Here is a 56,871-nt window from a genome sequence, read left to right on the forward strand (position 1 = left end):
CACTCCAGCGGCACTTCGTCGATGGTGATCGCCCGTTCGCCGTTGTTCATCGTCGAATGGTGATGATAGGGCGCGTCCAGATGGGTGCCGTTATGGGTCGCCACGCTCAGCCGCTCCACCGCCCAGCCCTCGCCGCCCGGCAGATCCTCGCGCTTCAGCCCAGGGAAAAAGGACATCACCTGCTCGGCGGTCTGCTCGTGGCTGAGATACTCGATCTCGGGCAGCATGATCGGCGGATCGGAGACGATCCCGGTTTCCAGCGGGACGGACAGATCGACAAAACGACGGGCCATGGACATTCCTTTGCGCAACTTGCGCTCAGGTTAAAAGCGCCCGCCCAGCCCGACAAGCCGCAAAGGGGGCGCTGCCCCCTCGGCCCTGCGGGCCTCACCCCCGGAGGCATTTTTGACCAGAAAGAAGCATATGCGCGGTGCTGCTTCTTTCTGGTTCAAAATACTCCGGAGCGCGAGGCAGAGCCTCGCAAAAGATCTACTCCGCCGCCAGCGCTTCGGCTTTCTCGACGCGCACGGCCGAATATTTGAACTCGGGGATCTTGCCGAACGGGTCGAGCGCCGCATTGGTCAGGATGTTGGCCGCCGCCTCGACATAGGCGAAGGGCAGGAACACGTTATCTTCGGCCACCGCCCGGTCGGCGCGCACCATCACCTGCACCGAGCCGCGCCGGGTGGTCAGCCGGATCGTGTCGCCGGGCTCGATCCCCATGGCCCGCAAAGTGCGCGGGTGCATCGAGCAGTTGGCCTCGGGCTCGACCGCGTCGAGCACCGTGGCCCGCCGAGTCATCGAGCCGGTATGCCAATGCTCCAGCTGCCGCCCGGTGATCAGCACAAAGGGATAGTCCGCATCTGGCCGCTCGTCGGGCTCGACGATCTTTGCCGGGGTGAACCGCGCCCGCTTGTTCGCACGCGGGAAGCCGTCGCCAAAGACGATGGCCTGCCCCGGGTCCTCGGGGCTGAGCGACGGATAGGTCACCGCCTCGCCCTCGAGCCGCGCCCAGGTGATATTGTCGAGCGATTTCATGTTGCGCTTCATCTCGGCAAACACTTCGCTGGGATGGCTGTAATTCCAGTCAAGCCCCAGGCGTTTCGCCAGCTCCACCTCGATCCACCAGTCTTCGCGCGCCTCGCCCGGGGGCGCCACGGCGGGGCGGCCCATCTGGACCTGGCGGTTGGTATTAGTCACGGTGCCGGTCTTTTCCGCCCAGGCGCTGGCGGGCAGGATCACGTCGGCATAGTTCGCGGTCTCGGTCAGGAAGATATCCTGCACCACCAGATGGTCGAGCATCGCCAGCGCGGCGCGGGCGTGGTCGACATCGGGGTCCGACATCGCCGGGTTCTCGCCCAGGATATACATGCCCCTGATGTCGCCATGGTGGATCGCATGCATGATCTCGACCACGGTCAGCCCCTTCTGGTTCGAGAAGTCGCCCGAGTTCCAGACAGAGGTAAAGGCCGAGCGCACGCCATCATCCGTGACCGACTGGTAATCGGGCAGGAACATCGGGATCAGACCCGCATCGGAGGCACCCTGCACGTTGTTCTGCCCCCGCAAGGGGTGCAGGCCCGCGCCGGGCTTGCCCACATTGCCGGTCATCAGCGCCAGCGAGATCAGGCAGCGCGAGTTGTCGGTGCCGTGGATATGCTGGCTGACGCCCATGCCCCAGAAGATCATGCCCGCCTTGCCAGCGGCGAATGTGCGCGCCGCTTCGCGCAGCTCCGCGGCCGGGATGCCGCAAATGGACTCCATCTTCTCCGGCGTGTAGTCGGCCAGATGTGCCTTCATCTCCTCCCAGTTCTCGGTGAACTGGTCGATATAGGCCTGGTCATACAGCCCCTCTTCGACGATCACGCTCATCATCGCGTTCAGCATCGACACATCCGCGCCCGGCTTGAACTGCAACCGGTGGGTGGCGAACTTGCCCATGCCGACGCCGCGCGGGTCACAAACGATCAGCTTGCCGCCACGCTTGGTGAACTGCTTGAAATAGGTGGCCGCGACGGGATGGTTCTCGATCGGGTTGCAGCCGATCACGATGGCCACATCCGCGTTCTCGATCTGGTTGAAGGTCGCGGTCACCGCGCCCGAGCCCACATTCTCCAGCAGCGCCGAGACCGAGGAGGCATGGCACAGCCGGGTGCAATGGTCGACGTTGTTATGGCCGAACCCCTGACGGATCAGCTTCTGGAACAGATAGGCCTCTTCGTTCGAGCATTTGGCGCTGCCGAACCCGGCAACATAACTGCCCTTCTCGGCACGCAGATCGGCCAGGCCCTTGGCGGCAAAATCCAGCGCCTCGTCCCAGCTCGCTTCGCGGAAATGCGTGAGCGGGTTGGCCGGATCGACGTTCAGCCCCTTGGGCGCGCCTTCCCGCCGGATCAGCGGCTTGGTCAGACGGTGCGGGTGGTCGATATAATCGAACCCGAACCGCCCCTTGACGCACAGCCTGTTCTCGTTGGCCGGGCCATCGACACCGGTGACATATTTGATCTTGTCGTCCTTGATCTTGAAGCTCAGCTGGCAGCCCACGCCGCAGAACGGGCAGACGGATGTGACCTCGCGGTCGTAATCCTTGCTGTCGCCATGCTGATAGCTGTCCAGCACGGTCGCAGGCATCAGCGCGCCGGTGGGGCAGGCCTGCACGCATTCGCCGCAGGCCACGCAGGTCGAGGCACCCATCGGGTCATTCTGGTCGAACACCACCTGCGCCGTATGTCCGCGCCCGGCCATGCCGATCACGTCGTTGACCTGTACCTCGCGGCAGGCGCGCACGCAGAGATTGCAGTTGATGCAGGCATCGAGGTTGACGCGCATCGCCACATGGCTGTCATCGAGCAGCGGCACATGCGCCGCGTCGCGCGCCGGGAACCGGCTGTCGCTGACGCCATTGGCCGCCGCCATGTCCCAGAAATGGCTGGAGACGTCATGCGCGACCTCGGGCTGGTCGGCGACCAGCAGCTCGACCACCATCTTGCGCGCCTTCTCGGCGCGGGCGCTTTCGGTCTTCACCACCATGCCCTCGGCCACGGGCCGGATGCAGGATGCGACAAGCGTCCGCTCGCCCTCGACCTCGACCATGCAGGCACGGCAGTTGCCGTCCGGGCGATAGCCGGGACTGGGCTTGTGGCACAGATGCGGAATGACCAGGCCCCGGCCATGCGCGGCCTCCCAGATGGTCAGACCCTCGGGGACGCTCACGTCCTTGCCGTTCAGATTGAATGTCACCTGCTGGATTGCGTTGCCGTCTGGCATGGGTGAACTCCTGTCAATGGCCGGTATGACCTGCATGACCATGGCTGTCGCCATAGCCGCGCAGGCTGTTATATGTCATTTTCTGGTGCCGGGTCAGAACCGGCCCCAGCGCGAGATGGGCGGACAGATGGGTCTGGCGCAGCTCGGCCCGCGCCCGTTCCGCCGCGCCCAGCAGCTCGACAAGACTGTCCTCGTCGATCTCACCGCTGGCAAAGGCCGCGTCCAGCGCCACCTCGGCGGCAATCAGCGCCTGCCCCTGTTCGACCGCCTGCGCGCGCATGGCGTCATAGACCGCCTGCACCTCTTCCTGCTGCGCTTCGCTCAAGCCCAGCTCATCGGCCAGGTCCAGCACATGGCGCGGACCCGGCCAGCCGTTCAGTTCGGCAGGTTTGGCCAGACCCCAGCCCGCGCCCGCGCGCAGCTGCTCCAGATCCTCGGCGGAAAAGGAGCTTACGTCCCGCTCCTGCTGACCGGAATAAGGCGCGGTCTGCGCCAGCGCCGGGCCAGCGGCCAGAACCAGCGACAGGAGAACTCCGCCGCGCATCAGATCTCGTCCGCGAAATGTTTCATCACCAGACGGATCGGGTTCGGCGCCGCCTGCCCCAGACCACAGATGCTGGCATCGGCCATCACCTGACACAGATCCTCCAGCAGCTCGGTATCCCAGCGCTCGGCCTGCATCAGCTGCACCGCCTTTTCACAACCCGACCGGCAGGGCGTGCACTGGCCACAGCTCTCATCCTCGAAGAACCGCAGCATGTTCAGCGCCGCGTCGCGCGCGGTATCCTGGTCCGACAGGACCACCACCGCCGCCGAGCCGATAAAGCTGCCCAGCGGCTGCAAGGTGTCAAAATCGAGCGGGACGTCGTCGATGCGAGAGGGGAGAAGGCCCGACGACGGCCCGCCCGGCTGATACGCCTTGAAGCTGTGGCCCTCGGCCATGCCTCCCGCCGCATCAATCACGTCCAGAATGGTCGATCCCGCCGGCAGCAGGTAGACGCCGGGTTTCGCTACGCGGCCCGACACCGAATAGCTACGCAGCCCCTTGCGACCGTTCTTTTCAACCGAGTTCAGGATCTGCGCCCCCTCGCGGCAGATCCGCGCGACCCAATATAGGGTCTCGACATTGTGGACCAGCGTCGGCCGGTCAAAAATGCCCACCTGCGCCACAAAGGGCGGCCGGTGGCGCGGTAGGCCACGCTTGCCCTCGATCGACTCGATCATCGCGCTTTCTTCGCCGCAGATATAGGCGCCCGCGCCCCGGCGCAGGTCGATATAGCCCGGCGCCACCAGCCCCGCGCCCTCCAGCGCCGCGATCTCGCGCCGCAGGATCTCCAGCACCGCCGGATATTCGTCGCGCATGTAGATGAAACAGGTCTCGGCCTCGACCGCCCAGGCGGCGATCAGCATGCCTTCAAGGAAGAGATGCGGCGTGCGCTCCAGATAGAAGCGGTCCTTGAACGTGCCCGGCTCGCCCTCGTCGCCGTTCACCGCCAGGTAACGCGGCCCTGCATTGGCCCGAACAAAGCCCCATTTGCGGCCCGAGGGGAAGCCCGCGCCGCCCAGGCCGCGCAATCCGGCGGACAGAACCTTCTCCTGTACCGCCTGCCAGTCGCCGTTTTCGCGCAACGCCTTCAGGCTCTCGTACCCGCCCTCGGCCACATAGGCATCAAACGCCTGATAGTCGGGCAGATGCGCATGGGTATCCCCCGCCGCAATCGCCGCCATCACCTTTTCCGGCGTGGCATGGTCGATATGGTTATGGCCGATCTCCAGCACCGGCGCGGTGTCGCAGCGGCCCATGCAGGGTGCCCGCAGCACCCGCACCTGCGCCGGGTCCAGCCCGTCCGCCAGCGCCTTTTGCAACTGCTGCGCGCCCGCCATCTCGCAGCTCAGCGAATCGCAGACCCGGATGGTCAGCGCGGGCGGCGGCGCCTCGTCTTCCTTGACCACGTCGAAATGCGCGTAGAATGTCGCGGTCTCGTAAACCTCGGCCTGCCCCACCTTCATCTCATAGGCCAGTGCCGCCAGATGGTCGGCAGACAGGTGGCCATGGGCATCCTGGATCAGGTGCAGAAACTCGATCAGCAGATCGCGCCGGCGCGGGCGGTCGCCCAGCAGGCGCTGCACCTCGGCCAGCGCCTCGTCCGAATAGATGCGGCCCTTAGGCGTGTGCCGCCCCTTGCCCTTGCCCGATTTCCAGACGCCCTGTCCGTCGCCCGCAGGCTTGCTGTCCAATGGTGCCATGATGCCCTCCGATTCAGAGCCCGTGTCTCATCAGCCATACATATCGTCAAATCGTCATTATCAATCGCACGATAACGACACCTTATCACCGCAAAGAGGTCACCACGTCCCGCAACGCCGCCAACACCGGCAGTTCCGGGTCGCGCTGCAAGGTCGCCATACAGATCGGTTTCGACACCACCGGATCGACTAGCTGTAGCACCCGACACCCCTCCAGCGCGCCCAGCGCCCGCACCAGAACCCGCGGCACCACCGCCGCCGCCAGCCCCTCGCGCGCCATGACCATGGCGGCGGTAAATCCGCTGGTCTCGGCCACCACCCGCGGATGCAGCCCCTGCTCGGCAAAGATCCGGTCCAGGATACGCCGGTTCTGCATCTGCGGCTCCAAGAGGCAGAGCGGAAACTCGGCCACCCGCGACCACGGAATCGGCCCGGTCGCATCGGTCATGTGATCCGGCACCAGCAGCACATAGGTTTCCTCATACAGCGGCTGCACATGCCGCAGATCGGTGCCGATACTGTCGCCATAGGTGATGCCCGCGTCGATCGTTCCGTCATCCAGCCCCTGCTGGATCGCGGTCGAGGACATCGAATCGATCCGCGCCACGATGCGCGGATGCGCCTGATGCAGACGTCGCACCAGCCGCCCGGTAAAGGCCAGCGCGGTCGGGATCACCCCCAGCACCAGCGCGCCCGAGATCTCGCCCCGGATCGCCGCCACCTCCTGTTCCAGCGCCCGTGCATCGCCAAGGATGCGGCGGGCGCGGCGCACGATCATCTCGCCCTCTTCGGTCAGCCCCTGAAACCGGTTGGCCCGGCGCACGATGGTGACGCCCAACCGTTCCTCCAAGTTGCGGATGCGCATGGAAAAGGCCGGTTGCGAGATGCCGCAATCCTCGGCCGCCTTGGCAAAATGCCGGTGTCGCGCCAGGGCGCTGAGCAGTTGCAGGTCGCGCAGTTCGATCAAATGCCCGGGCTCCGGTAACAGGTTTGCCCAACAATAACGCAGCCCCGCGCAGGTGAAACCCTCCTTCCGCAAGCGGCCAACACAGGGAATGGAACTGGGGATTGACACGAATCGAACCCCGGACATACCGTTAGCACACTAACAAGATTGGCAACCACAGGACGGGACCGATCCAAGGATGCACTATCACGCGCCCGAGACACTGGACGATGCCCTGACCCACCTGACCACCGGCAACGTGACCATCGTGGCGGGGGGCACAGATGTTTATCCCGCGCGCGGCGCAGCGCCGCTGAAACGCGACCTGCTCGACATCACCCGGATCGCAGGCCTGACCGGCATCACCCACGGCCCCGGTGGCTGGCGCATCGGCGCCGCCACCAGCTGGACCCGGATCGCCCGCGCCGACCTGCCCGCCGCGTTTGCCGGGTTACAGGCGGCCGCGCGCGAGGTGGGCAGCATCCAGATCCAGAATGCGGGCACCATTGCGGGCAATCTCTGCAACGCCTCGCCCGCCGCCGATGGTGTGCCACCTCTGCTCACGCTCGATGCGCAGGTGGAACTGGCCTCTGCCTCGGGAACGCGGCAATTGCCGCTGTCCGAGTTCCTGACCGGTGTCCGCCGCACCGCGCTTGCCCCCGCCGAAATGGTCACCGCCATCCTGCTGCCCGATCCGCCCGCCCATTCAGCGGGCGCCTTCGACAAGCTCGGCAGCCGCCGCTATCTGGTGATTTCCATCGCCATGGTCGCGGTCGTGATCGGGCGCGACGCCAGCGGCCGGATCGACCATGCGCGCGTCGCTGTCGGCTCCTGTTCGCCCGTCGCACAACGCCTGACCGCGCTGGAGGCCGACCTGATCGGCCAGTGCCCCGAAGATATCCGCGTCACCCCCGCGCATCTCACCCCGCTCTCGCCCATCGACGACGTGCGCGGCAGCGCCGGGTACCGGCTGGATGCAGTGGCCGAACAGATCGCCCGCGCCATCCGCGCCGCAGGAGGACAGTGATGGACCGTCCCTTGTCCACAACAACGGATTTCACCCTGAACGGCACCCCCGCCCGCGCCACCCCGCAACCGGGCGAACGCCTGTCGCGGATGCTGCGCGAGCGTTGCGGCGCGCGCGAGGTCAAGGTGGGCTGCGACGCGGGCGATTGCGGCGCCTGCACCGTGCTGGTCGACGGCGCCCCGGTCTGCGCCTGCCTGACCCCTGCCCATCAGGTGGCGGGCCGCCGGGTGGACACGCTCAAGGGGCTGGCCACCGATCCGGTGGCGCAGAAGCTCAGCGACAGTTTCCTCGCCCATGGTGCGGCGCAATGCGGCATCTGCACGCCCGGCATGATGGTGGCGGCGACCGCTCTGCTGCGCGAGACACCGGCACCCACCGAGGCGCAGGTGCTGGACGCGCTTGGCGGCGTGCTCTGCCGCTGCACCGGCTATCGCAAGATCATCCAGGCGGTGATGCGGGCGGGCGCGCCTCTGCCCGCCGCCCCTGCGGGCGACGGACATTCCGGCGCGGCCATCCCCCGGCTCGACGGCGCCGGCAAGGTGGCGGGAACCGAGGCCTATGGCGACGATGTCGCCCCCATGGGCACGCTGGAGATCCTGCTGGTCGGCGCGCCCTACCCCCGCGCAAGCTTTACGCTCGGCGATATCGAGAGTTGGCACAGCGCCCACGCGGGCGTGGTGGCGGTGCTGACCGCCGCCGACGTACCGGGCCGCAATCGGTTCGGCGTGATGCCGGGGTTCGAGGATCAGCCCGTGTTTGCCGAGACCGAAACCCGGTTTCGCGGCGAACCCGTCGCCGCCATCGTCGCCCCGCCCGATGTGGCCGCAACGCTCGACCTCACTCTCTTTCCAGTGACATGGACGCGCCTCGACGCGGTGGAAGACGTCGCGGACGCCACCGCCCCCGGCGCACCTCTGCTGCACAAGGACCGCGCGGGCAATGTCATGGTCACCGGGTTTGTCGCTTGCGGCGATGCCGAGGCGGCGCTTGCTGCCTCGGACGTGGTGGTCGAGGGGCGCTATGCCACCCCCTTTGTCGAACATGCCTATATCGAGCCCGAGGCGGGCTATGCCTATCTCGACGGTGACAAGGTGGTGGTCCACGCCTGCACCCAGGCCCCCGTACTGGACCGTGACGGGCTCCAGATGGTGCTGGGCTTTGGCCCTGATCGCATCCGCATCATCCCCACCGGCGTCGGCGGCGGTTTCGGGTCGAAGCTTGACATGTCGGTGCAGCCCTATCTGGCGATAGCGGCGCTGAAGACGGGGCAGCCGGTGCGGCTGGCCTATAGCCGGGTGCAGTCGATGCAGATGAGCACCAAGCGCCACCCCTCCGAGCTGCACCTGCGCATCGGCGCCACGGCAGACGGGCGGCTCAAGGGGTTCGCGCTGCAGGGCCGCTTCAACACCGGCGCCTATGCCAGCTGGGGCCCGACCGTGGCCAACCGGGTGCCGGTGCATGGCTCGGGCCCCTATTTCATCCGCGACTACCGGGCCCAGGCGCAGGGTATCCACACCCATAGCCCGCCGTCCGGCGCGTTTCGCGGCTTTGGCGTGCCTCAGGCCGCCATCGCGCAGGAAACCCTGTTCGACGAGCTTGCCGAAAAACTGGGGATGGATCCGCTCGAGTTTCGCCTGAAGAACGCGCTGAGCACCGGCCAGCCCACCGTCTGCGGCCAGGTGTTCACCCAGGGCGTCGGCATCCGCGCCTGCCTGGAAGCGCTGAAACCCGACTGGAGCCGCGAGCGCGCGGCGGCCGAGGCCTTCAACGCCGAAAACTCGGTCCTGAAACGCGGCGTCGGCATCGCGGCGGGCTGGTATGGCTGCGGCAATACCTCGCTGCCCAACCCCTCGACCATCAAATGCGGCATCCGCGCCGATGGCACACTCGTGCTGCATCAGGGGGCGATGGATATCGGCCAGGGCGCCAATACCGTCATCACCCAGCTTTTCGCCACCGCCCTTGGCATCCCGACCCACCGGATCGAACTGGTCGGCGCCGATACCGACCTGACGCCGGACGCGGGCAAGACCTCGGCCTCGCGCCAGACCTTTGTTACCGGCAATGCCGCAAGGCTGTCAGGCGCCGCGCTGCGCGCCGCGATCCTGACCCGCGTCAATGCCGGGCCCGAGGCCACATTGACGCTCGACCAGGGCCGGATCCATGTCACCGACAATGGCCGTACCCATGTGATCGACCTTTCCGACCTGCCCACGGACGCCGACGGCTATGTCCTCGGCGCCTCCGAAACCTACGACCCACCCACCAAACCGCTCGACAAGAACGGCCAGGGCGTGCCTTACGCCCAGTTCGGCTATGCCGCCCATCTGGCGGTGGTCGAGATCGACACGCGACTGGGCACAATCCGCCCGCTCTGCTTCACCGCCGCCCATGACGTCGGCCACGCGGTCAACCCCGCCCTGGTCGAGGGCCAGGTCGAGGGCGGCATCGCCCAGGGTCTCGGCATGGCGCTGATGGAGGAATACATCCCCGGCCGCACCGACAACCTTCACGACTACCTGATCCCCACCATTGGCGACGTCCCCCCGATCGAAACCCTGATCATCGAGGATCCGGACGAACACGGGCCATATGGCGCCAAGGGGCTGGGCGAACACGCTCTGATCCCCACCGCCCCCGCACTGCTGAACGCGATCCGCCACGCCACCGGCGTGGCGCTCCGCCAGACCCCTGTCACCCCCGCCCGCCTGCGCGCCGCGCTGAAGGAAGCCGGACATGACTGACCGTATCCGCCCCGAGAAGATCCGCTGCGACGCCTGCCCGGTGCTCTGCTACATCGCCGATGGCAAATCCGGCGCCTGCGACCGCTATGCCAACCATGGCGGCGAGCTGGTCCGCCTCGATGCGCTCACCGTGATCGAAAGCGGCAGCACCCGCGTCGTGCCCTTCCTCAAGGATGCGCAGACAGGCGACGACTGGGATGGCAACATCGTCCAGCAGAACCGCGCCTTTGTCACCGCCGTCGGCGCCGGCACCACCTATCCCGATTACAAGCCCGCCCCCTTTATTGTGAGCCAGGAGGTAGAGGGCGTCGATATGGTCACGGTGGTGACCGAGGGCATCTTCTCTTACTGCGGCGTCAAGGTGAAGATCGACACCGACCGCCATATCGGCCACGAACGCGACGTGGTGCGGGTCGATGGCGAGCCCATCGGCCATGTGATGACCAGCGAATACGGCTCCAAGATGCTGTCGCTGGGCGGCGTCGAGCACCTGACCGGCGGTTCCAAGAAAGAGGGCCGCGTCACCTGTGACGCGCTCCTGCGCCTGTGCAATTGCGAAGCGGTCGAGATGGTGATCGGCGAGCCGGGCCATGAAACCACGCTGATCGTGCAGGCGGGCCGCGCCCCCATCATCAACGGGGTCGAGGAAAAGCTGATGCGCGTCGGCTGCGGTTCCGCCGCCATCGGCATGTTCGCGAAACAATGGCTGGGCCATGCCGATGACGTGGTGGTGGTCGACGACCATATCACCGGCGTACTCAGCGAGCATCAGGCGGGCAAGATGCTCGACGTGCCGCCCACCGGCATCCGCATCAAGGGCCGCCGCTCCACGCCGGGCCGCTATTTCCAGGTGGCCGATCCCGGCACCGGCTGGGGCGGCACCGATGTCGAGGACCCGCTGGTGATTCTCGACAAGTTCAAACCCGATGTGGCCTGGCCCGGCCTGCGCTTGATGATGGTCTCCACCACGGGCGAGCAGTTCGCCTATTACGAGCTGGACACCGATCTGGTGCCGCAGCCGGTACCGATCCCCGAAAAACTGCGCGCCTCGGCAGAGCTGATCGCGGAAAACTGCGAACCCTCGGTCTGTTCGGTCCTGTTCATGGGCGGCGCGGGCGGCTCCTTGCGCGCGGGCGTGACAGAGAACCCGGTGCGGCTGACCAAATCGGTGAAATCCTCGCTCACCCATGTCTCCTGCGGCGGGGCGGCGGCCTATGTCTGGCCCGGCGGCGGCATCACCGTGATGGTGGACGTGACCGAGATGCCCTCGAACTCCTTCGGTTATGTGCCTACGCCTGCGCTGGTGGCCCCCATCGAGTTTACCATGCGGGTCAGCGACTATGCCACGCTCGGCGGTCATGTGGCCGAGATCAAGCCGGTGGCACAGGTGGTCTCGGAACGCGACCGCAAGCTGGCCAAGCGCGAAAAACAGCCCGACCCCAACGCGCGCGAGAACTACCGCTGGTCGCGGGGGGATGCCGGATGACCGGAGCCGCCGCCGCCCTTCTGCCCGACGGCAAACGGCTGCATTTGCAGCACGGGCCCATCGACCTGATCATCGGGGCCGAGGGTGGACCGGGCGCGCGCGAGGCCGCGTTTGCCGCCGCGACCGCGCGGTTCCAGACGGTGCTGGAGGAACTGGTCGGTGAACTGCCGCTCCTGAAAACCGAACTTGTGCCTGACGCCCTCCTGCCCCTTGGCCCGGTGGCCCGGCGCATGGATGCTGCCTGCCGCCCGCTGATGGCATTGCGCCTCACCCGAATGGCCGCCGTCGCCGGGGCTGTCGCCGACGAGGTGCTGGCCGCGATGCTGGCCGCCACGCCACTGACCCGTGCCTATGTGAACAACGGCGGCGACATCGCCTTGCACCTGTCAGGCAACGCCCGATTCACCCTCGCCATGGCCACGCCCGACGGGCGCGACCTTGGCCGGATCTCGGTCGGCGCGGGTGACGGGATCGGCGGCATCGCCACCTCGGGTCTCGGTGGCCGCAGCCTCAGCCTCGGCATCGCCGAGAGCGTCACGGTTCTGGCCCGCAGCGCCGCCGCCGCCGACGCGGCGGCCACGCTCATCGCCAATGCGACCGACCTGCCCGGCCACCCCGCAATCCGCCGCGCGCCGGCCGACACGGTGAAGGACGACAGCGATCTGGGCGACAGACCGGTGGTCACGAACTGCGGTCCGCTCACCGAAAGTGAGACGGAAACCGCTGTACAAAACGGTCAATCGCTGGCCGAATCCCTGTACAAAACGGACAGAATCCAGGCCGCCCACCTGTACTTGCGCGGTCACGCCGCCACGGCGGGCGCGCCCAAGACGATAACCCCAACCCGCCGGGAGACCCTTGAACATGCCTGACGTCATTGTGCGCAAGACCGTGTCTGCGCTGGAGGAAATCTATCACGAAGGCGGGCCGGTGGCGGAAATCCCGCTGCGCCGGGCCTCGGTCATGACGATTATCAAGAACCCGTTCGCCGGACGCTATGTGGTTGATATCCAACCCTTTATGGAAGACCTCAAGCCCCTCGGCCTGAGCATGGCGCAGCAACTCCTGGACATGCTGGGTGGGCCGGAGAACATCCAGGGCTACGGCAAGGGGGCCCTGATCGGCGAGGCGGGCGAGCTGGAACATGGCGCGCTCTGGCACGCGCCGGGCGGATACGCAATGCGGCAACTGCTGGGCAAGGCCAACGCCATCGTCCCTTCTGCCAAGAAAGTCAGTGGCTTAGGTTCCCGCCTCGACGTCCCGATCACCCATATCAACGCCGCTTATGTGCGCAGTCATTTCGACAGTATGGAGGTCGGCTGCAACGACGCACCGCGCGCCGACGAGATCGCGTTGGCGCTCGTCATGACCACCGGTCCACGGGTGCATTCGCGCTCGGGCGGGCTGGAGGCCTGGCAGATCAAGGGAGAGGACGGACTGAGATGACCAAGATCCGCAAGATCGCTGTAATCGTTGAAGAAACCCGGATCGAAGCGGGCCGCGAGATCGACCCGCCCACCCGCAAGGCGGTGGCCGTGGCGGTGATCGAGAACCCCTTTGCCGGGCGCTATGTCGATGACCTGACCGAGCTGATGGACACTGGTGCCGAGCTTGGCGCGCTGTTGGGCGAACGCTGTGTGCAGGCGCTGGGGATCACGCCGCAACAGGCTGAAAGCTACGGCAAATCCGCCATGGTCGGCGAGAATGGCGAGCTGGAACACGCCGCCGCCATCCTGCATCCGAAACTGGGCGCCCCCCTGCGCAAGGCGGTGGAAAAGGGGGCGGCACTGGTGCCCTCGTCCAAGAAGATGGGCAGCCCCGGACAGGTGCTGGACGTGCCGCTGGGCCACAAGGATGCGGCCTATGTCCGCAGCCATTTCGACGGAATCGAAGTGCGGCTGAACGATGCGCCGCGCGCCAATGAAATCATGGTCGCGGTGGCCGTGACCGACAGTGGCCGCCCGTTGCCGCGCGTCGGCGGGTTGACCCACGCCGAGGCCGAAGGCAAGGATGGGTTGCGCTAACACACTGAAACAAATTTACTTTCACCGATCAAACCTGCAGAAGTCGGAACAACCGGCCGCACTTATCAGATCAACAGGAGGACTGAAATGACACTGATCAGACGTACCGTACTGGGCGCTCTGGCCGCATTGCCGCTGGCGGCACTGTCGCCACAACTGGCCCGCGCCGCCGACACCATCGTGCTGGGCGAGGTGAACAGCTATACCCGCCTGCCCGCCTTTACCGAACCCTACCGCAAGGGATGGGAACTGGCGGTTGAGCAGATCAACGCCAATGGCGGGGTGCTGGGCAAGCAGCTGGAGGTGATCGCGCGCGACGATACCGGCGACCCTGCCACGGCGATCCGCATCGCCGAGGAACTGATCGCCAAGGAAGGCGCGGTGATGATCTTTGGCACCTTCCTGTCGAACATCGGCCTGGCAGTTGCCGACTTCGCAAACCAGAAGCAGGTGTTCTTCCTCGCATCCGAGCCGCTCTCGGATGCGCTGGTCTGGTCCAAGGGCAACAAGTACACCTATCGCCTGCGTCCCTCGACCCATATGCAGGCCGCGATGCTGGCCGAACAGGCGGCCAAGCTTGACGCGGTGAAATGGGCCACCGTGGCGCCCAACTATGCCTATGGGCAGGATGCGGTCGCGGCCTTCAAGGCGGAACTGACGCGCCTGCGCCCCGATGTGGAATTTGTCGAGGAACAGTGGCCGCCGGTCTTCAAGATCGACGCCGGTCCGACCGTGCGCGCGCTTGAGGCGGCCAAGCCCGACGCGATCTACAACGTCACCTTTGGTGGCGACCTCGCCAAGTTCGTGCGCGAAGGATCGCTGCGCTACCTGTTCGACGACCGTCCGGTGGTGTCGCTGCTGACGGGCGAGCCTGAGTATCTGGAGCCGCTTCAGGGCGAGACGCCGAATGGCTGGATCGTCACCGGCTACCCCTCGACCGACATCGACACGCCCGAGCACAAGGCCTTTGCCGAGGCCTATATCGCCAAGTTCGGCGAGGCGCCCAAGACCGGCTCGATCGTGGGCTATAACTCGGTCCTGTCGATTGCCGCAGCGATCACCAAGGCAGGCTCGACCGAGACCGACGCCATGCTGGCCGCGATGGAAGGTCTGGAAGTGAGCAGCAGCCCGACCGGCCCGTTCATGTTCCGGGCCGCCGACCACCAGTCGACCATGGGCGCCTATGTGGGCAAGACCGCGCTGGTCGATGGCCAGCCCAAGATGGTGGATTGGACCTATGCTGATGGCGCGGCCTATCTGCCGTCCGAGGAAGAGGCCGCCAAGCTGCGCCCGGCGGAGTAAGCCCCTGAAACCCGAGGGGCCGCGCGCCCCTCGGGACACTGACCTGACCAGAGGAAGACCGGCCTGATGGGCTTTTATCTCGCACAACTGCTGACGGGACTGGCGAACGCGTCCTCGCTGTTCCTGATCGCGTCGGGCCTGTCGATTATCTTCGGCGTGACCCGGATCGTGAATTTCGCCCATGGCTCGTTCTACATGCTAGGGGCCTATCTGGCCTATACGCTGGTGACCACGTTACAGGGCGGCATACCGGGCTACTGGTTCAGCGTGCTGGCGGCGGCGGTGCTGGTGGGCGGCATCGGGCTGGTGGTGGAACTGACCATCCTGCGCCGCATCTACCGGGCGCCGGAACTGTTCCAACTGGTCGCCACGTTTGGCGTCGTGCTGATTGTACAAGACGCAACGCTGGCGATCTGGGGCGCCGAAGACCTGCTCGGCCCGCGCGCGCCCGGCCTTGACCGCGCGGTGCGCCTGATGGGCGAGCCGATCCCTGAATACGACCTTGCCCTGATCGCCATCGGACCCGCCGTGCTGGCGGCGATCTGGCTGGTATTCCACCGCACCCGCTGGGGCGTGCTGGTGCGCGCGGCCACGCAAGACCGCGAGATGGTGGGCGCCCTGGGCGTCAATCAGGCCTGGCTGTTCTCGGCGGCCTTCGTATTGGGCTCGGCGCTGGCCGGGCTGGGTGGCGCATTGCAAATCCCGCGCGAGGCGGTGTCGCTGCAAATGGATCTGTCGATCATCGGCGAGGCCTTTGTGGTGGTGGTGATCGGTGGCATGGGCAGCGTCACGGGGGCCTTTGTCGCTGCGGTGCTGATCTCGGTCCTCAATGCATTCGCGATCCTGATCTTTCCGCAGGTCTCTATCGTGCTGCCCTTTGTCGTGATGGCGGCGGTGCTGATCGTGCGGCCCTATGGGCTGTTCGGCCGCCCCGGCAGCGAGCATGGCGGCGCGGAGGAGCCGGAGCAGCCGCTGCGCTTGCTCGATCAGAGATCGACCATGGTGCTGCTGGCACTGGTCGCGATGCTGGCGTTCAGCCCGGCGGTGGTGTCGGACTTCACCACCATCCTGCTGGTCGATGTGATGGTGGCGACACTCTTTGCGGTGTCGCTGCATTTCATGATGGGCATCGGCGGCATGGTCAGTTTCGGGCACGCCGCCTATTTCGGGGTCGGCGCCTATGCTGCGGCAATGGCGGTCAAGATGCTGGGCTGGGGCATGCTGCCCGCCATGGCGCTTGGGCCGGTGGCGGCGGCGCTGGCGGCGCTCTTCTTTGGCTGGTTCTGCGTGCGCCTGTCGGGCGTCTATCTGGCGATGCTGACCATGGCGGCGGCGCAGATCCTGTGGGGCGTTACGTTCCAGTGGCAGGAGGTCACCGGCGGTGATGACGGCATTCTGGGGGTCTGGCCCGCCGAATGGGCAAAATCCGACCGGGTCTATTTCTATCTCGCGCTGGTCCTGTGCCTCGGCGGGATCTGGCTGCTGAGGCGCGTGGCGCATTCGCCCTTTGGCTACACGCTGCGCGGGGTGCGTGACAGCCGTATCCGGGCCGAGGCGATCGGCATCGACACAAGGTTCCATCAATGGATGGGCTTTACCCTGGCCGGAACGCTGGCGGGGCTGGCAGGCGTCGTGTTCGTGTTCTCCAAGGGCTCGGTCTTTCCCGACGCGCTCAGCATCGGGCACAGTATCGACGGGCTGATCATGGTCCTTTTGGGCGGCATCCATGCGCTGGCGGGGCCGGTCTATGGCGCCATGGCGATGGTGCTGATCGAGGATTGGGTCAGCCGGCTCGACTATTGGCGCTTCATCTTTGGCGGCATCATCCTGACCGTAGTCCTGCTGGCACCTGACGGGATCGCGGGCGGGGTCCGGCGGCTGATCCAGCTGGTACGGAGGGATGCGGCATGACCCCGGTTCTTGAGGTACGCGGCCTCTCCAAGGCCTTTGGCGGGGTACAGGCGGTCGACGATGTCAGCTTTGAGTTGCGACAGGGAGAGTTCCTTGCCCTGATCGGCCCCAATGGTGCGGGCAAGACCACCTGTTTCAACATGCTCAACGGCTATCTGCCGCCCAGTTCCGGTTCGGTCAAGCTGAACGGGCGCGAGCTGATCGGCATGCCGCCGCGCCGGATCTGGCGGCTGGGGGTCGGGCGCACCTTTCAAATCACCGCGACCTTCCTGTCGATGACGGTGCTCGAGAATGTGCAGATGGCGCTGATCTCGCATCACCGCCGGGTCTATGACCTGTTTTCGCGGGCGACGCGGATGTATCTGGACGAGGCGATGGCGCTGCTCGATCTGGTGTCGATGCGTGAACAAGCGGACCGGCCCTGTTCGGAACTGGCCTATGGCGACCTGAAACGGCTGGAACTGGCGATTGCGCTGGCGCATGAGCCGGCGCTCTTGCTGATGGACGAACCCACTGCCGGCATGGCCCCGTCCGAGCGCGTGGCGCTGATGGCGCTGACGGCGGATATCGTGGCGCGCGGGCATGTCTCGGTCGTGTTCACCGAACATGACATGGACGTGGTGTTCGCCCATGCTCACCGGATCCTTGTGCTCAACCGCGGCCGGTTGATCGCCGAGGGCACCGGCGCCGAGATCCGTGCCAACCCGCTGGTGCAAGAGGTCTATCTGGGCGGCGGCCGCCTGTTCGAGAAGGAGCGCGGCAATGCTTGAGATCGACGGCCTCACCGCCCGCTACGGGCGCGCGCAGATCCTGAACGGCGTGTCGCTGACACTGGGCGATAACGAAGTGGTGGCACTGTTGGGCCGCAACGGCGCGGGCAAGTCCACCACGATGAAATCGGTGATGGGTCTGGTGCGCCAGACCGGTGGCAGCATCCGCCACGGCGGACAGGAGATCAGAGGACGGGCGTCCCACACCATCTGCCGTGCGGGCATCGGATACGTGCCCGAAGACAGGCGCATCTTTGGCGAACTGACGGTAGAGGAAAACCTCGAAGTTGGCCGCCGCCCCGCCCGCGAGGGCGCCCCGCAATGGACCACCGAACACCTGTTCCAGCTGTTCCCGAATCTCGCGGAACGGCGGCGCAACCTGGGCAAGCAGCTGTCGGGCGGGGAACAGCAGATGCTGACCATCGCGCGGACGCTGATGGGCAACCCCTCGCTGGTGCTGCTGGATGAACCCAGCGAAGGCATCGCCCCTGTGATCGTCGAGCAGATGGCCAATGTGATTTCAGAGTTGAAACGCGAGGGGCTGTCGGTGCTGATCTCGGAGCAGAACCTGCATTTCGCGCGCGAGGTGTCGGACCGGGCCTATATCATCGAAAAGGGAACCATGCGGTACGAGGGAAAGTTCTCGGACCTGGATGCAAACCCCGAGATTTCAACCAAGTACCTTGCCGTGTGACCGCCCATTGGGCGAGGGCACCGGAGAAAGGGACAGATGAACGACAAGGCAGAGCACGAGACCGGCCCCTACCTGCTCGACGATCAGGTCGGCTACATCCTGCGTCTGGCCAGCCAGCGCCATGCAGCGATCTTTCAGGCCCATGCCGTCGAAGGGTTGACCGCCACCCAGTTCGCCGCGCTGGTGCGCCTGTCCGAGCATGGGAAGTGCTCACAAAACCGGCTTGGACGACTGGCGGCGATGGACGTCGCCACCATCAAGGGGGTGGTCGACCGGCTACGGCAGAAGGGGCTGACGCTGACCGAACCCGATCCCGACGACAAGCGCCGGACGCTGATTTCGCTGTCAGCCGAGGGCGAAGCGCTGGTCGCGCGCATGAAAGAGGCGGGCGCGCGGATCACCGAAGAGACGCTGGCGCCGCTCAGCCCGGCTGAACAGCGCAATCTGATCCGGCTCTTGCAAAAGATCTCATGACCGGGCGGGCTTCTTTGGCGAAGCCCTGTCCAGCACGAGGTCCGAACGCGAAAACCGGATCGGCGTGCGCAGGCCCGGCACGCCCTCGGGCTCGATCCGCATGCCGCGATGGGCGATCTGCGGGTCGGCCAGCGCCTCGGCCACCGAATTGATCGGCCCGCCCGGCACGCCGCCCTTTTCCAGCGCGGCCAGCAGATCCGCCTTGGTCCATTTCAGGCAGGCTGCCGTCAGCAGCTCGGTCATCTCGGCCCGGTGCGCGACCCGGTCGGGATTGGTGGTAAAGCGCGGATCGGCAATCAGCTCGGCCACACCAAGAATGGTGCAGAGCGTGCCATATTGCCGGTCATTGCCGCAGGCGATGATGATATGGCCATCGGCCACCGGGAACACCTGATACGGCACGATATTGGGATGGGCATTACCCAGCCGTGTCGGGCAGTTGCCCGAGGCGAGAAAGTTCATCGCCTGATTTGCCAGCACCCCGGTCATGCAGTCGAGCAGGCTGAGATCCACATGCTGGCCCAGCCCCGAGCGTTCGCGTTCCGCCAGCGCGGCCTGAATGCCGATGACGCCATAGAGTCCGGTAAAGATATCGGCAAAGGCAACGCCGATCTTTTGCGGCTCGCCCGCCGGATCGCCGGTCAGGTCCATGATGCCGCTCATGCCCTGGATCAGGAAATCGTATCCGGCCCGATGGGCATAGGGGCCGTCCTGTCCAAACCCGGTGACCGAGCAATAGACAAGGCGCGGATTGACCTCTTTGACGCTGTCATAGTCGAGGCCGAATTTCTTCAGCCCGCCGACCTTGAAGTTCTCGATCAGCACATCGGCCTCGCGGATCAGGTCGAGCAGTTTGTCGCGGTCGCCCGCGTCGCCGAAATCGAGCGCGATCGAGGTCTTGCCCCGGTTTGCACCGTGGAAATAGGCGGCCGAGCGGTCGCCCTCGCGCTCGATAAAGGGCGGGCCCCATTTGCGGGTGTCGTCGCCCTCGGGGCTTTCGACCTTGAGCACTTCGGCGCCCAGATCGGCCAGGGTCTGTCCAATCCACGGCCCCGCCAGAATACGGGCCAGTTCGACCACTTTCAGCCCTTGCAACGGTGCGCTCATCATTCCTGCCCTTACTGCCGCGTTCCCCTGGGGCAGGTTCTGCCCTAGCTGACGATCCGGGGCAAGCGGGTTGCGGGTGGGGTGTTGCGGCTGCGCTCGCTGCGCACCACCCCGTCGATCACGGTCATGCCGACGCCGGGCAGGTTGCCAAGTTGCACTGACTCCAAAATGGTCCGGCCCGGCGCATGCTGCGCCTGATCCATCAGCACAAAATCGGCGGCATAGCCGCGCTCCAGCAGGCCAGTATCCAGCTCGCGCTGGCGGGCGGTGTTGCCATTGGCAAAGCAGAACGCGATTTCGGCCGGGACATTGCCCAGCGCCGACAGCATCGCAACCATGCGCAGGATGCCCAGCGGCTGCACGCCCGAACCCGCCGGCCCATCGGTGCCAAGAATGATCCGGTCCATCTGCTTGAGTTCACGGGCGGTATTGAGCGTCAACAGCGCCGCGCGTTCGTTGCCGTTATGCACGATCTCCAGCCCGGCGGTGCAGCTTTCGCACAGGCACATGATCTGGTCGTCGGGCAGCGCCGAATGGCCTCCGTTGATATGGCCGATCACATCGGTTCCGGTTTCCAGCACCATGTCAGCGTCAATCAGCCCCGATCCGGGGATCGAGGGGCCACCGGTATGAATGGTGGACTGGATACCGTATTTGCGCGCCCAGTCGACCATCTGGCGGGCGGTCTTGCCGTCCTTGACGGTGCCCAATCCGACCTCGCCCAGCAGTTTCACTCCGGCATCGGCCAGTTCCTTGAAATCCTGCTCGACCATCCCGTGCTCGATCACCGGCGCGCCGGCCATCACCTTGACGCCCGAGGGGCGGAAATTCTCGTACCAGCGCTGTGCCGCGATGGCCATCGCCTTGAGGCCGACGATATCCTTGGGTCGGCCCGGCATATGCACCTCGCCCGCCGAAATCAGCGTGGTCACGCCGCCATGCAGGGTGCTGTCGATCCAGTGGAGCTGTTGCTGGCGCGGGGTATAGTCGCCCACTACCGGGTGGACATGGCTGTCGATCAGACCGGGCGCCAGGGTGACACCATTGGCGTCGATCAGCGTGTCGGCGCCTTCGGTGTCCAGATCGGCCTCGTATCCCCAATCCGAGATCCGCCCGTCGATGGCGATGACGCAATCGCCGTCATAGATCGGCTCTTCCATCTTGCCCGACAGCAACAGGCCGATATTGGTGATCACAAGCTTGCCCGACATGGCGCCCTCCGCGAAACGAGAAACTCGTTAGCACGCTAACATAGTCGCGGATTCGGTCAAGCGCCGGTTGGGCGGCCTCAAGGATCAGGTGTTGAACAGGAAGTGCAGCACGTCGCCATCCTTGACGATGTAGCTCTTGCCTTCGGACCGCATCTTACCCGCCTCTTTGGCGCCCTGCTCGCCGTTGCAGGCGACATAGTCGTCATAGGCGATGGTTTCGGCGCGGATGAAGCCCTTTTCGAAATCGCCATGGATCACGCCCGCCGCCTGCGGCGCGGCGGTCCCCCGACGGATGGTCCAGGCGCGCGCCTCCTTGGGGCCGACGGTGAAATAGGTTTCCAGATGCAAAAGCGCGTAGCCTGCCTTGATCAGCCGGTCGAGCCCGGCCTCCTCCAGCCCCATCTCTTCCAGGAACATGGCGGCCTCGTCATCTTCGAGCTGGCTGATTTCTTCCTCGATCTGGGCCGAGATGATCACATGGCTGTTGCCCTGCGCGGCGGCCATTTCAGCGACGCGGGTGGAATGGGCATTGCCCTCGGCCGCCTCTGCCTCGCCCACGTTGCAGACATAGAGCACCGGTTTGGTGGTCAACAGTTGCAGCATCTTCCAGGCCTTGGCGTCTTCGTCGCTGACCTCGACCACACGGGCGGGTTTGCCATCCTCGAGCGCCGCCTGGGCCATAGCCAGCAGCCGGTCCTGCTGCTGCGCATCCTTATCATTGCCCTTGAGCTTGCGCACCAGATTGGCGCGGCGCTTCTCGATGCTTTCAAGATCGGCGAGCATCAATTCGGTTTCGATGGTTTCGGCGTCAGCCACCGGGTCGACGCGGCCCTCGACATGGGTCACGTCGCCATCCTCGAAACAGCGCAGCACATGGGCGATGGCATCGACCTCGCGGATATTGGCCAGGAACTGGTTGCCCAGCCCCTCGCCCTTGGAGGCGCCTTTGACCAGACCGGCGATGTCCACAAAGGTCATGCGGGTCGGGATGATCTGTTTCGACTTGGCAATCGCGGCCAGCTTGTCCAGCCGGGCATCGGGCACGCCCACCTCGCCCACGTTGGGCTCGATCGTGCAGAAGGGGAAGTTTGCCGCCTGCGCCGCCGCGGTGCGGGTCAATGCGTTGAACAGGGTCGATTTGCCCACGTTCGGCAGACCCACGATACCCATTTTGAAACCCATGACCGTCTCCTGATGCCATCCGACGGGGCCTTCTAGGCGGGAGCGGGCAAATGCGCAAGCCATGTGGCCCAACCACACGGCCGTGCGCTCACGAAACGTCGAGCAATCGTGAAATCTCACCGTCTTGAAGGTTTACAGGTCGGTACACCATTTGGGATCGAAACCAACTTATCCGACCAAAGGCCATCATGAAACTTTTCGCCTACATTGCCGTGCTGGCAACCTGCTGCGCCGCTCCGCTCCATGCGCAATCCCTGATCCTTGGGACGGGATATGCCGATTTCCAACATGAAGGGTCAGAGGATCAGGCCGTCTTGTCGCTGGAGTACCAACATACGCCGTTCTGGGAACACGGCAGGTTGAGCGCCCGGCTGGCGGCGGCGGCCACGCTGCACAGCAACGGCGATTTTCACCTGGGCGCCGGAGTTGCAAGCGAATATGCGTTTGATCGTAACTGGTTCATCGAGGTCAGCGTCCTGCCCGGCGTTTACTTCGAGGGCGAGGACAGCAACACGCTGGGCAGCCGGTTCGAGGTCCGCAGCCTGCTGGGCGTCGGTTATCGGTTCGACAATGGTGATGCCGTGTCGCTGGCGATCACGCACAAGTCGAACGCTTCAGTGTCCGAGTTCAACCCGGGCGTCAACTCGGTCCTGCTGCGGTTTCACCGCTCTTTCTGATCCGTCTGGCGGGTGTGGGATTGATTTTCCGCGCGGTTTTCTGCACATCGGGCCGATAGCAGAACGCAAGGACGCCCGATGACCCGTATCGACGCCAAATTCGCCGAGTTGAAAGCCCAAGGCAAGAAAGCCTTTGTCTCTTATGTGATGGCGGGGGATCCGGATTTCGACACCTCTCTGGAGCTGGTCAAGGGCCTGCCCGGCGCGGGTGTGGACATCATCGAACTGGGCCTGCCCTTTACCGACCCGATGGCGGATGGCCCGACCATCCAGCTGGCTGGTCAGCGGGCGCTGGATGGCGGCATGACCTTGCAGCGGACGCTGGATCTGGCGACCGAGTTCCGCAAGACCGACGACACCACCCCCATCGTGATGATGGGCTATTACAACCCGATCTACAGCCGCGGCGTCGACCGGTTCCTGGCCGATGCCAAGGCCGCCGGGATCGACGGGCTGATCGTGGTGGACCTGCCGCCCGAGGAAGATGCCGAACTGTGCCTGCCCGCGCAGGCCGCCGGGCTGAACTTCATCCGTCTGGCGACGCCGACGACCGACGACAAGCGCCTGCCGCGCGTGCTGCAAAACACCTCGGGCTTTGTCTATTACGTGTCGATCACCGGGATCACCGGGTCGGCCGAGGCGCAGGCGACCGATGTCGGCCCAGAAGTGGCCCGGATCAAGGCTGCGACCGATCTGCCGGTGATCGTGGGGTTCGGCATCAACACGCCCGAGAAATCGCGTGCCATCGCCAGCGTTGCCGATGGCGCCGTTGTCGGCTCTGCCATCGTGGCCCAGATCGGCGCGGGCAAGCCGGTGGCCGAGGTTCTGGCCTTTGTCAAAACATTGTCGGACGGCGCGCACAGCGCCTGACCGTCAGGGCCGGCGCCGAAGGATGTTGACGCCCGAGTATTCGGCGACCTTCTGGCCATCCTGATTGTAGATCTCGCTCAGCACCGTGATCCGGCCCCGGTCGGGTCGCGAGCGCGATGCCGTGCTGTCGGTGACCGTCGCCACCACGCGCAGCCTGTCGCCGGGGCGCACAGGCACCAACCATTTCACATCGGTCATCCCCGGCGAACCCATCGAGGCCTCTGCCCAAAGGCCCGATGCATACCAACGCTCGAACGCGGTGACGAGCGTGTGCCAGCCGCTGGCAATGATGCCCCCGAACGGGCCATCCTTGGCCGCCTCAGGGTCGATGTGGAACGGCTGTGGGTCCCATTTGCGCGCGAAATCCATGATTTCTTCGCCAGTCATCTCCCAAGGCTCCGATTCATATCGGAAGCCAACGGGAAAATCCTCCCAATACTTTGTCATGCCACTTGCCCAAGCTTGATCGTCGGGGGCACAGTGTCGCGGTCGGGGCGGATTGCCAAGCGATGAAATGATTGGTAAACAAAACTAACCAATTTCGAGGGACTGCACATGGCCGTCATTACCAATATCGAAGACCTCAAGCGGATATACGAACGCCGCGTGCCGCGCATGTTCTACGACTATGCCGAGAGCGGCAGCTGGACCGAGCAGACCTTTCGCGAGAACTCTTCTGACTTCGACCTGATCCGCCTGCGTCAGCGGGTGGCGGTGGACATGTCGGGCCGCTCGACCGCCAGCCAGATGGTGGGGCAGGACGTGGCGATGCCGGTGGCGCTGGCGCCCGTGGGGCTGACCGGCATGCAGCATGCGGATGGTGAGATCAAGGCCGCCCGCGCCGCCAATGAGTTTGGTGTGCCCTTTACCCTTTCGACCATGTCGATCAACTCGATCGAGGAGGTCGCCGAGGCCACCGGCCGCCCGTTCTGGTTCCAGCTCTACACCATGCGAGACACCGACTATACCAGCCGTCTGATCCAGCGGGCCAAGGCCGCCAAGTGTTCCGCGCTGGTGATCACGCTTGACCTGCAAATCCTGGGCCAGCGCCACAAGGACCTGAAGAACGGCCTGTCCGCCCCGCCGAAACTGACCCCCAAGACCATCGCCAACCTGATGACGAAATGGGCCTGGGGGATCGAGATGCTGGGCGCCAAGCGGCGCAACTTCGGCAATATCGTGGGCCATGTGCAGGGCGTGTCCGACACCGCCAACCTGGGCGCCTGGACCGCCGAGCAGTTCGACCCGAGCCTCGACTGGGGCAAGGTCGCCAAGCTGATGGAGCAATGGGACGGCAAGGTGATCCTGAAAGGCATCCTGGATGCCGAGGACGCAAAGATGGCCGTCAAGTTGGGCGCCGATGCCATCGTGGTGTCAAACCACGGCGGTCGACAGCTTGATGGCGCGCTGAGTTCGATCCGGGTCCTGCCCGAAATCATGGACGCGGTGGGCGGCGATATCGAAGTGCATCTGGATAGCGGCATCCGCTCTGGCCAGGACGTGCTAAAGGCGCTGGCGCTGGGGGCCAAAGGCACCATGATCGGCCGCGCCTTTGTCTATGGTCTGGGCGCCATGGGACAGGCCGGGGTGAGCAAGGCGCTGGAGGTGATCCACCGCGAACTGGACGTCACCATGGCGCTGTGCGGCGAAAGGAACGTGGCCGACCTGGGTCGCCACAACCTGCTGGTGCCCGAAGATTTTGGCGGTCGCTGGGCCTGATATCCTGCGGGATGGGCCTGATTGCCCATCCCCCCTTTTCTTTGCAGCCGATTCCCTGTAAGAGCGCGGCTTCACGCGGGGCTACAGCCTTGGAGGAGCCCCGCCCTAACTTTGGAGATACTATCATGGCTGGAGAGATTCCTGATCTCGTAGCTCTGGAACGGACGGGGACAGGCAAGGGCGCCGCTCGTCAGGCACGTCGCGACGGCATGGTTCCGGGGATCGTTTACGGTGGCGACAACGATCCGCTGCCGATCAACATCCCATTCAACAGACTGCTGAAGATGCTGAAAGCAGGCCGCTTCAAGTCGCAGCTGTTCAACCTCAAGGTCGAAGGCCACGAAGACGTGCGCGTGATCTGCCGCAACGTTCAGCGCGACGTCGTCAAGGACCTGCCGACTCATCTGGACCTGATGCGCCTGCGCCGCACCACCCGCATCAACCTGTTCATTCACGTCGACTTCATCAACCACTCGGCAGCCCCCGGCATCAAGCGCGGCGGCGTGCTGACCGTGGTTCGCCCCGAAGTCGAGCTGGAAGTCACCGCCGGTGACATTCCGGAAAAGATCACCGTGGACCTGACCGGCCTTAACATCGGCGACATCGTCCACATTCAGGACGTCGTCCTGCCCGAGGGCGTGCGCCCGACAATCGACCGCAACTTTGTGATCGCCAACATCTCGGCCCCGTCGGGTCTGGCCGCCTCTGCGGATGACGCCGAAGACGAGGAGGGCGAAGCCGAAGAGTAATCTTCGCAATCGTCGAGAGATCAAGGGCGGGGCACATGTTGCCCCGCCTTTTTCATTGTCCGAGCCCCGGCAACATCTGGCCTTTTTGGTCCATAGGCGGCAAGAAGAACCGACCACAGGCAAAGCAAGAGGCCCGACATGCGACTGTTCGTCGGACTGGGAAATCCAGGCGCGAAATACGCCCGCAACAGGCACAATATCGGCTTCATGGCCGTGGATCGGATTGCCGAGGATCACGAGTTTGGCCCGTGGAAAGCGAAGTTTCAGGGGCAGATTTCCGAAGGACGCCTGGGATCTGAAAAGGTTCTTCTCCTGAAACCCGAAACCTTCATGAACCGTTCGGGCCAGTCTGTGGGCGAGGCGATGCGGTTCTACAAGCTCGACAGCACGGATGTGACCGTTCTGCATGACGAGCTGGATCTTGCGCCGGGAAAGGTTCGGGTAAAGGCGGGCGGCGGTCATGCCGGACATAACGGGCTGCGCTCGATCCATGACCATATCGGGGCCGCATATGACCGCGTCAGGCTGGGCATCGGCCATCCCGGCCGCAAGGAAGCGGTCGCGGGCTACGTCCTGCACGACTTCGCCCGCGCCGACGAGGAGTGGCTCGACAACGTATTGCGCGGTGTCTCGGATGGCGCGGCCGCCCTGGCCGCCGGTGACGGCGCGCGGTTCATGAACGCCGTCGCCCTGCGCACCGCGCCACCCAGATCCTCGACCGGGACAGCTCCGAGGTCAGAGGAGAACCCGGCCAAGGTGGAAGAGCCACAGCCTGCCCCCGAGGACAACCGCAGCCCGCTTCAGAAACTGGTCGACCGGTTCAAATGACGGCTGCCGCGACGTAGCTGTTGCCCGATTGCGCAGGCATCGCCACTCTGGATGGCAAAGCATGCGGGAGGAAACGATGAGAACATTCGGCAAATGGCTGGGGCGTATCCTGCTGGCGCTGGTCGTGGCGGTCGCGGTTGTCGGTCTCTGGAAACGCGAAGAGATCACCCGGCTTCTGGCAGTGAATTCGCTGTTCTCGGCCGAAAGGATTGTCGAAAACTTCTCGCACATGGACGCCGCGTTTCTGACCGCGCCCATTCCGCGCGGCTCGCTGCCCACATCCGAGTTGCCTTTCGGTGCGCCATTTGAGTTACCGCAAGGTGGAGCGGACTGGATTGAGGATCGTGCAGTGACCTCGCTGCTGATCCTCAAGGACGGACAGATCCGCTATGAGGAGTATTTTCTGGGAACCGGGCCGGATGATCGCCGCATCTCATGGTCGGTTGCCAAGAGCTACCTGTCGGCGTTGTTCGGCGTGCTGCTGGAGGAAGGCGCCATCGCCTCGATCGACGATCCAGTGGTCAAATACGCGCCCCAGCTCAAGGGCAGCGCCTATGAACCCACCAGCATCCGCAATGTGCTGAACATGGCCAGCGGCGTCACCTTTGACGAGGACTATTTCGACAAAAATTCCGACATCAACCGGATGGGCCGGGTCGTGGCGCTTGGCGGCACGCTGGACGATTTCTCGGCCAGCTTCACCGAGAGTTTCGCCGCGCCAGGCGAAACCTGGCAATATGTCTCGATCGACACCCATGTGATCGGCATGGTGATCCGGGGCGCGACCGGGCGCAGCGTGACAGACCTGCTGGCCGAAAAGATCATCGCACCGCTAGGGCTGGAACGCGACGGTTACTACATCACCGACGGCGCGGGCGTGGCCTTTGTGCTGGGTGGGCTCAACTTCACCACTCGCGATTATGCCCGGTTCGGCCAGATGATCCTTCGGAACGGCAACTATGGCGGCAAACAGGTGGTGCCGGCGGGCTGGATCGCCACCTCGACGGCCGCCAGCGCCCCCACCGCGCCCGGCAAGATCGGCTATGGCTATCAATGGTGGATCCCGGTTGGTGCCGGTCCGGGCGAGTTCCTGGCACGCGGTGTCTATGGCCAATACATCTATTTCGACCAGCCGCGCGGGGTGGTGATCGTCACCACAGGCGCCGATCGCGGCTTTCGTGGCGCGGGCGTGAATGAGGCAAACATAGAAATGTTCCGCAAGATCGCGCAAAGCCTATAGGATCGGATCATGACACCCGACCCGAGTCTCAATGTTCTGGGCGGGGCGCTGGCGCCCTGCTCGACCGATCCCGTCACTGGATTTTTCCGGGACGGGCATTGCAACACCTGTGCACAGGATCAAGGCAGCCATACCGTCTGCGCGGTGATGACGGCCGAGTTCCTCGCCTATTCCAAATATGTCGGCAACGACCTGAGCACACCCCGGCGCGAGTTCGGCTTTGCCGGGCTGAAGCCCGGCGACCGCTGGTGCCTGTGCGCCGCGCGCTTCATGCAGGCCGCCGACGAGGGCTGCGGCCCGCAGGTATATCTGGAGGCGACCCACAGGCGCGCGCTCGAGGTGGTGCCGTTGGAGGTCTTGCAACGCCACGCCATCGGGCACGACTGATCCGCGCCTGAATCAATCCTCGGCGTCGCGCCCCTCGGTATCGGACATGTCAAAGCCCAGGAACTTGGCCACGGTGAAAATGTCCTTGTCGCCCCGGCCGCACATGTTCATGCAGATGATGTGATCCTTGGGCAGGTCCGGCGCGATCTTCATCACGTGGGCCAGCGCGTGGCTGGGTTCGAGCGCGGGAATGATCCCCTCGGTCGCACAACAGAGCTGGAACGCCTCCAGCGCCTCCATATCGGTGATCGACACGTACTTTGCACGCCCGACCTCATGCAGCCAGGAATGCTCGGGCCCGATACCGGGGTAATCGAGTCCTGCTGAGATCGAATAGCCTTCCAGGATTTGGCCATCCTCATCCTGAAGCAGATAGGTCCGGTTGCCGTGCAAGACGCCCGGGCGCCCACCGGTCAGCGAGGCGCAATGCTCCATCTTTTCGTTCACACCCTTGCCGCCAGCCTCGACCCCGATGATGTTGACAGACTTGTCGTCAAGGAAGGGGTAGAACAGGCCCATGGCATTTGATCCACCGCCGATTGCGGCGATGATGGTGTCGGGCAACCGGCCCTCGGCCTTCAACATCTGTTCCTTGGCTTCCTTGCCAATGATCGACTGGAAATCGCGCACCATCGCCGGATAGGGATGCGGGCCCGCAACGGTACCGATGCAGTAGAACGTGTCGCGCACATTGGTCACCCAGTCGCGCAGCGCATCGTTCATCGCGTCCTTGAGCGTGCCGCGGCCTGAGGTGACCGGGATCACTTCGGCCCCCAACAGACGCATGCGGAACACGTTGGGCGCCTGGCGGCGCACGTCATGGGCCCCCATGTAGACCACGCATTTCAGGCCGAACTTGGCGCAGACCGTCGCGGTTGCCACACCATGCTGTCCAGCACCGGTTTCGGCAATGATCCGGGTTTTGCCCATGCGGCGCGCCAGGATGATCTGGCCCAGCACGTTGTTGATCTTGTGCGCGCCGGTATGGTTCAGCTCGTCGCGCTTCATATAGACCTTGGCGCCGCCCAGATGCTCGGTCAGCCGCTCGGCGAAATAGAGCGGCGAGGGTCGGCCCACATAGTTGGTCCAAAGATCGTCCATCTCCGCCCAGAAACTCGGGTCGGTCTTGGCCTTCTCATATTCCTCTTCCAGCGACAGGATCAGCGGCATCAGAGTTTCGCTGACAAAGCGCCCCCCGAAAATGCCAAACCGGCCCTGTTCGTCAGGCCCGGACATGAAGGAATTGAAAAGGTCGTTGGCCATGGCGTGCTCCCTTGTATCGCGGTTCAGCACTAGCGGCACAACACTGAAAGGTAAAGCGGTCAGACTTTCGCGAAAGTCTGATAACAAATCCTGAATAGGATTTGTTCACAAACTTTCTTTGAAAGTTTGTTTCGGCGCGGTCATCAGACGAACCGGTTCGGCATTGCAGAATACGATCACCTGGCCGGCATTCTCGACAGCGGTAAAGCCGCGACGCCGGATCTCGGCCAGAAACGCATCGCGTCCGACCCATCGTTCCATATCGCGCACCTTGCGGCGCACCACGCTACCGGCGCGGGCCGATTTGGCAGTGAACAGATGGTCGAACCATTGTGCCGGGGTCTGGGGCGGCATGGCGCAATTCATACCGCCACCCTACCCGAATCTCGGTAAAGAAACGGTTACTCTGCTGTCGCAGCCGCAAGAAACGCCTGGATCATCCCGGTACTCTTGATCCCCGGCGCTGTTTCGACGCCGGACGAGACGTCGACCTGTCGCGCCCCGGTCAGACGGATCGCCTCGGCAACATTTTCCGACGTCAGGCCTCCGGCCAGCATCCACGGTTTGCGCCAGTATTTCCGCCCGGCCAGCAAACGCCAGTCGAAGGTCAGCCCGTTCCCGCCGGGCAACTCCGCCCCTCGGGGCGGCTTGGCGTCGATCAGCAACTGATCGGCAACATCGGAATAGAGGTCGATCTGCGCCAGATCCGGCGCTTCGGCAATCCCGATGGCTTTCATCACAGGCAGACCGTAGCGCGTCTTGATTTCCGTCACCCTACCGGGCGTCTCCTTGCCGTGCAGCTGCAACATGTCCAGCGGCACCGCATCGACGATGGCATCCAGTTCCGCATCCGAGGCGTTCACCGTCAGCGCCACCTTGGCCACACCAACAGGAACGCCGACCGCCAGATCGGCCGCTCGGCCCAGATCCAGATGCCTTGGCGACTTGGGAAAAAACACAAACCCCACATAGCGCGCCCCGGCCTGCGCCGCTGCGTCGACATGGGCGGGTTCCGACAACCCGCAGATCTTGACCGAGATGTCAGACGGCATCCGTCGTCAGGCTACGTCATCGAGAAGCGCCAGAACGTCGTCCTTGTCGCCGCTCTGCTTCTGTTTCAGCGACTTCACCTCGCGCTCAAGCTTGCGCACTTCGCGGTGTTTGACATCCGCCGTGCGCCGATGCTTGTGCTCTCTCAGCCATTCCCACACGAATCCGATGACAACACCTGCCGCGATGCCGCCGAGCACAACCAGAAACAGCGGCAATGTCAGTGTGAAGTTGAAGCCAAGCAAGTGGGCCAGATCCTCGGGCAGCAGTTGCAACGTGACGACCTGACGGTTGGCCAGCGACACAGAGACCAGGATGATCCCAAGCGTTCCGAGAAAGGCGTAGCGAATGTAGCGCATCATGAGTTCAGGCTTTTCCGTTCAGACGATCCCTGAGCAGCTTGCCGGTCTTGAAGAACGGCACGTGCTTTTCCTCTACATGAACGGTATCGCCCGTCCTGGGATTGCGACCAATGCGCGCGTCCCGCTTCTTGACCGAAAATGCGCCGAACCCGCGCAGTTCCACCCGGTCGCCGCGCGCCATCGCGTCGGTGACCTCCTCAAAAACCGTATTCACGATCCGCTCGACATCCCGCTGATAGAGATGCGGGTTCTCGTCGGCAATCTTCTGGATCAGTTCAGAACGGATCATGCGCCTGGCCCTCCCAACGCCAAAGGTCGTCTCTTTTCTTTTTGGAACTATAGGCAGAAAACCGTTCTGCGGAAACAGGTTACCGATCTCCACAAAGCCATATTTCGACATTGGAGGCAAATAACCGGCAACAAACCGACCAACCACCAGAACGTTTAGGCCTGAATACCCATCGACAGCCCGGGTCAGATTGCTTCGGGGGCCAATTGCCGCAAGTGCGAGAGCGCTTGATTCGGATCACCCAGATCAGGCACCGGGGTGCACCACCCAACCAGAGCACTGCCGGAACTTCCATTTTGCCACGGCAAGAGGATAGGGCTATGACCTGTTATTGAAACCGGCCCGGAGAAGACCCCTACCATGGAATTCACCACCCTTCTGGAGGGTATCGTGGCGAGGATGCGGACCGCTCCCGACAAGGGCCGGGTCGCCGATTACATCCCCGAACTCGCCTCGGTCGACCCCGATCAGTTTGGCATCGCGTTAGCCCTTGCCGACGGTCGCTTTTTTGCCGCAGGGGACGCAGATACGGCGTTCTCCATCCAGTCGGTTTCCAAGGTCTTTACACTTGCGCTGGCGCTTGGCCGGTTGGGTGACGGGCTTTGGCATCGCGTTGGGCGTGAACCATCGGGCCTGCCGTTCAATTCCATCCTTCAGCTGGAGCATGAGAAAGGGATCCCGCGCAATCCCTTCATCAATGCCGGTGCGCTGGTGGTCACCGACGCCATTCTCGCCGGCCACCAGCCGCGCGAAGTCCTGGGGGAGATATTGCGCTTCGTGCGTGCCGCCGCCGATGACGAGCATATCCATATCGACGAGGCCGTGGCACGGTCCGAGACCGATCATGGCCACCGCAACATGGCGCTGGCCTATTTCCTTGCTGCACATGGCAATTTCGTCAACAGCCCAGAGCTGACCTGCGGCACCTATTTCCATCAATGCGCGATCGAAATGACGGTGCGGCAACTGGCCATGGCGGGACGTTTTCTTGTCGGTGGCCCGGGCAAACCCAATCTGATCTCACGCGACAGCGTGCGCCGCATCAATGCCTTGATGCTGACCTGCGGGCACTATGACGGGTCGGGCGATTTCGCCTATCGCGTGGGTCTTCCCGGCAAGAGCGGTGTCGGTGGCGGCATTCTGGTCATCGCACCTGGCCGGGCGTCCATTGCGGTTTGGTCCCCGGGGCTGAACCAGCACGGAAACTCTGCCCTTGGAACCCTTGCCGTGGAGCATCTGGCGCGCGAGACGGGCTGGTCGATCTTTGGATAGGACGGCGCCGAGCGACCACAGCGAAACGAAAAGCCCCGCAGGATCGCACCTGCGGGGCTCTTTGTCGTTTGGCAGTCCCGGTAGACTTACTTGTCGCCTTTCAGCGCCGCGCCAAGGATATCGCCCAGCGATGCGCCCGAGTCGGACGAACCATACTGTTCCACGGCTTCCTTCTCTTCGGCGATCTCGCGCGCCTTGATCGACAGGCCCAGACGACGGGTCTTGCTGTCCACGTTGGTCACGCGGACATCGACCTTGTCACCAACCGAGAAACGCTCGGGGCGCTGATCGGCGCGGTCGCGCGACAGGTCCGAACGGCGGATGAAGGATTTCATGCCTTCGTATTCCACCTCGATGCCGCCATCTTCGATCGCGGTCACGTTCACGGTGATGACCGAGCCGCGCTTCACGCCGCCAACGGCCTCGGCGAACTTGTCGCCGCCCAGTGCCTTGATCGAGAGCGAGATACGCTCCTTGTCGATGTCGACTTCGGAGACCACGGCCTTGACCACATCGCCCTTGCGATAGTTCTGGATCGCGTCTTCGCCCCGCTCGTCCCAGCTGAGATCCGACAGGTGGACCATTCCGTCGATGTCGCCGGGCAGGCCGATGAACAGACCGAATTCGGTGATGTTCTTGACTTCGCCTTCGACCTCGGTGCCCTCGGGATGGGTCTCGGCAAAGACTTCCCACGGGTTGCGCATGGTCTGCTTGAGGCCCAGCGAAACGCGACGCTTGGCACCGTCGATTTCCAGAACCATGACTTCCACTTCCTGGCTGGTCGAAACGATTTTGCCGGGGTGGACGTTCTTCTTGGTCCAGGACATTTCCGAGACGTGCACCAGACCTTCGACACCCGGCTCCAGCTCGACGAATGCGCCGTAGTCGGTGATGTTGGTCACGCGGCCCGTATGCACCGATTCCAGCGGATACTTGGCACCAACCAGATCCCACGGATCTTCCTGGAGCTGCTTCATACCCAGGCTGATACGATGGGTGTCCTTGTTGATCTTGATCACCTGGACCTTGACGGTCTCGCCGATGTTCAGGATCTCGTTGGGGTGGTTCACCCGGCGCCATGCCATGTCGGTGACGTGCAGCAGGCCGTCCACGCCGCCCAGGTCAACAAACGCACCGTATTCGGTGATGTTCTTGACCACGCCGTCGACGGTCTGACCTTCGGTCAGGTTGCCGATAACCTCGGCGCGCTGTTCGGCGCGGCTCTCTTCCAGGATGGCGCGGCGCGACACGACGATATTGCCACGGCGACGGTCCATTTTCAGGATCTGGAAGGGCTGCTTGAGACCCATCAGCGGGCCGGCGTCGCGCACGGGGCGCACATCGACCTGCGAACCGGGCAAGAAGGCCACGGCACCGCCCAGATCGACGGTAAAGCCACCTTTGACACGGCCAAAGATCGCGCCTTCGACGCGCTGATCGTCGGCATAGGCTTTTTCCAGACGGTCCCAGGCTTCTTCGCGGCGGGCCATCTCGCGCGAGATGACGGCTTCGCCACGGGCGTTCTCGGCGGCGCGCAGGTAAACTTCGACCTCGTCACCGACGGCAATCTCGGGAGCTTCGCCAGGGTTTGCGAATTCTTTCAGATCGACGCGGCCTTCCATCTTGTAGCCGACATCGATGATGGCCTGGCCCGCTTCGATCGCGATGACCTTGCCTTTGACAACCGAACCCTCTTCGGGGGTGTCCATCTCGAAGCTTTCGTTAAGGAGCGCTTCAAACTCTTCCATTGTGTTTGCCATGTGGCGTCGTTTTCCTAACTATCTACGTTTTCTGGCCGAGCGGTTGTCTCCGCCGGTCTTGATTCATGCCCGCCTTGGGCGGAACGGATTGGTCAGGCGTCGCGCTTTTCTTGCCATAAAACAAAGAGGGCCGGTGTTCCCGACCCTGCTCGTCTCTTTTTTCTATGGCTCACTTCGCCTTGTCGACGTCGCGCGGTATATGCCGATGCAGCTCGAAAGGCAAGCCTGACTTGACCCGCTCAGCAATATCGCTCGGGTCCAACCCATTGTTCGTCGCTGTAACGGTCGCCATGGGCCCAACCGACTGGCAGGACGGCCTCGATCCGGGCCATGTCTTCATCGCTGAGCACCCGTTCGGTGCCAGTCAACAGCTCCTTGAAATGCCCAACCGACCGCGTGCCGGGAATAGGAATTACGTGATCGCCCCGGCGCAGCAGCCAGGCGATGGCCAGCCCTGCCGCCGGCATGCCCATCTCGGCGGCAAGCGCCCGGAACCTGTCGGTCAGGGCGATGTTGGCCGAGTAGTTGGGTTCGTTGAACCGGGGGTTCGGGCGCAGGAAGTCCAGCGATTGTACGGCGTCGAGCGACAGCGGCGTATCGGTGAGAAACGACCGGCCCACCGGCGAGAAGGCAACCAGCGCCACCCCCAATTCGGCGGTGGTCTGCACAAGGCCAAGATCGGGAAACCGGGTCGAGAGCGAATATTCCGATTGCACCGCCGCCACCGGATGCACCGCAACCGCCCGGCGCAACGAGGAGGGCGCGATCTCGGAAAAGCCGATAGCACGGGTCTTGCCCGCCTCAACCAGCCACGACAGGTTTCCGGTGGCCTCTTCGATGCTCATCGACGGGTCGCGGCGATGTGCATAAAACAGGTCGACACAGTCCACGCCCAGACGTTGCAGCGATTTGTCCAGTTCGGCTTCGAGATGGGCCTGCGAGTTGTCAAACTTGCGCTTGCCCTCTGCATCCCGGGTAATCGTCGCCTTGGTGGCGATCACGAAATGATCGCGCGCGCCCGGGTTTTTCTTGAAATAATTGCCGATCACCTGTTCCGAGCGGCCCATGCCATAGACATTCGCCGTATCCAGATGGGTGACACCGGCCTCTATCGCCAGATCCAGAACGGCGTGACCGTCCTTCTCGGTCGTCGGCCCATAGAAATCGGTAAACGACATAGCCCCGAACCCTAGTGCCGAGACCTCGGGCCCGTACCGCCCCAGTTTCCGTTTCTGCATCCGGCCTCTCCCCCTCCCGTCGCGTTTGAGGATTTATGCCGGGTTTTGAATGCGGCAACAACCGTCGCAACCGTCCGATGCGTCGCAAACGGACCAGCGCAAGCCGGACAACCGGTCAAGGATAGGGGGCGAGCCGATGGAGCCATGACATGTCCCCTGCCCCGAATTTCCTGGTTCTGATTTCAGACGAACACCGCAAGGATGCCATGGGCTGCGCCGGTCATCCGATCGTCAAGACACCAAACCTCGATGCCCTGGCGGCGCGGGGCACGATGTTCACGGCGGCCTATACGCCCTCGCCCATGTGCGTGCCCACCCGCGCCGCATTGGCGACCGGCGACTGGGTACACAAGACCGGCCATTGGGACAGCGCCACGCCTTATGCAGGCCAGCCCTGCAGTTGGATGCGCCAGCTGCGCGATACCGGGCGCGAGGTCGTGTCCATCGGCAAGCTGCATTTCCGCTCGGCCGAGGACGACAACGGGTTTTCCGAGGAAATCCTGCCGATGCATGTCGTCGGCGGTGTCGGCTGGGCCATAGGCCTGCTGCGGGACAATCCGCCCCCCTATGACTCGGCGGCGGAGCTGGCCGCCGATGTCGGTATCGGGTCCAGTACATATACCGACTACGATCTGGACATAACGGCGGCGACTGAGGCCTGGCTTGCCGATCCGGCCCGCCGCGACCAGCCTTGGGCGGCGTTCGTTTCGCTGGTCAGTCCGCATTATCCGCTGACCTGCCCGGCGGAATGGTACAATCTGTACGATCCCGCCGCCATGGACCTGCCGGTGGGGTATCGTGAGGGCCTGCCCGACCACGCCGAGTTGCGCAACATCGGCGCGTTCTATAATTATGACGACTATTTCGATGAACAGAAAATGCGCGAGGCCAAGGCCGCCTATTACGGCCTGACCTCCTTCATGGACCACTGTGTTGGCCGGGTGATCGCGGCGCTTGAGGCCAGCGGGCAGCTAGAGGACACGGTCGTGGTCTATGTCTCTGATCACGGGGACATGATGGGCGACCAGGGCTTCTGGACCAAGCAGGTGATGTACGAGGCCAGTGCCGGTGTGCCGATGATCGCAGCCGGGCCGGGCATACCCGCAGGGCAAAAGGTGGCCACCTGCACCAACCTGACCGATATCGCCGCCACCGCGCGGGATGTGTGTGGTCTTGCCGATGACGCCGGAAATGCGGGCCAACCCGGCATATCGCTGCGCGATCTGGCCAATTCGCCCTACGACCCCGACCGGACCGGTTTCAGCGAATACCACGATGGCGGGTCAAAAACCGGATCCTTCATGGTGCGGTGGCAGGACTGGAAGTATGTCCATTACGTCGGCCACCCGCCGCAGCTCTTCGAGCTGGCCTCGGATCCGCATGAACTGGTCAATCGCGCAATGGAGGGGGTAAACGATCCGACCATCGCGGCCGCCCTGACCGAAGGCGAACGGCGCCTGCGCGCGATCTGCGATCCGGAGGCGGTCAACGCCCGCGCCTTTGCCGATCAGCGGCGCCGGATCGAGGAGCTGGGGGGCGAGGAGGCCTGCCGCACCGCCTTTGTCTTCAACCACACGCCAACCCCTTCGGAACAGGCGAAAATGCGCGAAGGCAGTCCTTTGTAATCCGACGCGGTTACCCGTCCGAGGTCAGGATCGCATAAACGCCCGCCGTGCAGAATGCGATCAGCCGGTCCAGTCCGACCGCATCGCTGCCGGGGCTGAGCGCGCCGATCCGCCAGGCCGAATGCACATGCGCCAGCATGGCCGATACCGCATAGACCTGGCCTGCGGCGACCGTGCCCGGTCCGGCACCGGGGAACAGGGCCGCGATCTCGGCAATGAAGCGCTGTGCGGTTCGGTCAAAACATTCGGCCGCCAGATCGCGCCAACGCGGGTCGGCCGAGACATGCGCCACCAACCGGCCATAAGCGACCCAATGCGAGTCGCCGCCCTGCGCCAGCTCCACGTAAGGCCGGATGAAACAGTCGAGGATGGTTGCGAGGTCAAGCGGAGCACTGGCCCGGGCGGCCTCCAGCGCGTTTATGCGCAGGCGCGACAACTCCCCCGCTCGGCGCGCGACGATGAGGTGAAACAGCTCTTCCTTGCTGCCGCCGTGGTGGGCCACCAGCCCCACCTGCACCCCGGCCAAATGAGCGATGTCGCGAATCGATGCGCCTTCGAATCCGCGTTCGGCAAAGACCAATTCCGCAGCGTCAAGTATGCGCGCCCGGGTCTGCAAGGATCGGGCGGATGGCGCCCGTTGCCGTTGTTTTTCCAAAACAAACATCCCTTTTGCAAATTATCTTGCCTTAATTTGAACAGTCGTTCAATCTAAAAGCAACGGGAGGACAGCGATGACGGAAACGCGCGACAGATTTGCCCTGATCGGGGCAGGTCCGATGGGGCTGGCCATGGCCAAGGTGATGCTGGAACAGGGCATCGCCTTTGACGGGTTCGAGCTGCATTCGGATGTGGGGGGGCTTTGGGACATCGACGGCCCGCGCTCGACCATGTACGAAAGCGCGCATCTGATCTCGTCCAAGCGGATGACCGAGTTCACCGATTTCCCGATGGAGGACCGGGTCGCCGAATACCCCTCGCATCGTGAGCTGAAGCGGTACTTCAACGCCTTTGCCGACCGCTTCGGGCTGCGCGACCATTACCGCTTCGGGGCCGAGGTGCTGCGCTGTGAGCCACTGGGCGGGCCGGGCGAAGGATGGCGCGTTACGTGGCGGGATGCCGAGGGGGAACACGACGCGACCTATGCCGGGGTGATGATCGCCAATGGCACTTTGTCCGAGCCCAGCATGCCGGAATTCAAGGGTAATTTCGATGGCGAGCTGATCCACTCCTCGGCCTACCGGCACCCCTCGCAGTTTGACGGCAAGCGGGTGCTGATCGTGGGGGCGGGCAATTCCGGCTGTGACATCGCGGTGGATGCGATCCATCACGGGGTGATGTGCGACCTGTCGATGCGGCGCGGATATTATTTTGTACCGAAATATGTCTTTGGCAAACCGGCCGATACGCTGGGCGGCATGATCAAGCTGCCGATGTGGCTGAAACGGCGGGTCGACGGGATGATCCTGAAATGGTTCGTGGGCGATCCGCAGAAATACGGATTTCCCAAGCCCGACTACCAGCTTTACGAAAGCCACCCGGTGGTCAACTCGCTGGTCTTGTACCACGCCGGACACGGAGATGTGCGGATTCGTACCGAAATCGAGCGGCTGAATGACCGTTTTGTACACTTCACCGACGGCAGCAAGGAAGAGTACGACATGATCCTCGCCGCCACCGGATACAAGCTGTTTTACCCGTTCATCGACCGCGACCTGCTGAACTGGCAGGGCGACGCGCCGCATCTTTACCTCAACGCGATGCACCCTAAGCGCGACGACCTCTTTGTTCTGGGCATGGTCGAGGCCAGCGGGCTGGGCTGGCAGGGCCGACATGAACAGGCCGAGATGGTGGCGCGCTATATCACCGGATTGCGCGCGGGTAGTGCGGCGGCGGCGGAACTGAAGGCCGCCAAGGCGGCAGGGTTCGAACGGGCGACCGGCGGCATGAACTACCTCAAGCTGGCGCGCATGGCCTATTACGTGGACAAGGCCACCTATCGCGGCGCGGTGACCGGCTGGATCAAGCGGCTGAAGGAGGCACGGGCATGACCGGCATCGACGATATCCTGCTGAACTTTTCGCCCGCCTCGCTGATGCTGCTGAACGCGATCCTGGCGGTGGTGATGTTTTCCATCGCCATCGACCTGACGGTCGAGGATTTCCGCCGCCTGTCGCGAGGGCCGAAACCGGTGCTGGTGGGGCTCTTCTCGCAATTCGTGGTGCTGCCGGTGCTGACATTTGCGCTGGTCTGGGTGACCGCACCGCGCCCCTCCATCGCGCTGGGCCTCATTCTGGTAGCGGCCTGTCCGGGCGGCAATATCTCGAACTTCATCACTCATCGGGCGGGCGGCAACGCGGCGCTGTCGGTGTCGATGACTGCCTTTGCCACCGTGGGGGCCATTATCATGACCCCCGCCAATATCGCGCTGTGGGGGAGCCTGTATCCCCCCACCCGCGCCATCCTGCAAGAGACCCGTATCGACCCGGTGCAGATCGCCATCACCGTGGGGCTGATGCTGATCCTGCCGCTGATCTTGGGAGTGGTGCTGAACATGCGCCGCCCCTCGCTGGCCGCGCGGATGCGGCGGCCACTGCAACTGGTCTCGATGGGGATTTTCATCGCGTTCATCATACTCGCTCTGGCTGCGAACTGGGGGTTTTTCCTGAGTTTCGCCGGAGCTGTCGCCGGGCTTGTGATCGTTCACAATGCACTGGCTCTGGGGGGCGGCTGGGTTGTGGCCACTCTGACCCGGCTGTCCCCTTATGACCGGCGCGCGGTGACGATCGAAACCGGCATCCAGAACTCGGGCCTTGGACTGGTGCTGATCTTTGCCTTCTTCAACGGGTTGGGCGGCATGGCGGTGGCGGCAGCGTTCTGGGGGATCTGGCATGCGATCTCGGGCCTTGGGCTGGCCATGCTCATGTCGCGAACCGAGGCGGCGCGATGAGCCGCATCCTGATCACCGGCGCAGCGGGCATGGTAGGACAGGCGCTGTTGGCCGAACTGTCGGGCCAGCAGGTCTTTGCCACCGATCTGTCGCGGCCCGATCCGCTGCCCGAGGGCATGGTCTATCTGAAAATGGATGTGACCGGTGGTGACCCTGACCGGGTCATTGCCAAGGTGCGACCGGATGTGGTGATCCACCTCGCCTCGATCGTGACGCCGGGCGTGGCGCGCGAGGTCGCCCATCGCGTCGATGTGGGGGGCACGCGTGCCGTGCTGGAAGCCTGTCTGGCGCATGGAGTGCGGCGGTTGGTGGTGACCTCCTCGGGCGCGGCTTACGGATACCACGCCGACAACCCGGTGCCGCTGCGCGAAAGCGACCCGCTGCGCGGCAATCCCGAGTTCGCCTATGCCGATCACAAACGCCAGGTCGAAGAGATGCTGGCCGAGGCACGCCAGACCGCGCCGCAGTTGGAACAGGTGGTGCTGCGGGTGGGAACGGTTCTGGGCGCGGGCACCGAGAACCAGATCACCGCCCTGTTCCGCAAACCCCGCCTGCTGGCGGTGCTTGGGTCGGAAAGCCCCTTTGTCTTTATCTGGACCCGCGATCTGGCGCGCATCCTGGCGCGGGCGGCGGGCGAAGGGCCTGCGGGGATCTATAACGTGGCGGGTGACGGGGCGATGGGGGTCAGCGACCTTGCCCGCGCTCTGGGCAAGCCTGTTTTGCGCCTGCCTGCGCTGGCGCTGAAAGCGGCGCTCGCGGTGGCGCGCCCGTTGGGCCTGTCGCGGTACGGCCCGGAGCAGGTGCGCTTCCTGCAATACCGCCCGGTGCTGGCCAATGACGCGCTGAAACAGGTGTTCGGCTATGTGCCCGAGCTGACCAGCGCCGAGGTCTTTGACCTCTGGCGGCGCGAGGCGGGCTTGTGAAGCGGGCGGTGATCTCGGGCGGGGCTGGTGGGCTGGGCCGGGCGCTGTCGAGCGCGTTGCAGGCCCGTGGCTGGCATGTGGTGCTGCTCGACCGCGATATCTCAGGCGTCGAGACCAGCGAAACGCAGCAGGCGATCCAGTGCGATCTGACCGACCCAGAGCAGCTGGCAGCGGCCTGTGCGGCGGCGATTGGACCAAATGGCGTGGACCTTGCCATCTATAATGCGGGCATCACCCAGATCGGCCTGTTCGCCGACAGCGACGAGGCCAGTCACCGCCGGGTGTTCGAGATCAACTATTTCGCCGCCGTGAACATGGCCCGCGTTATGATCGACCCGGTGCGGCAGGCACGCGGCACCCATCTGGCAATCTCTTCTGTGGCGGGGTTCGCGCCGCTCTACAGCCGCACCTCTTATGCCGCGTCCAAACACGCGCTGGAGGGTTTTTTCAAATCGTTGCGATCCGAGGAGCGCGCGCATGGGGTGGCGGTGCAGATCGCGGCACCGTCGTTTGTGGCGACCAATCTGGGCAACCCGCAGGCGCAGCCCGATGGCATCGCGCGTCCCGGATCGGCCACCGACGGGATGGATTACATGACGCCCGAGGCGGCTGCGGCCTCGATCCTGCGCGGGCTGGACCGGGGCGGCGACATGATCCCGGTTGGACGGGTGGCGTGGCTGGCCTGGTGGATCAACCGGCTGTCGCCGGGCCTTTATCAACGCCTGATGGAACGCAATATCGGGCGCGGGTGAGTTTTTTTGACATGCCTCTTGACCTTCCCGTGACTGGAACCCCCATCTGGGGGGTGATCAGAGGAAAAGGACGAGTCGCATGTCTGCACAGACCACATCGCTAAAGATCACCGGAATGAGCTGCGCCGGCTGCGTGGGCCGGGTCGAACGCGCCTTGCAGGCGGTACCGGGCGTGGCCGAGGCCAGCGTCAATTTCGCCAACCGGACGGCGCAGGTCACGCATGAGGGGCCGGTGGCCGAACTGACCCAGGCCGCCGCCAAGGCGGGCTATCCTGCGGAGCTGAGCGAGGCGGTGCTGGATGTCGAGGGGCTCAACTGCGCCTCGTGCGTGGGACGGGTCGAACGCGCGCTGAACGCGGCCCCCGGCGTGGTCGAGGCGCAGGTGAACCTTGCCAATCGCAGCGCGCGAGTGACCTATGCCGCGGGCGCGACCGATCCGGTCGCGCTGGCCGCCGTGTCGACGGCAGCGGGATACGCCGCCCGTCCGCATGCGGAGGCGGGGGAGGATGCGCCTGCGCATGATCACGCGCAGGCGGAAATCGCCGAGTTGCAGCGCAGTACGCTGTTTGCCGCCGCGCTGGCGCTGCCGGTGTTCCTGCTGGAGATGGGCGGGCACATGATCCCGGCCTTTCACCATTGGATCGCGGCAACGATCGGAATGTACACCAGCCATCTGATCCAGTTCGCGCTGACCACCGTTCTGCTGTTCGGGCCGGGGCGCGTGTTCTATGCGCGGGGCATCCCCGCCCTGCTGCGCGGCGCACCGGACATGAACGCCCTGGTGGCTTTGGGCACGGGCGCCGCCTATGGCTTCTCGGTGGTGGCGACCTTTGCCCCCGGCCTGCTGCCTGCGGGCACCGCCAATGTCTATTTCGAGGCCGCCGCCGTCATCGTGGTGCTGATCCTCTTAGGCCGCTGGCTGGAGGCGCGGGCGCGCGGGCGCACCGGCGCCGCCATCGAGGCGCTGGTGGGGCTGCAGCCACGCCATGCGCGGGTCGAGCGCAAGGGGCAGGCAGTTGAAGTGGCCATCGCCGATATTCAACCGGGCGACACGCTGATCATCCGGCCGGGCGAGCGCATCCCGGCGGATGCGGTGGTGCTGGACGGACAGAGCCATGTGGACGAGAGCATGATCACTGGCGAGCCGGTGCCGGTCGCCAAGGCGGCAGGCGACATGCTGGTGGGCGGCACGGTGAACACGGCGGGCGCCCTGCGGGCGCGGGCCGAAAAGGTGGGCGCGGATACTGTCTTGGCCCAGATCATCCGTATGGTGGAACAGGCGCAGGGCGCCAAGCTGCCGATCCAGTCGGTGGTGGACCGCATCACGCTCTGGTTCGTGCCCATCGTGATGGGAATTGCCGCGCTGACCGTGCTGGTCTGGCTGGCCTTTGGCCCCTCGCCCGCGCTCGGTCATGCCCTCGTCGCTGGTGTTGCGGTGCTGATCATCGCCTGTCCCTGTGCCATGGGACTGGCCACCCCGACCTCGATCATGGTCGGCACGGGCCGGGCCGCCGAACTGGGCGTGCTGTTCCGCAAGGGCGACGCGCTGCAACGACTGCAAGAGACGAAGGTCATCGCCTTTGACAAGACCGGCACGCTGACGCTGGGCCGGCCTGAACTGACCGACCTGACCCCTGCCCAAGGGTTTGACCGTGATGGCGTGCTGCGTCTGGCGGCAGCGGTCGAGGCGCAGTCGGAACACCCGATTGCCTCGGCCATTGCCCGCGCAGCCAAGGGCGACGTGCCTGCGGTGGACGGGTTCCAGAGCCTCACCGGGCTGGGTGCCCGGGCCGTGGTCGAGGGCCAGGACGTGCTGGTTGGCGCCGACCGGCTGTTCGCCCGCGAAGGTATCGACCTGGGCCCGCTGGCAGAGATCGGGGCGGGCTGGGCCGCCGAGGGCAAGACGCCGCTTTATGCTTCGGTGGGTGGCCGTGCGGCGGCGGTGCTGGCAGTCTCGGACCCGGTGAAGCCCGGTACGGCCGAGGCCATCGAGCGGTTCCACCAGATGGGGCTGACAGTTGCCATGATCACCGGCGACAACACCCGCACCGCGCAGGCCCTGGCGGCGAAACTGGGGATCGACGCGGTCACCGCCGAGGTGATGCCCGAAGGCAAGGTTGCGGCGCTGGATGCGTTGCGGGCGGATCATGGCCCGCTGGCCTTTGTCGGCGACGGCATCAACGACGCCCCCGCCTTGGCCCATGCCGATACCGGCATCGCGGTCGGCACCGGCACCGATGTGGCCATCGAGGCCGCCGATGTGGTGCTGATGTCGGGCGATCTGCGCGGCGTGGCCAACGCGCTGGAGGTGAGCCGCGCCACCATGCGCAACATCCGCCAGAACCTGGGTTGGGCCTTTGGCTATAACGTGCTGCTGATCCCGGTGGCGGCGGGTGTGCTCTATCCGTTTGGCGGGCCGATGCTGTCGCCGGTACTGGCGGCGGGCGCGATGGCCTTGTCGAGCGTCTTTGTCGTCACCAACGCGCTGCGCCTGCGGCGGGTGCGGGCCGCCCTGCCTGCCACGCGGCAGGCTGCGGCCCAGACCCCGGCAGCGTCCCCTGCCCCGGCGGAATGAGGAGGCTGGCATGAATATCGGAGATGTGGCCAACCGCAGCGGCCTGCCGGCCAAGACCATACGCTATTACGAGGATATTGGCCTGATCGCCCCGCAACGTGACCTGAACGGCTATCGCCGGTTCCGCGAACGGGATCTGCACAAGCTCAACTTCCTCGGCCGTGCCCGGGCACTGGGGTTCACCATCGAGGATTGCCGGACGCTTATGGCGCTCTACGAGGACCAGAGCCGCGCCAGCGCCGATGTGAAACAGGTGGCCCGTGATCATCTGGTCCGGATCGAGACCAAGATCGCCGATCTTATCGCCATGCGCGAGACGCTGACGGAACTGGTTGATGCCTGCGCGGGCGATCATCGGCCCGATTGTCCGATCCTGCGCGATCTGGGCGGGGAAAGCTGACGCGCGGGGTTGCCCTTTGACCTGCGTTTTGCTTTGTCTCTCGGGGATATCCCGGACGGGGGGAGCCGCCGGGCAACAGAGAGGATCCGGACATGGCAAAAGTTGCATTCCTTGGCCTGGGGGTTATGGGCTATCCGATGGCGGGGCACCTGAAGGCCGCCGGTCATGAGGTGACCGTATACAACCGAACAGCGGCGAAATCGGAGAAATGGGTGGCCCAGCATGGCGGTGCGATGGCCGCAACGCCGCGCGAGGCGGCGCAAGGCGCCGAATTCGTGATGGCCTGTGTCGGCAATGATGACGACCTGCGCGGCGTCTGCAACGGGCCGGATGGCGTGCTGGCGGGCATGGCCGCGGGCAGCGTGTTTGTCGACCACACGACGGTGTCGGCCAAGGTCACGCGCGAACTTTATGCCGCAGCGAAGGCAGGCGGTGCGGGCTTTGTGGACGCGCCGGTCTCGGGCGGTCAGGCGGGGGCCGAGAACGGAGTTCTGTCGGTGATGTGCGGCGGCGACGAGGCCGAGTATGATCGCGCCGAACCGGTGATCGCCGCTTATGCCCGCATCTGCCGCCGCATCGGCGAGAGCGGCGCCGGGCAGGTCACCAAGATGTGCAACCAGATCGCTATTGCGGGCCTGGTTCAGGGCCTCGCCGAGTCGCTGCATTTCGCCGAGAAGGCCGGTTTGGACGGGCGCGCGGTGGTCGAGGTGATCAGCCAGGGCGCCGCTGGCAGCTGGCAGATGGCCAACCGTTACGAGACCATGCTGGACGACCACTGGACCCATGGCTTTGCGGTCGACTGGATGCGCAAGGATCTGGGCATCTGCCTGGACACCGCCGACGAGACCGGCGCCAGCCTGCCGGTCACCGCGCTGGTCGACCAGTTCTACAAGGATGTGCAGAAGATGGGCGGCGGGCGCTGGGACACTTCGAGCCTGCTGGCGCGTTTGCGCAAGCTGGGCTGAGGCAAAGGGGGCGCTGCCCCCGTCCCCTGCGGGGACTCCCCCGGAGTATTTTTGACGAAATGAAGAACCGGGGGGCAATGGCCGCCCCGGCACGAAGGTGATGGGAGAGCGGCGGTGCTGACGGAGTTCTGGGCAGGGGCCCTACGGGGGCATTGGGGGATCGAGGCAGTCTTGGAACGCCTTGATGGCGAGTATGACCTGAACTTTCTGGCCCGGGGCCGGAACGGTCGGGACTACGTGCTGAAGGTGATGCGGCGCGGTTGCGAGGCCGGGCTGGTCGAGATGCAGGTGGCGGCGCTGGAGCATATCGCCGCGACGGCGCCCGGCCTACCCTTTCCCAAGGTGTTTGCCGCGCTGGACGGTGGCATGCTGCCCGAGATCGCGGATGAGACGGGCGCGCCGCGCCGTGTCTGGCTGCTCGAGCGGCTGCCGGGGCGCTGTTACGCGCGGGCCTTGCCGCATTCCGAGGATCTGATCCTGAAGCTGGGCCGGGTGCTGGGTGCCACCGACCGGGCGCTTGAGGGATTCGACCATGACGGGCTGGCGCGGGATTTCAAATGGAACCTGATGCAGGCGGGCTGGATCGGCGCCGAGTTGCAGGCGATTGCTGATCCGACGCGGCGGGCGCTGCTGGAGGGGGTCGCGGCGGAGTTTTCCGGGCTGAGCGACCAACTCGCAGCCCTGCCGATCCAGGCGATCCACAATGACGTCAACGATTACAACATCCTGGTCGAGGGCAGGCTGAACGAGACCCGCAAGGTCTCGGGCCTGATCGACCTGGGCGACATGTGCGCCGCGCCGCGTGTCTGCGACCTGGCGATTGCCGGGGCCTATGTGGTGCTGGACCACCCCCGACCCGAGCGCGCCTTGGCAGCGCTGGTGCGCGGCTATCACGCCGCCAACCGGCTGAGCGCGGAGGAGGTCGATCTGATCTGGCCGCTGCTCAGGATGCGGTTGGCGGTGTCGGTGGTGAACTCGACCCTGATGGCGGTCGAAAACCCGGATGACCCCTATGTGACGATCAGCCAGGCCCCGGCCTGGCGATTCCTGGAAAACGCCTCGGTCAATGGCGGGCTGATGGCGGCGCGGCTGCGGGTGGCTTGCGGCTTGCCGGTGACCGATGGAGCCGAGCGGGTGCAGGCCTATCTGGACGAGCGCCGGGGCAGTTTCGCGCAGATGTTCGGCACCGATCTGGCGAATGCGCCGATGGGCTCTCTCTCGGTCGAGAATTCGACCTGGCCGCAGAATCCGTTCCACATGCCGCTGGAAGAGGCCGCGCGCGTGGGCGAGGAGTTTGGCACCAGCCTGTGGCTGGGCTATTACAACGAGCCGCGCCTGATCTATGCCGAGCGGGGATTTCGCAAGGGGCCGTGGAAGGCCAGCGACAGGCGCACCGTGCATCTGGCGGTGGATGTGTTTGCCCCCGCCGGAACCGTGCTGCACGCGCCGCTCAGCGGGCGGGTCGAGGTGGTCGAGAACCGGACCGGGCATCTGGATTATGGCGGCGTGGTGATCCTGCATCACGAAACGCCACAGGGCGATGCGTTTTATACACTCTACGGCCATCTCGACCCCGAGGTCTGCGACCGGCTGAAACCGGGCGATCCGGTGGCGCAGGGCGCGGGATTCGCGCGGCTGGGCGATGCAAGTCAGAACGGTGGCTGGGCGCCGCATGTGCATTTCCAGCTGGCGCTGACGACGCAAGGCATGGAGGCCGACTGGCCCGGTGTCGGCGACCCGGACGAAATGGACCTGTGGCACGCGGTCTGCCCGAACCCGGCGGCGCTGCTGAACCTGCCCGATGACAAGGTGTTCTATCGCCCCACCGACAAGGCCGCCGTGCTGGCCGGACGGCGGGCGCATTTCGGCGGCAACCTGAGCCTTACCTATGACGATCCGGTGATGCTGGTGCGCGGCTGGAAGCATCACCTGTTCGACGAATGGGGCCGCCCCTATCTGGACGCTTATAACAACGTGCCGCATGTGGGCCATGCCCATCCGCGTATTCAGGCGGTGGCGGCGGATCAGCTGAAGCGGATGAATTCGAACACCCGCTATCTGCATCCGGCGCAACTGGCCTTCGCCGAAAAGGTCCTGTCGAAGCTGCCCGAGCGGTTCGAGGTCTGTTTCTTCGTCAACTCCGGCACCGAGGCCAACGAGTTGGCGCTGCGCCTGGCGCGGGCGCATACGGGCAACATCGGTATGGTGACGCCCGATCACGGCTATCACGGCAATACCACCGGCGCGATTGCCATCTCGGCCTACAAGTTCAACAAGCCGGGCGGTGTGGGTCAGGCCGATTGGGTCGAACTAGTCGAGGTGGCCGACGACTATCGCGGCCGTTTCAAGCGCGACGATGCGGAGCGCGCCCGGAAATTCGCCGATCTTGTCGATCCCGCCATCGCCCGGTTGCAGGACAAGGGCCATGGCGTGGCCGGTTTCATCGCCGAGACCTTTCCCAGCGTCGGCGGCCAGATCATCCCGCCCAAGGGCTATCTGGCTGCGGTCTATGACAAGATCCGCGCGGCGGGCGGGGTCTGTATCGCCGACGAGGTGCAGACCGGGCTGGGTCGGCTGGGCGACTACTATTTCGGTTTTGAACACCAGGGCGCCGAGCCCGATATAGTTGTGATGGGCAAGCCCATCGGCAACGGGCACCCGCTGGGGGTGCTGGCCACGACACGCGAGATTGCCGACAGTTTCGACAACGGGATCGAGTTCTTTTCAACCTTTGGCGGTTCCACCCTGTCCTGCCGGATCGGCAAGGAGGTGCTGGACATCGTCGATGACGAGGGCTTGCAGGAGAACGCGCGGCTGATGGGCGCGCGGCTGATGACCGGGCTACACGCGCTGGAGGGTGAATTCGGCTGCGTCGGCGACGTGCGGGGCATGGGGCTGTTCCTTGGGGTCGAGCTGATCAACCCCGACGGATCCGAAGGCACCGAGATCTGCCGATACGTCAAGAACCGGATGCGTGACCACCGCATCCTGATCGGCAGCGAGGGGCCCAAGGACAACATCCTGAAAATTCGCCCGCCCCTGACCATCGAGGCCGAGGATGTGGACATGATCCTGTGGGCGCTGCGTACGGTGCTGGCCGAGGTCGGCGACTGGGCGCCTGCCCCGGCCTGCGACCACGATCACCATCACGCAGGCTGCAACTGCTGCTGAAGCGGGCTTAGTGCAGTAACCCCGCCCGGCCTTCTGCGCTGCGGCCCGGTGCCGTTGGGATCACCGGGCGACGGTGCAGCGCCAGTCCCAGCTGTTCGCTCAGCGCTACCAGCGCCGGGGCCAGATCGGGCCGGACGATCAGCGCGGCCAGCATCAGCGCATCCTCGCGCGCGCCGGTGGAGGCGGCGGCGACCATATGGGCGAAACAGGCCTCGTCCGCGCCCAGACAGGCGCAACCGAGGCCATGCCGCATCAGTGGGCGTCGCCCGTAAGACGCGCAAAGTCCGCAGATCTGCCGCAGCAACTCGGTCGAGCGCCCTTCGGGCAGGGCCGCGCGCCCTTCGGCCGCATCGCTCCACAAGCGCAGGCAATGCACGACCGAGGCTTCGAGCGCGGGCAGGTCGGCCAGATGGCCGACGGCGGCGGCCCCCCGGTGAGACGCGGAACTCATTTGGTCAGGATCAGCTTGCCCGCGCGGGTGATGCGCAGGGTATAGAGCTGGTCGCCCAGCCGGATATGGGCAAGGTTGCCACCCTTTGTCAGGTCTTCGGCCGAGTATGACGGCAGGACCGGCGTGGCATATCCGGCAAGTGTCGGCGGGGTCTGAAAGGTCATCTGGCGGTCTCCCGAACTGCGGAACGATCTTTTGGCTGCCGGGGGTCCGGTTGCTGGCCTCTTATATCTGACTTTTTAACTCAGGTATGTCAATTGCTTTCTACAGCAGTTGGAAATCTATCGCCGGACCATAAAATTCATGTTACTGAATGCGAGAATATCTAAGGAGACCTGCCATGACACTGACCCGCCGCACCCTGATGTCCCGCCTTGGCGCTGGCCTGGCGCTGAGCGCCGCGGCCCCGCTGCGGGTCTGGTCCGCTGTCGAAACGCAACTGGGGACCGCGCGCATCACCAGCCTGTCCGACGGTTATCTGACCCTGCCCGCCTCTTTCATGTTCGGGCCTATGCCGCAGGCAGACCTGCCCCCTCTGCTGGAGCGTTACGGCTTGCAGGGCGACATCCTGAAACCGGACTGCAATGTGACGCTGTTGCAGGTCGAGGGACGCAATGTGCTGTTCGACGCAGGATCCGGCAGCGCGTTTCAGGACAGCGTGGGACAGCTGGTCGATGCGCTGGATGCGGTGGGACTGGCCCCCGACGACATCACCGACGTGATCTTTACCCATGCCCACCCGGACCATTTGTGGGGGGTGTTGGACGATTTTGACGATCCGCTCTTTGCCAATGCCCGCCACATGATCGGGCGGGCGGAACGGGATTACTGGCTGGACCCGGCGACGGTCGACGCGATCGGGGCCGATCGCGCCGCATTTGCGGTGGGCGCTGCGCGGCGGCTGGAAGCGTTGGAAGATCTTGAGACCTTTGAGGATGGCGACGAACTTTTGCCCGGGGTCGCGGCAGTGGCCACGCACGGCCATACACCGGGGCATATGTCGTTCGAGGTTCGCTCCGGCTCCGAGGCGCTGATTGTGGTGGGTGATGCCATCGGCAACCACCACTTGGCCTTTGCCCGGCCCGACTGGCCGTCGGGCGCCGACCAGGATCTCGCGGCGGGAGCAGCGACCCGCGTCGCGCTGATGGACCGGCTGGCCAGCGAGCAGATGGCGATGATCGGCTATCACCTGCCCGATGGCGGCATGGGCCGGGTCGAGCGCGGCGAAGACGGCTATCGCTTTGTCCCGCTGGGGGGCTAACCCAGCACCGAAAAGCTGCTTTCGTCGTTGATCGGCCGCTTGCGCGAGTAGAAGCCCACGTCGATGCTGCGCCCGATATAGGGCAGTTCGAATTGCAACGGCGCGGAGTCGTGATCGCCGCCCGCCTCGCAATAACGCACCAGCGCGGCCATCATCTTGCCAGCGATGGGGGCGTTCTTGTACTGGTTGCCGCTGGTACCGCAGGCCATGTAGAACCCGGGCAGGGACGACTTGTCGTAGATCGGGATCCAGTCGGTCGAGGCATCGTAGAGATCGACCACGCCGCGGGTTTTCGAGGGGATGCCGAGGGTGGGCACCCTTTGGGCATAGCGCATCGCCTGGGTGGTCCATTGGTCAGTGAAATCGCGGTTGTACTGCATATCGTCCTCGCACCATTGATGCGGGTCGCATTCCGGGTCCTCTGACCCGATCAGGATGTGATTGCCGTGTTCGGGACGGCAATAGCAGGCGATATCGCTGTCCGAGACGATGGTTCCCTGTGTCTCGAAATCGAACCCTTCAGGCGCAGGCAAATGCACCACCTCTTGCCGCAAGGGGCAGGTCTGGATGGTCATGTCCCCGGTCACACCCGCCATGCGATTGATGATCGACGAGCCCGGCCCGGCGACGTTGATCACCACCGGCGCATGGATCTCTTCGCCCGAGGCCAGCCGGACACCGGAAACCCGGGCGCCCGCCTGCAGGATCGCGGCCACCTCGGCCCCTGTGCGAACCCTTGCGCCATGCCGTCCCGCCGCCGCCATCAGGTTCTGCGCGCTGAGCGCGGGATCGGTGACATAACCGCCATTCGGCCAAAAGACCGCGCCGCCCATGCGGCCACCGTTGGGTTTGCCGAACTCCGGGTCGTCAAGACGCCGGGCGGGCGCGAAACTGTCGAGCGTATAGATCGGCAGTCTCTCCATCACCTGATCGGCCGTCCATTCCTCGAACGGGATACCCAGATCGGCGGAATTGCGGATGTGCTTTTCCAGGTTGCCGTTGGCCTCTGTCTTCATCACCAGACAGCCGGTCTGACGGAACTGCGCCAGCGGCACATCCGACGGCAGGCCCAGATATTCGGCCCAGTCGCGCCAGTAATGGTAGCCCTCCCAGGCAAAGGCGGTGCCGTCGAAGGTCGAGTAATGCATCCGGATGATGGCGCAGGATCCGGCGGTCGAGCCATGCCCCACCTGCGCATTTCGGTCCAGCGACAGGGTTTTCCACCCGGCCTTGGCCATCTCGAATGCAATGGCCGCGCCGATCACACCGGTGCCAATGATGATTGCGTCGGGATTGCTCATCTTTGTCTTCCTTCCCAGAAGGCGCGCGCAAAGGACTGGAACGCTTCGACTTCCTCGTCTCGCGGATGCACGCCGGTGAACACGAAAAGGTAGTGCCGCACAAAGGAAAGCCGTTGGTTGATCGGCTCGTAGAGCTGCGCCAGATCATATCCGATCTGCATGTAATAGAGCACGCGGGCACGGGTTTCGGCCTCGACCTTTGGATAGCCATAGCGCAGGAACATGTCGGTCAACGCGTTCAGCCGCTGGGTATCCGACTGGTCCAGCATCCGCCGCACCTTGCCCGAGCGGCGCGCCCAGTCGCGCACCGCAAAATCCAGCGCGGTGTCGAACAGCGCCGGATCGACCACGCAATGGAACAGGTTGCAGACAGCCCCGGTGATGGTCTCGGCCGGAAGCTCGGTCTGGGCGATCAGACCGGCGGTGTTGGTGGCCTGCCATTTCGACAGCAGGGCATCCAGCAAGTCCTGTCGCGACTTGAAATACCAGTAGAACGAGGAGCGCGACACCGCCATCCGCTCGGCCAGGTTCAACACCTTGACCTGTTCCACCCCGTCGGACACCAGTACATCCATGGCCACGTTCAGCCAGTCGTCGCGGGTCACCTTGATATTGCCCACGAGGGGTTCGGCGGTTGGGTCGTCGCGATGCAGGATGGGTTTGGTGTTCATTGCGGGTCCGGTCTCAGCTTTCGGGGGGCGCGCCCCCTGCGGCGGTGCGGCGCGCGATGAAGTCTTGCAGCGCCGCGACCCGGTCAGGGTCCATGGGCGGTGGTTCGAAGTTATCCACGATCCCGCGCCAGATGCCAGTGGCGCGATGATTGGCATCGACTGCCCCGCGCTCGGTCCAGGCGCCGTAATTCGACCAGTCTCCTACCAGCGGCTCGTAGAACTGGGTCTGATAGCGGGTCATGGTGTGCGCAGCGCCAAAGAAATGGCCCATCGGCGGCACCTCGCGCAGGGCATCCAGCGCGATATCTGCATCGGTGGAGGGCGTGCCCGCGCACAGCTCGGCCACCATTTGCAGCACCTCCAGATCGGTGATGATCTTTTCGTATGAGACGGTCAGCCCCCCTTCGAGCCAGCCCGCCGAATGGATCGTCACCGTGGCCCCGGCCAGCAGGCAGCCCCAAAGGCCGAACTGTGTCTCGTTGGCGGCCTGGGCGTCGTTGATATTGGCGGCACTGCCCCCAGCACAGCGCCAGGGCAGGCCGATGCGCCGCGCCAGTTGCCCCGCCACCAGCGAGGCGGTGAAATGCTCGGGCGTGCCAAAGGCGGGCGCGCCCGATTTCATGTCCACATTGCTGGTGAAAGTGCCATAGCAGACTGGCGCGCCGGGCTGCGCCAGCTGGCTGAGCGTGATGGCGGCCAGCGCCTCGGCATGGCTGAGCGTCATGGCGCCCGCCACCGTCACCGGCGCCATCGCGCCCATCAGGGTAAAGGGCGTGATGATCGCCAACTGGCCATGCCGGGCAAAGTCGATCAATCCCTGCGCCATCGGCATGTCGATGGTGCGCGGCGAGTTGGTGTTGATGATCGTGTAACACCAGCTTTGCGCGCGGAACTCGACGTCGGACAGGGCGCGAAAGTCGCGGATCATCTCAAACCCGTCCATCACCTGCGGCGTACCGCGCGCGTAAAGGAACGGAACCTTGTCGGACTGGGTCAGTTCGACCTCGGTCATCGCCATGTGGCGCAGGTGCATCGGCACGTCCTGCGCCTCGACCAGCGGCGGCACCATGTGCAGCACGTCGAAATTCTGGGTGATCTGTACCAGTTCGCGGAAATCGGCGATGGTGCCGGGGCGGCGGCCGCGCGCCAGGTCGGTGGCATGCGGACAACCGGCACCGGGCTGGAACATCATCCAGCCGAGTTCCATCGTCAGATCCCGCTCAGGTACCGCGCCTTTCAGCGCAAAGGAGTGCGGTGCGCTGGCCAGTGCGGCGGCGACCATGTCGCGGCCGATATAGACCATCTCACCGTCGATGCGGGCACCGCCCTGTTGATAAAGGTCGCGCGCGCCGGGGTGCAGCACCTTGATGCCAAGCTCTTCGAGAACGGTCAGCGATGCCTCGTGCAGCGCCTCGATCCGGTCGTCAGAGAAGGCCGCCATCGGCGGGAACGGGTTTCGCAGGTTACGGTAATCGACCTTGCGGGCGGGGGCCGAGGCATCGGCCCGTGCCCGCCTGCCCCGTCGCCCCGCGCTCATCCGCGCATCGCCTTGCCCTCGGGGTCATAGGGCGACGGCGCGATGATCACGGCGGGCCGTTCGACACCCACGACATGCACGCTGACTGCTGTACCCGGCTGTGCCTTGTCCCTGTCCACCAGCGCCATGGCCAGCGACTTGCCGGTGTAATGGCCATAGGCGCCCGATGTGACAAAGCCGATCTGCTTGCCATCCGCCCAGACCGGTTCATAGCCCGAGGCATCGGCGTCGGCCGCGTCGACCTCCAGCGTCACCTGCACCCGGGCCGGGCCATTGCCATCGCGCTCGGCGATGGCCGCGTCGCGACCGATGAAATCGCCCTTGTCCCAGGCGATCCAGCGGTCCATGGCGGTCATGCCGGGGGTGCGATCCTGGGTGAATTCCGCCGACCAGATACCAAAGCTCTTTTCGATCCGGGTCGACAGCAAGGCGTTGAAACCCACCTCGCGGATGCCCTCGCCTGCCCCGGCCTCCAGCAGCATCCGGCGCAGCGCGATGTGCTCGCCATAGCGGCAGTTGATCTCGTAGCCCATCTCGCCGGTGACCGACATTCGGGCGACGCGGGCACGGACCAAACCGATGTCAAAGTCGCCGCAGCCCATGAATTTCAGGGCCGAGATATCCTGTTCGGCCAGTTTCTCTATCACAGCGCGGCATTTCGGGCCGACAAGAGCAAAACCGCAGATCTCCTCGCCCAGATCACGGACAGCCACCCCATCGTCGAGATGGTCGTTGAACCAGCGCATATGCCAGGCCCGCAGGTAATAGGAGCCCATGATCCACCATGTTCCGTCGCCCCAGTTGAGCAGGGTCAAGTCGCCCTTGAGGCGCCCCGTCTCGCTGAGCATCACGGCAAGGCGCGCGCGGCCCGGAGCGGGCAGCTTGGTGGCAAAAAGCTTATCCAGCCAAGCTTCGGCGTTGGGTCCCGAGACCTCGAACCGGGAAAAGCCCGTGATGTCCATCAGGCCAACGCCTTCACGGATCACCCGGCATTCCTCGGCCACGATCGGATGCGCGTTCGAGCGTTTCAGCGTAAGGTTCTCGACGAAATCCTTGGACGGCGCGAAGTAGAGCGGCACCTCGAGATCCCAGCTGACGCCCCACCGGCAGCCCGCCGCCGTCATGGCGTCATGCGCGGGGGCCATTTTCAGCGGACGACCCGCCGGAAGCTGCTCGTTCGGGTAGGACATCACGAAGCGGCGCGAATAGAACTGGCCGGTGGTCTCGCGGATGTAGCGCTTGTTCTGCGCATAGTCGCCATAGCGCGCCACGTCCATCGACATGGCATCCGCCTCGGGCTCGCCATGGATCATCCATTCGGCCAGCGTCTTGCCGACGCCGCCGCCCTGGAGGAAGCCCGCCATGACCGCGCAGGCCGACCAATAGCCGCGTTTGCCCGGCACCGGGCCGACCAGCGGGTTGCCATCGGGAGAAAAGGTAAAGGCGCCGTTGACCCAGGTCTTGATGCCGACATCCTGGATCGAGGGATAGCGGGCAAAACCCAGCATAAGCTCGTTCTCGATCCGGTCGAGCTGTTCCTGGAACAGCTCCTCGCCATAGTTCCACGGCGCGCCGTCCATCGCCCAATGTTCGTGGTTGATCTCGTAGATACCGACCAGGATGCCCTTCTGATCCTGCCGCATATAGGTGAAGCCTTCGAGATCGACGGTCATCGGCATTTCGAATTCCGCCGCCGCGACCTCGGGCACGGTGTCGGTGATCAGGTAATGGTGTTTCAGCGGCGACACCGGCAGTTCGACGCCCGCCATGCGGCCCACCTGCTTGGCCCAGAGACCGGCGGCATTGACCACATGTTCGCAGGTGATCGTGCCCTTGTCGGTGACCACCTGCCAGCCATCGGCGGTCTGGATCAGGCGCTCGACCTTGGTGTCCTCGTAGTATTCCGCGCCGCGCTTGCGGGCGGCGGTGGCATAGGCCTGCACCGTGCCTGTGGTGTCGATATAGCCTTCGCGGTCGGCCCACATCGCACCCAGAACACCGTCGGTCGACATGATCGGGCAACGCCGTTGCGCCTCTTGCGGCGTCAGCAGTTCGCAATCGTCGATGCCGATCGACTGAAAGATGCGATAATTCGCCTGCAACCATTCCCAGCGTTCCGGCGTGCCCGCCAGTGTCAGACCGCCGGTCATGTGCAGCCCGATGTTCTGGCCGGATTCCTTCTCGATCTCGGACAGC

General features: G+C 64.6%; 52 protein-coding genes (2 of these 52 cut by a window edge). 29 read left to right on the forward strand and 23 right to left on the reverse strand.

Annotation, left to right across the window (positions count from 1 at the left end):
- The 5 genes from OE747_RS08510 to OE747_RS08530 all read right to left on the reverse strand — a co-directional run.
- A protein-coding gene (locus tag OE747_RS08510; protein WP_263828175.1) for a cyclase family protein crosses the window boundary here: on the reverse strand, nt 1–293 show its 5' portion. 484 nt of this gene lie to the left of the window's left edge; only the first 293 of its 777 coding nucleotides appear in the window; its start codon is at nt 291–293; the stop codon falls past the left edge of the window.
- A 196-nt stretch (nt 294–489) separates the two neighbouring features.
- Entirely contained in the window at nt 490–3,267 is a 2,778-nt protein-coding gene (fdhF, locus tag OE747_RS08515; protein ID WP_263828176.1) for a formate dehydrogenase subunit alpha, read from the reverse strand.
- 13 nt (nt 3,268–3,280) lie between these two features.
- On the reverse strand, nt 3,281–3,811 hold the full coding sequence (locus tag OE747_RS08520) for a Spy/CpxP family protein refolding chaperone (protein ID WP_263828177.1): 531 nt from the start codon (nt 3,809–3,811) through the stop codon (nt 3,281–3,283).
- Nucleotides 3,811–5,514 carry an NAD(P)H-dependent oxidoreductase subunit E gene (locus OE747_RS08525; protein ID WP_263828178.1) on the reverse strand — a complete coding sequence of 568 codons (1,704 nt, stop codon included), beginning with the start codon at nt 5,512–5,514 and terminating at the stop codon, nt 3,811–3,813. Before OE747_RS08525 ends, OE747_RS08520 begins: the two co-directional genes overlap by 1 nt.
- An 85-nt stretch (nt 5,515–5,599) precedes the next feature.
- Nucleotides 5,600–6,481 (reverse strand): LysR family transcriptional regulator, encoded by an 882-nt coding sequence (locus tag OE747_RS08530; RefSeq protein ID WP_263828179.1) that lies wholly within the window; start codon nt 6,479–6,481, stop codon nt 5,600–5,602.
- Nucleotides 6,482–6,659: 178 nt separating this feature from the next.
- Here OE747_RS08530 and OE747_RS08535 point away from each other — a divergent pair, with 178 nt between their 5' ends.
- From OE747_RS08535 to OE747_RS08585, 11 genes are all read left to right on the forward strand, one after another.
- On the forward strand, nt 6,660–7,487 hold the full coding sequence (locus OE747_RS08535) for an FAD binding domain-containing protein (RefSeq protein ID WP_263828180.1): 828 nt from the start codon (nt 6,660–6,662) through the stop codon (nt 7,485–7,487).
- Nucleotides 7,487–10,231: a molybdopterin-dependent oxidoreductase gene (locus OE747_RS08540; RefSeq protein ID WP_263828181.1), complete on the forward strand. Its 2,745-nt coding sequence runs from the start codon at nt 7,487–7,489 to the stop codon at nt 10,229–10,231. Before OE747_RS08535 ends, OE747_RS08540 begins: the two co-directional genes overlap by 1 nt.
- Nucleotides 10,224–11,717 (forward strand): 6-hydroxynicotinate reductase, encoded by a 1,494-nt coding sequence (locus tag OE747_RS08545; RefSeq protein ID WP_263828182.1) that lies wholly within the window; start codon nt 10,224–10,226, stop codon nt 11,715–11,717. The genes OE747_RS08540 and OE747_RS08545 overlap by 8 nt, the downstream gene beginning before the upstream one ends.
- Complete coding sequence (locus OE747_RS08550; RefSeq protein ID WP_263828183.1) at nt 11,714–12,589, forward strand: UPF0280 family protein; 876 nt, start codon at nt 11,714–11,716, stop codon at nt 12,587–12,589. Before OE747_RS08545 ends, OE747_RS08550 begins: the two co-directional genes overlap by 4 nt.
- Nucleotides 12,582–13,163, forward strand: coding sequence for an amino acid synthesis family protein (locus tag OE747_RS08555; protein WP_263828184.1), 582 nt, complete (start codon nt 12,582–12,584; stop codon nt 13,161–13,163). The genes OE747_RS08550 and OE747_RS08555 overlap by 8 nt, the downstream gene beginning before the upstream one ends.
- Nucleotides 13,160–13,741: an amino acid synthesis family protein gene (locus OE747_RS08560; protein ID WP_263828185.1), complete on the forward strand. Its 582-nt coding sequence runs from the start codon at nt 13,160–13,162 to the stop codon at nt 13,739–13,741. The genes OE747_RS08555 and OE747_RS08560 overlap by 4 nt, the downstream gene beginning before the upstream one ends.
- Before the next feature lie 87 nt (nt 13,742–13,828).
- Entirely contained in the window at nt 13,829–15,043 is a 1,215-nt protein-coding gene (locus OE747_RS08565) for an ABC transporter substrate-binding protein (RefSeq protein ID WP_263828186.1), read from the forward strand.
- A 66-nt stretch (nt 15,044–15,109) separates the two neighbouring features.
- Nucleotides 15,110–16,954, forward strand: a complete 1,845-nt coding sequence (locus OE747_RS08570; RefSeq protein WP_263828187.1) for an ABC transporter permease — start codon at nt 15,110–15,112, stop codon at nt 16,952–16,954.
- A complete protein-coding gene (locus OE747_RS08575; protein WP_263828188.1) occupies nt 16,951–17,724 on the forward strand; it encodes an ABC transporter ATP-binding protein in 774 nt (257 codons plus the stop codon). The genes OE747_RS08570 and OE747_RS08575 overlap by 4 nt, the downstream gene beginning before the upstream one ends.
- Complete coding sequence (locus OE747_RS08580; protein WP_263828189.1) at nt 17,717–18,418, forward strand: ABC transporter ATP-binding protein; 702 nt, start codon at nt 17,717–17,719, stop codon at nt 18,416–18,418. Before OE747_RS08575 ends, OE747_RS08580 begins: the two co-directional genes overlap by 8 nt.
- Before the next feature lie 36 nt (nt 18,419–18,454).
- Nucleotides 18,455–18,892, forward strand: a complete 438-nt coding sequence (locus OE747_RS08585) for a MarR family winged helix-turn-helix transcriptional regulator (RefSeq protein WP_263828190.1) — start codon at nt 18,455–18,457, stop codon at nt 18,890–18,892.
- On the opposite strand, the gene OE747_RS08590 is transcribed toward OE747_RS08585, so the two are convergent.
- The 3 genes from OE747_RS08590 to ychF all read right to left on the reverse strand — a co-directional run bounded on the left by OE747_RS08590 (nt 18,887) and on the right by ychF (nt 22,392).
- On the reverse strand, nt 18,887–20,002 hold the full coding sequence (locus OE747_RS08590; protein ID WP_263828191.1) for a CaiB/BaiF CoA transferase family protein: 1,116 nt from the start codon (nt 20,000–20,002) through the stop codon (nt 18,887–18,889). The genes OE747_RS08585 and OE747_RS08590 overlap by 6 nt on opposite strands.
- 41 nt (nt 20,003–20,043) lie before the next feature.
- Nucleotides 20,044–21,210 (reverse strand): amidohydrolase family protein, encoded by a 1,167-nt coding sequence (locus tag OE747_RS08595; protein ID WP_263828192.1) that lies wholly within the window; start codon nt 21,208–21,210, stop codon nt 20,044–20,046.
- A gap of 84 nt (nt 21,211–21,294) precedes the next feature.
- Nucleotides 21,295–22,392, reverse strand: coding sequence for a redox-regulated ATPase YchF (gene ychF / locus OE747_RS08600; protein WP_263828193.1), 1,098 nt, complete (start codon nt 22,390–22,392; stop codon nt 21,295–21,297).
- Nucleotides 22,393–22,580: 188 nt separating this feature from the next.
- On the opposite strand from ychF, the gene OE747_RS08605 reads away from it, so the two are divergent.
- Entirely contained in the window at nt 22,581–23,069 is a 489-nt protein-coding gene (locus OE747_RS08605; RefSeq protein ID WP_263828194.1) for an acyloxyacyl hydrolase, read from the forward strand.
- Nucleotides 23,070–23,147: 78 nt separating this feature from the next.
- A complete protein-coding gene (gene trpA / locus OE747_RS08610; RefSeq protein WP_263828195.1) occupies nt 23,148–23,939 on the forward strand; it encodes a tryptophan synthase subunit alpha in 792 nt (263 codons plus the stop codon).
- 3 nt (nt 23,940–23,942) lie between these two features.
- Here trpA and OE747_RS08615 read toward each other — a convergent pair whose 3' ends face one another.
- Nucleotides 23,943–24,386 (reverse strand): MaoC family dehydratase, encoded by a 444-nt coding sequence (locus OE747_RS08615; protein ID WP_263828196.1) that lies wholly within the window; start codon nt 24,384–24,386, stop codon nt 23,943–23,945.
- A gap of 108 nt (nt 24,387–24,494) precedes the next feature.
- Here OE747_RS08615 and OE747_RS08620 point away from each other — a divergent pair, with 108 nt between their 5' ends.
- From OE747_RS08620 to OE747_RS08640, 5 genes are all read left to right on the forward strand, one after another.
- Nucleotides 24,495–25,658 carry an alpha-hydroxy acid oxidase gene (locus OE747_RS08620; protein WP_263828197.1) on the forward strand — a complete coding sequence of 388 codons (1,164 nt, stop codon included), beginning with the start codon at nt 24,495–24,497 and terminating at the stop codon, nt 25,656–25,658.
- Between the two features lie 125 nt (nt 25,659–25,783).
- On the forward strand, nt 25,784–26,407 hold the full coding sequence (locus OE747_RS08625; RefSeq protein WP_263828198.1) for a 50S ribosomal protein L25/general stress protein Ctc: 624 nt from the start codon (nt 25,784–25,786) through the stop codon (nt 26,405–26,407).
- A 138-nt stretch (nt 26,408–26,545) separates the two neighbouring features.
- Nucleotides 26,546–27,235 (forward strand): aminoacyl-tRNA hydrolase, encoded by a 690-nt coding sequence (gene pth / locus OE747_RS08630; RefSeq protein ID WP_263828199.1) that lies wholly within the window; start codon nt 26,546–26,548, stop codon nt 27,233–27,235.
- A 76-nt stretch (nt 27,236–27,311) separates the two neighbouring features.
- Nucleotides 27,312–28,475 carry a serine hydrolase domain-containing protein gene (locus tag OE747_RS08635; RefSeq protein ID WP_263828200.1) on the forward strand — a complete coding sequence of 388 codons (1,164 nt, stop codon included), beginning with the start codon at nt 27,312–27,314 and terminating at the stop codon, nt 28,473–28,475.
- A 9-nt stretch (nt 28,476–28,484) separates the two neighbouring features.
- Nucleotides 28,485–28,862, forward strand: a complete 378-nt coding sequence (locus tag OE747_RS08640) for a DUF2237 family protein (protein ID WP_263828201.1) — start codon at nt 28,485–28,487, stop codon at nt 28,860–28,862.
- A 12-nt stretch (nt 28,863–28,874) separates the two neighbouring features.
- Here OE747_RS08640 and trpB read toward each other — a convergent pair whose 3' ends face one another.
- The 5 genes from trpB to ihfB form a co-directional block, all read right to left on the reverse strand.
- Nucleotides 28,875–30,125, reverse strand: coding sequence for a tryptophan synthase subunit beta (gene trpB / locus OE747_RS08645; protein WP_263828202.1), 1,251 nt, complete (start codon nt 30,123–30,125; stop codon nt 28,875–28,877).
- A 105-nt stretch (nt 30,126–30,230) separates the two neighbouring features.
- Nucleotides 30,231–30,479 (reverse strand): hypothetical protein, encoded by a 249-nt coding sequence (locus OE747_RS08650; protein ID WP_263828203.1) that lies wholly within the window; start codon nt 30,477–30,479, stop codon nt 30,231–30,233.
- Nucleotides 30,480–30,526: 47 nt separating this feature from the next.
- Complete coding sequence (locus tag OE747_RS08655) at nt 30,527–31,177, reverse strand: phosphoribosylanthranilate isomerase (RefSeq protein ID WP_263828204.1); 651 nt, start codon at nt 31,175–31,177, stop codon at nt 30,527–30,529.
- A 6-nt stretch (nt 31,178–31,183) separates the two neighbouring features.
- Nucleotides 31,184–31,534, reverse strand: a complete 351-nt coding sequence (locus tag OE747_RS08660; RefSeq protein ID WP_263828257.1) for a LapA family protein — start codon at nt 31,532–31,534, stop codon at nt 31,184–31,186.
- Between the two features lie 7 nt (nt 31,535–31,541).
- Nucleotides 31,542–31,826, reverse strand: a complete 285-nt coding sequence (gene ihfB, locus OE747_RS08665; protein WP_011046553.1) for an integration host factor subunit beta — start codon at nt 31,824–31,826, stop codon at nt 31,542–31,544.
- A 360-nt stretch (nt 31,827–32,186) separates the two neighbouring features.
- On the opposite strand from ihfB, the gene OE747_RS08670 reads away from it, so the two are divergent.
- Nucleotides 32,187–33,098, forward strand: a complete 912-nt coding sequence (locus tag OE747_RS08670; RefSeq protein WP_263828205.1) for a glutaminase — start codon at nt 32,187–32,189, stop codon at nt 33,096–33,098.
- Nucleotides 33,099–33,184: 86 nt separating this feature from the next.
- Here the strand turns inward: OE747_RS08670 and rpsA are convergent, their stop codons facing one another.
- Together rpsA and OE747_RS08680 are read right to left on the reverse strand one after the other, a co-directional pair.
- Nucleotides 33,185–34,858, reverse strand: a complete 1,674-nt coding sequence (gene rpsA / locus OE747_RS08675; RefSeq protein WP_263828206.1) for a 30S ribosomal protein S1 — start codon at nt 34,856–34,858, stop codon at nt 33,185–33,187.
- Between the two features lie 239 nt (nt 34,859–35,097).
- Nucleotides 35,098–36,096 carry an aldo/keto reductase gene (locus OE747_RS08680; protein ID WP_263828207.1) on the reverse strand — a complete coding sequence of 333 codons (999 nt, stop codon included), beginning with the start codon at nt 36,094–36,096 and terminating at the stop codon, nt 35,098–35,100.
- 149 nt (nt 36,097–36,245) lie between these two features.
- On the opposite strand from OE747_RS08680, the gene OE747_RS08685 reads away from it, so the two are divergent.
- Complete coding sequence (locus tag OE747_RS08685; protein WP_263828208.1) at nt 36,246–37,721, forward strand: sulfatase-like hydrolase/transferase; 1,476 nt, start codon at nt 36,246–36,248, stop codon at nt 37,719–37,721.
- Nucleotides 37,722–37,731: 10 nt separating this feature from the next.
- Here OE747_RS08685 and OE747_RS08690 read toward each other — a convergent pair whose 3' ends face one another.
- The gene (locus tag OE747_RS08690; protein ID WP_263828209.1) at nt 37,732–38,385 is read right to left on the reverse strand and encodes a TetR/AcrR family transcriptional regulator; all 654 of its coding nucleotides are present in this window, start codon (nt 38,383–38,385) and stop codon (nt 37,732–37,734) included.
- 67 nt (nt 38,386–38,452) lie between these two features.
- Between OE747_RS08690 and OE747_RS08695 the strand changes: the two genes are divergently transcribed.
- The 8 genes from OE747_RS08695 to OE747_RS08730 all read left to right on the forward strand — a co-directional run bounded on the left by OE747_RS08695 (nt 38,453) and on the right by OE747_RS08730 (nt 49,454).
- A complete protein-coding gene (locus tag OE747_RS08695; protein ID WP_263828210.1) occupies nt 38,453–39,769 on the forward strand; it encodes a flavin-containing monooxygenase in 1,317 nt (438 codons plus the stop codon).
- Nucleotides 39,766–40,668, forward strand: a complete 903-nt coding sequence (locus tag OE747_RS08700) for a bile acid:sodium symporter family protein (RefSeq protein WP_263828211.1) — start codon at nt 39,766–39,768, stop codon at nt 40,666–40,668. The genes OE747_RS08695 and OE747_RS08700 overlap by 4 nt, the downstream gene beginning before the upstream one ends.
- Nucleotides 40,665–41,591, forward strand: a complete 927-nt coding sequence (locus tag OE747_RS08705) for an SDR family oxidoreductase (RefSeq protein ID WP_263828212.1) — start codon at nt 40,665–40,667, stop codon at nt 41,589–41,591. The genes OE747_RS08700 and OE747_RS08705 overlap by 4 nt, the downstream gene beginning before the upstream one ends.
- On the forward strand, nt 41,588–42,343 hold the full coding sequence (locus tag OE747_RS08710) for an SDR family NAD(P)-dependent oxidoreductase (RefSeq protein WP_263828213.1): 756 nt from the start codon (nt 41,588–41,590) through the stop codon (nt 42,341–42,343). The genes OE747_RS08705 and OE747_RS08710 overlap by 4 nt, the downstream gene beginning before the upstream one ends.
- A 79-nt stretch (nt 42,344–42,422) precedes the next feature.
- Nucleotides 42,423–44,918: a heavy metal translocating P-type ATPase gene (locus OE747_RS08715; protein ID WP_263828214.1), complete on the forward strand. Its 2,496-nt coding sequence runs from the start codon at nt 42,423–42,425 to the stop codon at nt 44,916–44,918.
- 10 nt (nt 44,919–44,928) lie between these two features.
- Nucleotides 44,929–45,318: a Cu(I)-responsive transcriptional regulator gene (gene cueR, locus OE747_RS08720; RefSeq protein WP_263828215.1), complete on the forward strand. Its 390-nt coding sequence runs from the start codon at nt 44,929–44,931 to the stop codon at nt 45,316–45,318.
- Nucleotides 45,319–45,410: 92 nt separating this feature from the next.
- Nucleotides 45,411–46,283 carry an NAD(P)-dependent oxidoreductase gene (locus tag OE747_RS08725; protein WP_263828216.1) on the forward strand — a complete coding sequence of 291 codons (873 nt, stop codon included), beginning with the start codon at nt 45,411–45,413 and terminating at the stop codon, nt 46,281–46,283.
- A 114-nt stretch (nt 46,284–46,397) separates the two neighbouring features.
- Nucleotides 46,398–49,454 (forward strand): aminotransferase class III-fold pyridoxal phosphate-dependent enzyme, encoded by a 3,057-nt coding sequence (locus OE747_RS08730; RefSeq protein WP_263828217.1) that lies wholly within the window; start codon nt 46,398–46,400, stop codon nt 49,452–49,454.
- Nucleotides 49,455–49,461: 7 nt separating this feature from the next.
- Here OE747_RS08730 and OE747_RS08735 read toward each other — a convergent pair whose 3' ends face one another.
- Nucleotides 49,462–49,905: a hypothetical protein gene (locus OE747_RS08735; protein WP_263828218.1), complete on the reverse strand. Its 444-nt coding sequence runs from the start codon at nt 49,903–49,905 to the stop codon at nt 49,462–49,464.
- On the reverse strand, nt 49,902–50,069 hold the full coding sequence (gene hemP / locus OE747_RS08740; protein WP_263387851.1) for a hemin uptake protein HemP: 168 nt from the start codon (nt 50,067–50,069) through the stop codon (nt 49,902–49,904). The genes OE747_RS08735 and hemP overlap by 4 nt, the downstream gene beginning before the upstream one ends.
- A gap of 176 nt (nt 50,070–50,245) precedes the next feature.
- Between hemP and OE747_RS08745 the strand changes: the two genes are divergently transcribed.
- Nucleotides 50,246–51,166: an MBL fold metallo-hydrolase gene (locus tag OE747_RS08745; RefSeq protein ID WP_263828219.1), complete on the forward strand. Its 921-nt coding sequence runs from the start codon at nt 50,246–50,248 to the stop codon at nt 51,164–51,166.
- Here the strand turns inward: OE747_RS08745 and OE747_RS08750 are convergent.
- The 4 genes in view from OE747_RS08750 to OE747_RS08765 are tightly spaced (at most 13 nt apart) and all read right to left on the reverse strand, a layout consistent with a single transcriptional unit that may run on beyond the window.
- Nucleotides 51,163–52,467 carry an NAD(P)/FAD-dependent oxidoreductase gene (locus tag OE747_RS08750; protein WP_263828220.1) on the reverse strand — a complete coding sequence of 435 codons (1,305 nt, stop codon included), beginning with the start codon at nt 52,465–52,467 and terminating at the stop codon, nt 51,163–51,165. The two genes, OE747_RS08745 and OE747_RS08750, sit on opposite strands and share 4 nt — an antisense overlap.
- Nucleotides 52,464–53,138 carry a TetR/AcrR family transcriptional regulator gene (locus OE747_RS08755; protein ID WP_263828221.1) on the reverse strand — a complete coding sequence of 225 codons (675 nt, stop codon included), beginning with the start codon at nt 53,136–53,138 and terminating at the stop codon, nt 52,464–52,466. Before OE747_RS08755 ends, OE747_RS08750 begins: the two co-directional genes overlap by 4 nt.
- Nucleotides 53,139–53,151: 13 nt before the next feature.
- A complete protein-coding gene (locus OE747_RS08760) occupies nt 53,152–54,675 on the reverse strand; it encodes a trimethylamine methyltransferase family protein (RefSeq protein WP_263828222.1) in 1,524 nt (507 codons plus the stop codon).
- On the reverse strand, nt 54,672–56,871 hold the 3' portion of the coding sequence (locus OE747_RS08765; protein WP_263828223.1) for a GcvT family protein. It continues 209 nt past the right edge of the window; the window shows 2,200 of its 2,409 coding nt (coding positions 210–2,409); the start codon falls outside the window, past its right edge — the gene reads right to left on this strand; its stop codon occupies nt 54,672–54,674. The genes OE747_RS08760 and OE747_RS08765 overlap by 4 nt, the downstream gene beginning before the upstream one ends.

It is taken from the genome of Ruegeria aquimaris (genome assembly GCF_025751555.1).
GTDB classification, from domain to species: Bacteria; Pseudomonadota; Alphaproteobacteria; order Rhodobacterales; family Rhodobacteraceae; genus Ruegeria_B; species Ruegeria_B aquimaris.

What these genes read in the sequence shown, in the direction of transcription:
- OE747_RS08700 (WP_263828211.1), top strand. Translation starts at nt 39,766, where the DNA reads ATGACCGGCATCGACGATATCCTGCTGAACTTTTCGCCCGCCTCGCTG.
- OE747_RS08520 (WP_263828177.1), bottom strand. Translation starts at nt 3,811, where the DNA reads ATGCGCGGCGGAGTTCTCCTGTCGCTGGTTCTGGCCGCTGGCCCGGCG.
- OE747_RS08585 (WP_263828190.1), top strand. Translation starts at nt 18,455, where the DNA reads ATGAACGACAAGGCAGAGCACGAGACCGGCCCCTACCTGCTCGACGAT.
- OE747_RS08580 (WP_263828189.1), top strand. Translation starts at nt 17,717, where the DNA reads ATGCTTGAGATCGACGGCCTCACCGCCCGCTACGGGCGCGCGCAGATC.
- pth (WP_263828199.1), top strand. Translation starts at nt 26,546, where the DNA reads ATGCGACTGTTCGTCGGACTGGGAAATCCAGGCGCGAAATACGCCCGC.
- OE747_RS08540 (WP_263828181.1), top strand. Translation starts at nt 7,487, where the DNA reads ATGGACCGTCCCTTGTCCACAACAACGGATTTCACCCTGAACGGCACC.
- OE747_RS08525 (WP_263828178.1), bottom strand. Translation starts at nt 5,514, where the DNA reads ATGGCACCATTGGACAGCAAGCCTGCGGGCGACGGACAGGGCGTCTGG.
- OE747_RS08660 (WP_263828257.1), bottom strand. Translation starts at nt 31,534, where the DNA reads ATGCGCTACATTCGCTACGCCTTTCTCGGAACGCTTGGGATCATCCTG.
- ihfB (WP_011046553.1), bottom strand. Translation starts at nt 31,826, where the DNA reads ATGATCCGTTCTGAACTGATCCAGAAGATTGCCGACGAGAACCCGCAT.
- OE747_RS08760 (WP_263828222.1), bottom strand. Translation starts at nt 54,675, where the DNA reads ATGAGCGCGGGGCGACGGGGCAGGCGGGCACGGGCCGATGCCTCGGCC.
- OE747_RS08725 (WP_263828216.1), top strand. Translation starts at nt 45,411, where the DNA reads ATGGCAAAAGTTGCATTCCTTGGCCTGGGGGTTATGGGCTATCCGATG.
- hemP (WP_263387851.1), bottom strand. Translation starts at nt 50,069, where the DNA reads ATGACCTTTCAGACCCCGCCGACACTTGCCGGATATGCCACGCCGGTC.
- OE747_RS08750 (WP_263828220.1), bottom strand. Translation starts at nt 52,467, where the DNA reads ATGAGCAATCCCGACGCAATCATCATTGGCACCGGTGTGATCGGCGCG.
- OE747_RS08655 (WP_263828204.1), bottom strand. Translation starts at nt 31,177, where the DNA reads ATGCCGTCTGACATCTCGGTCAAGATCTGCGGGTTGTCGGAACCCGCC.
- OE747_RS08575 (WP_263828188.1), top strand. Translation starts at nt 16,951, where the DNA reads ATGACCCCGGTTCTTGAGGTACGCGGCCTCTCCAAGGCCTTTGGCGGG.
- OE747_RS08590 (WP_263828191.1), bottom strand. Translation starts at nt 20,002, where the DNA reads ATGATGAGCGCACCGTTGCAAGGGCTGAAAGTGGTCGAACTGGCCCGT.
- OE747_RS08605 (WP_263828194.1), top strand. Translation starts at nt 22,581, where the DNA reads ATGAAACTTTTCGCCTACATTGCCGTGCTGGCAACCTGCTGCGCCGCT.
- OE747_RS08685 (WP_263828208.1), top strand. Translation starts at nt 36,246, where the DNA reads ATGTCCCCTGCCCCGAATTTCCTGGTTCTGATTTCAGACGAACACCGC.
- OE747_RS08625 (WP_263828198.1), top strand. Translation starts at nt 25,784, where the DNA reads ATGGCTGGAGAGATTCCTGATCTCGTAGCTCTGGAACGGACGGGGACA.
- OE747_RS08745 (WP_263828219.1), top strand. Translation starts at nt 50,246, where the DNA reads ATGACACTGACCCGCCGCACCCTGATGTCCCGCCTTGGCGCTGGCCTG.
- OE747_RS08565 (WP_263828186.1), top strand. Translation starts at nt 13,829, where the DNA reads ATGACACTGATCAGACGTACCGTACTGGGCGCTCTGGCCGCATTGCCG.
- OE747_RS08555 (WP_263828184.1), top strand. Translation starts at nt 12,582, where the DNA reads ATGCCTGACGTCATTGTGCGCAAGACCGTGTCTGCGCTGGAGGAAATC.
- ychF (WP_263828193.1), bottom strand. Translation starts at nt 22,392, where the DNA reads ATGGGTTTCAAAATGGGTATCGTGGGTCTGCCGAACGTGGGCAAATCG.
- trpB (WP_263828202.1), bottom strand. Translation starts at nt 30,125, where the DNA reads ATGGCCAACGACCTTTTCAATTCCTTCATGTCCGGGCCTGACGAACAG.
- OE747_RS08695 (WP_263828210.1), top strand. Translation starts at nt 38,453, where the DNA reads ATGACGGAAACGCGCGACAGATTTGCCCTGATCGGGGCAGGTCCGATG.
- OE747_RS08615 (WP_263828196.1), bottom strand. Translation starts at nt 24,386, where the DNA reads ATGACAAAGTATTGGGAGGATTTTCCCGTTGGCTTCCGATATGAATCG.
- OE747_RS08640 (WP_263828201.1), top strand. Translation starts at nt 28,485, where the DNA reads ATGACACCCGACCCGAGTCTCAATGTTCTGGGCGGGGCGCTGGCGCCC.
- OE747_RS08670 (WP_263828205.1), top strand. Translation starts at nt 32,187, where the DNA reads ATGGAATTCACCACCCTTCTGGAGGGTATCGTGGCGAGGATGCGGACC.
- OE747_RS08560 (WP_263828185.1), top strand. Translation starts at nt 13,160, where the DNA reads ATGACCAAGATCCGCAAGATCGCTGTAATCGTTGAAGAAACCCGGATC.
- OE747_RS08545 (WP_263828182.1), top strand. Translation starts at nt 10,224, where the DNA reads ATGACTGACCGTATCCGCCCCGAGAAGATCCGCTGCGACGCCTGCCCG.
- OE747_RS08550 (WP_263828183.1), top strand. Translation starts at nt 11,714, where the DNA reads ATGACCGGAGCCGCCGCCGCCCTTCTGCCCGACGGCAAACGGCTGCAT.
- OE747_RS08715 (WP_263828214.1), top strand. Translation starts at nt 42,423, where the DNA reads ATGTCTGCACAGACCACATCGCTAAAGATCACCGGAATGAGCTGCGCC.
- fdhF (WP_263828176.1), bottom strand. Translation starts at nt 3,267, where the DNA reads ATGCCAGACGGCAACGCAATCCAGCAGGTGACATTCAATCTGAACGGC.
- OE747_RS08690 (WP_263828209.1), bottom strand. Translation starts at nt 38,385, where the DNA reads ATGTTTGTTTTGGAAAAACAACGGCAACGGGCGCCATCCGCCCGATCC.
- trpA (WP_263828195.1), top strand. Translation starts at nt 23,148, where the DNA reads ATGACCCGTATCGACGCCAAATTCGCCGAGTTGAAAGCCCAAGGCAAG.
- OE747_RS08570 (WP_263828187.1), top strand. Translation starts at nt 15,110, where the DNA reads ATGGGCTTTTATCTCGCACAACTGCTGACGGGACTGGCGAACGCGTCC.
- OE747_RS08595 (WP_263828192.1), bottom strand. Translation starts at nt 21,210, where the DNA reads ATGTCGGGCAAGCTTGTGATCACCAATATCGGCCTGTTGCTGTCGGGC.
- OE747_RS08705 (WP_263828212.1), top strand. Translation starts at nt 40,665, where the DNA reads ATGAGCCGCATCCTGATCACCGGCGCAGCGGGCATGGTAGGACAGGCG.
- cueR (WP_263828215.1), top strand. Translation starts at nt 44,929, where the DNA reads ATGAATATCGGAGATGTGGCCAACCGCAGCGGCCTGCCGGCCAAGACC.
- rpsA (WP_263828206.1), bottom strand. Translation starts at nt 34,858, where the DNA reads ATGGCAAACACAATGGAAGAGTTTGAAGCGCTCCTTAACGAAAGCTTC.
- OE747_RS08535 (WP_263828180.1), top strand. Translation starts at nt 6,660, where the DNA reads ATGCACTATCACGCGCCCGAGACACTGGACGATGCCCTGACCCACCTG.
- OE747_RS08635 (WP_263828200.1), top strand. Translation starts at nt 27,312, where the DNA reads ATGAGAACATTCGGCAAATGGCTGGGGCGTATCCTGCTGGCGCTGGTC.
- OE747_RS08620 (WP_263828197.1), top strand. Translation starts at nt 24,495, where the DNA reads ATGGCCGTCATTACCAATATCGAAGACCTCAAGCGGATATACGAACGC.
- OE747_RS08755 (WP_263828221.1), bottom strand. Translation starts at nt 53,138, where the DNA reads ATGAACACCAAACCCATCCTGCATCGCGACGACCCAACCGCCGAACCC.
- OE747_RS08650 (WP_263828203.1), bottom strand. Translation starts at nt 30,479, where the DNA reads ATGCCGCCCCAGACCCCGGCACAATGGTTCGACCATCTGTTCACTGCC.
- OE747_RS08735 (WP_263828218.1), bottom strand. Translation starts at nt 49,905, where the DNA reads ATGAGTTCCGCGTCTCACCGGGGGGCCGCCGCCGTCGGCCATCTGGCC.
- OE747_RS08680 (WP_263828207.1), bottom strand. Translation starts at nt 36,096, where the DNA reads ATGCAGAAACGGAAACTGGGGCGGTACGGGCCCGAGGTCTCGGCACTA.